The organism is Micromonospora sp. DT227, assembly GCF_049841835.1.
Classification (GTDB): Bacteria; Actinomycetota; Actinomycetes; order Mycobacteriales; family Micromonosporaceae; genus Micromonospora.
This window is the reverse complement of record NZ_JBNCLA010000002.1, coordinates 1-55,383: the sequence shown is the minus strand read 5'-3', so window position 1 is coordinate 55,383 and position 55,383 is coordinate 1. Positions and strand designations below refer to the sequence as shown.

54 protein-coding genes and 2 tRNA genes (1 of these 56 only partly in view) are annotated in these 55,383 nt (G+C 73.3%); 35 read left to right on the top strand and 21 right to left on the bottom strand.

Annotated features, from left to right (window positions below):
* The 3 genes in view from cobC to cobA are tightly spaced (each overlapping or abutting the next) and all read left to right on the top strand, a layout consistent with a single transcriptional unit that may run on beyond the window.
* Positions 1-232, top strand: partial view of an Rv2231c family pyridoxal phosphate-dependent protein CobC gene (gene cobC / locus ACLQ2W_RS09215; RefSeq protein ID WP_425786080.1) — the final stretch only. 845 nt of this gene lie to the left of the window's left edge; only the last 232 of its 1,077 coding nucleotides appear in the window; its start codon lies beyond the left edge, outside the window; its stop codon occupies positions 230-232.
* A complete protein-coding gene (locus tag ACLQ2W_RS09210; protein ID WP_425786463.1) occupies positions 232-1,416 on the top strand; it encodes a nicotinate-nucleotide--dimethylbenzimidazole phosphoribosyltransferase in 1,185 nt (394 codons plus the stop codon). Before cobC ends, ACLQ2W_RS09210 begins: the two co-directional genes overlap by 1 nt.
* Positions 1,413-2,672, top strand: coding sequence for a uroporphyrinogen-III C-methyltransferase (gene cobA / locus ACLQ2W_RS09205; protein ID WP_425786079.1), 1,260 nt, complete (start codon positions 1,413-1,415; stop codon positions 2,670-2,672). The genes ACLQ2W_RS09210 and cobA overlap by 4 nt, the downstream gene beginning before the upstream one ends.
* A gap of 212 nt (positions 2,673-2,884) precedes the next feature.
* Here cobA and otsB read toward each other — a convergent pair whose 3' ends face one another.
* The 4 genes from otsB to ACLQ2W_RS09185 all read right to left on the bottom strand — a co-directional run bounded on the left by otsB (position 2,885) and on the right by ACLQ2W_RS09185 (position 7,686).
* The gene (gene otsB / locus ACLQ2W_RS09200; protein ID WP_425786078.1) at positions 2,885-5,485 is read right to left on the bottom strand and encodes a trehalose-phosphatase; all 2,601 of its coding nucleotides are present in this window, start codon (positions 5,483-5,485) and stop codon (positions 2,885-2,887) included.
* Entirely contained in the window at positions 5,482-6,882 is a 1,401-nt protein-coding gene (locus ACLQ2W_RS09195; RefSeq protein ID WP_107155943.1) for an alpha,alpha-trehalose-phosphate synthase (UDP-forming), read from the bottom strand. Before ACLQ2W_RS09195 ends, otsB begins: the two co-directional genes overlap by 4 nt.
* A gap of 140 nt (positions 6,883-7,022) precedes the next feature.
* The gene (locus ACLQ2W_RS09190) at positions 7,023-7,409 is read right to left on the bottom strand and encodes a hypothetical protein (RefSeq protein ID WP_425786077.1); all 387 of its coding nucleotides are present in this window, start codon (positions 7,407-7,409) and stop codon (positions 7,023-7,025) included.
* Entirely contained in the window at positions 7,402-7,686 is a 285-nt protein-coding gene (locus ACLQ2W_RS09185) for a hypothetical protein (protein ID WP_281937371.1), read from the bottom strand. The genes ACLQ2W_RS09190 and ACLQ2W_RS09185 overlap by 8 nt, the downstream gene beginning before the upstream one ends.
* Positions 7,687-7,898: 212 nt before the next feature.
* Here ACLQ2W_RS09185 and ettA point away from each other — a divergent pair, with 212 nt between their 5' ends.
* The 4 genes from ettA to ACLQ2W_RS09165 all read left to right on the top strand — a co-directional run bounded on the left by ettA (position 7,899) and on the right by ACLQ2W_RS09165 (position 11,419).
* The gene (gene ettA / locus ACLQ2W_RS09180) at positions 7,899-9,575 is read left to right on the top strand and encodes an energy-dependent translational throttle protein EttA (RefSeq protein ID WP_281937369.1); all 1,677 of its coding nucleotides are present in this window, start codon (positions 7,899-7,901) and stop codon (positions 9,573-9,575) included.
* 13 nt (positions 9,576-9,588) lie between these two features.
* Complete coding sequence (locus tag ACLQ2W_RS09175) at positions 9,589-10,032, top strand: acyl-CoA thioesterase (protein WP_425786076.1); 444 nt, start codon at positions 9,589-9,591, stop codon at positions 10,030-10,032.
* Complete coding sequence (locus tag ACLQ2W_RS09170) at positions 10,029-10,703, top strand: hypothetical protein (protein WP_425786075.1); 675 nt, start codon at positions 10,029-10,031, stop codon at positions 10,701-10,703. Before ACLQ2W_RS09175 ends, ACLQ2W_RS09170 begins: the two co-directional genes overlap by 4 nt.
* Positions 10,704-10,834: 131 nt before the next feature.
* Positions 10,835-11,419: a YbjN domain-containing protein gene (locus ACLQ2W_RS09165; RefSeq protein WP_281937367.1), complete on the top strand. Its 585-nt coding sequence runs from the start codon at positions 10,835-10,837 to the stop codon at positions 11,417-11,419.
* A gap of 22 nt (positions 11,420-11,441) precedes the next feature.
* On the opposite strand, the gene ACLQ2W_RS09160 is transcribed toward ACLQ2W_RS09165, so the two are convergent.
* The 3 genes from ACLQ2W_RS09160 to ACLQ2W_RS09150 form a co-directional block, all read right to left on the bottom strand.
* Positions 11,442-11,828 (bottom strand): globin, encoded by a 387-nt coding sequence (locus ACLQ2W_RS09160; protein ID WP_107155936.1) that lies wholly within the window; start codon positions 11,826-11,828, stop codon positions 11,442-11,444.
* Between the two features lie 78 nt (positions 11,829-11,906).
* Positions 11,907-13,274 carry an MFS transporter gene (locus ACLQ2W_RS09155; RefSeq protein WP_425786074.1) on the bottom strand — a complete coding sequence of 456 codons (1,368 nt, stop codon included), beginning with the start codon at positions 13,272-13,274 and terminating at the stop codon, positions 11,907-11,909.
* 232 nt (positions 13,275-13,506) lie between these two features.
* A complete protein-coding gene (locus tag ACLQ2W_RS09150; protein WP_425786073.1) occupies positions 13,507-14,562 on the bottom strand; it encodes a mechanosensitive ion channel family protein in 1,056 nt (351 codons plus the stop codon).
* A gap of 282 nt (positions 14,563-14,844) precedes the next feature.
* Between ACLQ2W_RS09150 and ACLQ2W_RS09145 the strand changes: the two genes are divergently transcribed.
* Complete coding sequence (locus ACLQ2W_RS09145) at positions 14,845-15,384, top strand: HNH endonuclease (RefSeq protein ID WP_107156075.1); 540 nt, start codon at positions 14,845-14,847, stop codon at positions 15,382-15,384.
* A gap of 12 nt (positions 15,385-15,396) precedes the next feature.
* Here the strand turns inward: ACLQ2W_RS09145 and ACLQ2W_RS09140 are convergent, their stop codons facing one another.
* From ACLQ2W_RS09140 to ACLQ2W_RS09130, 3 genes are all read right to left on the bottom strand, one after another.
* A complete protein-coding gene (locus ACLQ2W_RS09140; RefSeq protein WP_425786072.1) occupies positions 15,397-16,236 on the bottom strand; it encodes a class F sortase in 840 nt (279 codons plus the stop codon).
* 12 nt (positions 16,237-16,248) lie between these two features.
* Positions 16,249-16,758 carry a hypothetical protein gene (locus ACLQ2W_RS09135; protein WP_425786071.1) on the bottom strand — a complete coding sequence of 170 codons (510 nt, stop codon included), beginning with the start codon at positions 16,756-16,758 and terminating at the stop codon, positions 16,249-16,251.
* A 110-nt stretch (positions 16,759-16,868) separates the two neighbouring features.
* The gene (locus ACLQ2W_RS09130) at positions 16,869-17,315 is read right to left on the bottom strand and encodes an Lrp/AsnC family transcriptional regulator (protein ID WP_405090886.1); all 447 of its coding nucleotides are present in this window, start codon (positions 17,313-17,315) and stop codon (positions 16,869-16,871) included.
* Between the two features lie 141 nt (positions 17,316-17,456).
* Between ACLQ2W_RS09130 and ACLQ2W_RS09125 the strand changes: the two genes are divergently transcribed.
* The 11 genes from ACLQ2W_RS09125 to ACLQ2W_RS09075 are packed head-to-tail and all read left to right on the top strand — an operon-like array spanning position 17,457 to position 27,987.
* Positions 17,457-18,341: a tryptophan 2,3-dioxygenase gene (locus tag ACLQ2W_RS09125; protein WP_405090885.1), complete on the top strand. Its 885-nt coding sequence runs from the start codon at positions 17,457-17,459 to the stop codon at positions 18,339-18,341.
* A gap of 14 nt (positions 18,342-18,355) precedes the next feature.
* Complete coding sequence (gene kynU, locus ACLQ2W_RS09120; RefSeq protein WP_425786070.1) at positions 18,356-19,633, top strand: kynureninase; 1,278 nt, start codon at positions 18,356-18,358, stop codon at positions 19,631-19,633.
* The gene (locus tag ACLQ2W_RS09115; RefSeq protein WP_425786069.1) at positions 19,630-20,961 is read left to right on the top strand and encodes an FAD-dependent oxidoreductase; all 1,332 of its coding nucleotides are present in this window, start codon (positions 19,630-19,632) and stop codon (positions 20,959-20,961) included. Before kynU ends, ACLQ2W_RS09115 begins: the two co-directional genes overlap by 4 nt.
* A 20-nt stretch (positions 20,962-20,981) precedes the next feature.
* Positions 20,982-22,463 (top strand): 2-hydroxymuconic semialdehyde dehydrogenase, encoded by a 1,482-nt coding sequence (locus ACLQ2W_RS09110; protein WP_425786462.1) that lies wholly within the window; start codon positions 20,982-20,984, stop codon positions 22,461-22,463.
* A 17-nt stretch (positions 22,464-22,480) separates the two neighbouring features.
* Positions 22,481-23,278 (top strand): 2-keto-4-pentenoate hydratase, encoded by a 798-nt coding sequence (locus tag ACLQ2W_RS09105; protein ID WP_425786068.1) that lies wholly within the window; start codon positions 22,481-22,483, stop codon positions 23,276-23,278.
* Complete coding sequence (locus tag ACLQ2W_RS09100) at positions 23,275-24,204, top strand: acetaldehyde dehydrogenase (acetylating) (RefSeq protein WP_425786067.1); 930 nt, start codon at positions 23,275-23,277, stop codon at positions 24,202-24,204. The genes ACLQ2W_RS09105 and ACLQ2W_RS09100 overlap by 4 nt, the downstream gene beginning before the upstream one ends.
* The gene (dmpG, locus tag ACLQ2W_RS09095; RefSeq protein WP_425786066.1) at positions 24,201-25,256 is read left to right on the top strand and encodes a 4-hydroxy-2-oxovalerate aldolase; all 1,056 of its coding nucleotides are present in this window, start codon (positions 24,201-24,203) and stop codon (positions 25,254-25,256) included. The genes ACLQ2W_RS09100 and dmpG overlap by 4 nt, the downstream gene beginning before the upstream one ends.
* Entirely contained in the window at positions 25,253-26,026 is a 774-nt protein-coding gene (locus tag ACLQ2W_RS09090; protein ID WP_425786065.1) for a 2-keto-4-pentenoate hydratase, read from the top strand. The genes dmpG and ACLQ2W_RS09090 overlap by 4 nt, the downstream gene beginning before the upstream one ends.
* A complete protein-coding gene (locus ACLQ2W_RS09085) occupies positions 26,023-26,448 on the top strand; it encodes a RidA family protein (RefSeq protein ID WP_405090878.1) in 426 nt (141 codons plus the stop codon). The genes ACLQ2W_RS09090 and ACLQ2W_RS09085 overlap by 4 nt, the downstream gene beginning before the upstream one ends.
* Positions 26,441-26,965 carry a 3-hydroxyanthranilate 3,4-dioxygenase gene (locus ACLQ2W_RS09080; protein ID WP_425786064.1) on the top strand — a complete coding sequence of 175 codons (525 nt, stop codon included), beginning with the start codon at positions 26,441-26,443 and terminating at the stop codon, positions 26,963-26,965. Before ACLQ2W_RS09085 ends, ACLQ2W_RS09080 begins: the two co-directional genes overlap by 8 nt.
* Positions 26,965-27,987 (top strand): amidohydrolase family protein, encoded by a 1,023-nt coding sequence (locus ACLQ2W_RS09075; protein ID WP_425786063.1) that lies wholly within the window; start codon positions 26,965-26,967, stop codon positions 27,985-27,987. Before ACLQ2W_RS09080 ends, ACLQ2W_RS09075 begins: the two co-directional genes overlap by 1 nt.
* A 66-nt stretch (positions 27,988-28,053) precedes the next feature.
* Here ACLQ2W_RS09075 and ACLQ2W_RS09070 read toward each other — a convergent pair whose 3' ends face one another.
* Positions 28,054-29,001 carry an alpha/beta hydrolase gene (locus ACLQ2W_RS09070; protein WP_425786461.1) on the bottom strand — a complete coding sequence of 316 codons (948 nt, stop codon included), beginning with the start codon at positions 28,999-29,001 and terminating at the stop codon, positions 28,054-28,056.
* 191 nt (positions 29,002-29,192) lie between these two features.
* Between ACLQ2W_RS09070 and ACLQ2W_RS09065 the strand changes: the two genes are divergently transcribed.
* The 3 genes from ACLQ2W_RS09065 to ACLQ2W_RS09055 all read left to right on the top strand — a co-directional run bounded on the left by ACLQ2W_RS09065 (position 29,193) and on the right by ACLQ2W_RS09055 (position 31,414).
* Positions 29,193-30,656, top strand: a complete 1,464-nt coding sequence (locus ACLQ2W_RS09065) for an amidase (RefSeq protein WP_425786062.1) — start codon at positions 29,193-29,195, stop codon at positions 30,654-30,656.
* 73 nt (positions 30,657-30,729) lie between these two features.
* Entirely contained in the window at positions 30,730-31,014 is a 285-nt protein-coding gene (locus ACLQ2W_RS09060) for a hypothetical protein (protein WP_425786460.1), read from the top strand.
* Positions 31,001-31,414, top strand: a complete 414-nt coding sequence (locus ACLQ2W_RS09055; protein ID WP_107155922.1) for a DUF5130 family protein — start codon at positions 31,001-31,003, stop codon at positions 31,412-31,414. Before ACLQ2W_RS09060 ends, ACLQ2W_RS09055 begins: the two co-directional genes overlap by 14 nt.
* Positions 31,415-31,482: 68 nt before the next feature.
* Here the strand turns inward: ACLQ2W_RS09055 and ACLQ2W_RS09050 are convergent, their stop codons facing one another.
* Together ACLQ2W_RS09050 and pepN are read right to left on the bottom strand one after the other, a co-directional pair.
* Positions 31,483-32,046: a Uma2 family endonuclease gene (locus ACLQ2W_RS09050; RefSeq protein WP_425786061.1), complete on the bottom strand. Its 564-nt coding sequence runs from the start codon at positions 32,044-32,046 to the stop codon at positions 31,483-31,485.
* A gap of 84 nt (positions 32,047-32,130) precedes the next feature.
* On the bottom strand, positions 32,131-34,677 hold the full coding sequence (pepN, locus tag ACLQ2W_RS09045) for an aminopeptidase N (protein ID WP_425786060.1): 2,547 nt from the start codon (positions 34,675-34,677) through the stop codon (positions 32,131-32,133).
* A 231-nt stretch (positions 34,678-34,908) separates the two neighbouring features.
* On the opposite strand from pepN, the gene ACLQ2W_RS09040 reads away from it, so the two are divergent.
* From ACLQ2W_RS09040 to ACLQ2W_RS09025, 4 genes are all read left to right on the top strand, one after another.
* Entirely contained in the window at positions 34,909-35,532 is a 624-nt protein-coding gene (locus ACLQ2W_RS09040) for a disulfide bond formation protein DsbA (protein WP_357303212.1), read from the top strand.
* Positions 35,533-35,702: 170 nt separating this feature from the next.
* Entirely contained in the window at positions 35,703-36,047 is a 345-nt protein-coding gene (locus ACLQ2W_RS09035) for a hypothetical protein (protein WP_425786059.1), read from the top strand.
* Positions 36,048-36,175: 128 nt separating this feature from the next.
* Positions 36,176-37,375, top strand: a complete 1,200-nt coding sequence (locus tag ACLQ2W_RS09030; protein ID WP_425786058.1) for a DUF1015 family protein — start codon at positions 36,176-36,178, stop codon at positions 37,373-37,375.
* 76 nt (positions 37,376-37,451) lie between these two features.
* Complete coding sequence (locus ACLQ2W_RS09025) at positions 37,452-37,922, top strand: ribose-5-phosphate isomerase (protein ID WP_425786057.1); 471 nt, start codon at positions 37,452-37,454, stop codon at positions 37,920-37,922.
* Positions 37,923-37,960: 38 nt separating this feature from the next.
* On the opposite strand, the gene ACLQ2W_RS09020 is transcribed toward ACLQ2W_RS09025, so the two are convergent.
* Both ACLQ2W_RS09020 and ACLQ2W_RS09015 read right to left on the bottom strand, forming a co-directional pair.
* Positions 37,961-38,248, bottom strand: coding sequence for a hypothetical protein (locus tag ACLQ2W_RS09020; RefSeq protein ID WP_425786459.1), 288 nt, complete (start codon positions 38,246-38,248; stop codon positions 37,961-37,963).
* Between the two features lie 399 nt (positions 38,249-38,647).
* Positions 38,648-39,868: a GNAT family N-acetyltransferase gene (locus ACLQ2W_RS09015; RefSeq protein WP_425786056.1), complete on the bottom strand. Its 1,221-nt coding sequence runs from the start codon at positions 39,866-39,868 to the stop codon at positions 38,648-38,650.
* Between the two features lie 100 nt (positions 39,869-39,968).
* Here ACLQ2W_RS09015 and ACLQ2W_RS09010 point away from each other — a divergent pair, with 100 nt between their 5' ends.
* Complete coding sequence (locus tag ACLQ2W_RS09010) at positions 39,969-40,508, top strand: hypothetical protein (protein WP_425786055.1); 540 nt, start codon at positions 39,969-39,971, stop codon at positions 40,506-40,508.
* A gap of 117 nt (positions 40,509-40,625) precedes the next feature.
* Here the strand turns inward: ACLQ2W_RS09010 and ACLQ2W_RS09005 are convergent, their stop codons facing one another.
* The 3 genes from ACLQ2W_RS09005 to ACLQ2W_RS08995 all read right to left on the bottom strand — a co-directional run bounded on the left by ACLQ2W_RS09005 (position 40,626) and on the right by ACLQ2W_RS08995 (position 46,624).
* Positions 40,626-41,123, bottom strand: coding sequence for a hypothetical protein (locus ACLQ2W_RS09005; protein WP_425786054.1), 498 nt, complete (start codon positions 41,121-41,123; stop codon positions 40,626-40,628).
* 346 nt (positions 41,124-41,469) lie between these two features.
* The gene (locus ACLQ2W_RS09000) at positions 41,470-43,575 is read right to left on the bottom strand and encodes a M14 family zinc carboxypeptidase (RefSeq protein WP_425786053.1); all 2,106 of its coding nucleotides are present in this window, start codon (positions 43,573-43,575) and stop codon (positions 41,470-41,472) included.
* Positions 43,576-43,714: 139 nt separating this feature from the next.
* Positions 43,715-46,624 (bottom strand): Hsp70 family protein, encoded by a 2,910-nt coding sequence (locus ACLQ2W_RS08995; RefSeq protein ID WP_425786052.1) that lies wholly within the window; start codon positions 46,622-46,624, stop codon positions 43,715-43,717.
* A gap of 129 nt (positions 46,625-46,753) precedes the next feature.
* Between ACLQ2W_RS08995 and ACLQ2W_RS08990 the strand changes: the two genes are divergently transcribed.
* Complete coding sequence (locus ACLQ2W_RS08990) at positions 46,754-47,404, top strand: MOSC domain-containing protein (protein WP_425786051.1); 651 nt, start codon at positions 46,754-46,756, stop codon at positions 47,402-47,404.
* Between the two features lie 23 nt (positions 47,405-47,427).
* On the opposite strand, the gene ACLQ2W_RS08985 is transcribed toward ACLQ2W_RS08990, so the two are convergent.
* Positions 47,428-47,501, bottom strand: a tRNA-Gly gene (locus ACLQ2W_RS08985).
* Between the two features lie 153 nt (positions 47,502-47,654).
* Here ACLQ2W_RS08985 and ACLQ2W_RS08980 point away from each other — a divergent pair.
* The 5 genes from ACLQ2W_RS08980 to clpX all read left to right on the top strand — a co-directional run bounded on the left by ACLQ2W_RS08980 (position 47,655) and on the right by clpX (position 52,234).
* A tRNA-Pro gene (locus ACLQ2W_RS08980) sits at positions 47,655-47,728 on the top strand.
* Positions 47,729-47,876: 148 nt separating this feature from the next.
* Entirely contained in the window at positions 47,877-49,223 is a 1,347-nt protein-coding gene (tig, locus tag ACLQ2W_RS08975) for a trigger factor (RefSeq protein WP_158273812.1), read from the top strand.
* Positions 49,224-49,397: 174 nt separating this feature from the next.
* Entirely contained in the window at positions 49,398-50,039 is a 642-nt protein-coding gene (locus ACLQ2W_RS08970; RefSeq protein ID WP_107155907.1) for an ATP-dependent Clp protease proteolytic subunit, read from the top strand.
* Between the two features lie 14 nt (positions 50,040-50,053).
* Entirely contained in the window at positions 50,054-50,716 is a 663-nt protein-coding gene (locus tag ACLQ2W_RS08965) for an ATP-dependent Clp protease proteolytic subunit (protein ID WP_091069591.1), read from the top strand.
* A gap of 225 nt (positions 50,717-50,941) precedes the next feature.
* Positions 50,942-52,234 (top strand): ATP-dependent Clp protease ATP-binding subunit ClpX, encoded by a 1,293-nt coding sequence (gene clpX / locus ACLQ2W_RS08960; RefSeq protein ID WP_281937306.1) that lies wholly within the window; start codon positions 50,942-50,944, stop codon positions 52,232-52,234.
* Between the two features lie 24 nt (positions 52,235-52,258).
* Here the strand turns inward: clpX and ACLQ2W_RS08955 are convergent, their stop codons facing one another.
* Complete coding sequence (locus ACLQ2W_RS08955) at positions 52,259-52,882, bottom strand: helix-turn-helix domain-containing protein (protein WP_425786050.1); 624 nt, start codon at positions 52,880-52,882, stop codon at positions 52,259-52,261.
* A 41-nt stretch (positions 52,883-52,923) separates the two neighbouring features.
* Here ACLQ2W_RS08955 and ACLQ2W_RS08950 point away from each other — a divergent pair, with 41 nt between their 5' ends.
* Together ACLQ2W_RS08950 and ACLQ2W_RS08945 are read left to right on the top strand one after the other, a co-directional pair.
* Positions 52,924-53,757, top strand: a complete 834-nt coding sequence (locus ACLQ2W_RS08950) for an EamA family transporter (protein WP_425786049.1) — start codon at positions 52,924-52,926, stop codon at positions 53,755-53,757.
* A gap of 39 nt (positions 53,758-53,796) precedes the next feature.
* The gene (locus ACLQ2W_RS08945; protein ID WP_425786048.1) at positions 53,797-54,594 is read left to right on the top strand and encodes a carbon-nitrogen hydrolase family protein; all 798 of its coding nucleotides are present in this window, start codon (positions 53,797-53,799) and stop codon (positions 54,592-54,594) included.
* A gap of 6 nt (positions 54,595-54,600) precedes the next feature.
* On the opposite strand, the gene ACLQ2W_RS08940 is transcribed toward ACLQ2W_RS08945, so the two are convergent.
* The gene (locus tag ACLQ2W_RS08940) at positions 54,601-54,822 is read right to left on the bottom strand and encodes a hypothetical protein (protein WP_281937297.1); all 222 of its coding nucleotides are present in this window, start codon (positions 54,820-54,822) and stop codon (positions 54,601-54,603) included.
* Positions 54,823-55,383: the final 561 nt, after the last annotated feature.

The window sequence follows — 55,383 nt, the reverse complement described above, 5'->3', positions numbered from 1 at the left end:
CCTGGCCACCCTGCCCGGGGTACGCGTGGCGGGGCGCCCGGCCAGCGCCTTCGTCCTGATCCACACCCCCGGCGCCGCCGCGCTGCGGGAGCGGCTGCGCGAGCACGGCTGGGCGGTACGCCGGGGCGACACGTTCCCGGGGCTCGGCCCGGACTGGCTCCGGCTCGCGGTCCGCGACCGGGCCACCACCGACGCGTTCATCGAGACACTGGCACGGATCCTGGAGGCATGATGCTGGAGTCCACCGTCGCGGCGATCCGCCCGCTCGACGAGTCGGCCATGGCGGCGGCGCGCGAGCTGCAGGGCCGGCTGACCAAGCCCGCCGGCTCGCTCGGCGCACTGGAGCCGCTCTCGGTACGCCTCACCGGGCTGGCCGGGACCTGCCCGCCGCCGCTGCCCGATCCGGCCGCGTTGGTGATCTTCGCGGGCGACCACGGGGTGCACGCCCAGGGGGTGACCCCGTGGCCGCAGGAGGTCACCGCCCAGATGATCGGCAACTTCCTGGCCGGCGGCGCGGTGGTCAACGCGTTCGCCCGGCAGGCCGGCGCCTCGGTCACCGTGGTCGACGTCGGCGTCGCCACCCCGCTTCCGATCGGCCCGTCCGCCGACCCGGCCGCGCTTTCCGCCGTCTCGGACGATCCGCTCGCCGATCCGGCCGCCTCGGACGGCCGGCCCACCGCCCCGGCGGTGCTCTCCGCCAGTCTCGTCGCGACGCCCGCCGACCCGGCCGGGCCGCGTCTGGTGGCGGCGAACGTGCGGGCCGGCACCCGGGACATGACGGTCACCGCGGCACTCACCCGGGACGAGGCCCGGGCGGCGGTGGAGACCGGCATCCGGATCGCCGGCGAGCTGGTCGACGCCGGCGCCGGCATCCTGCTCACCGGTGACATGGGCATCGGCAACACCACGCCGGCCGCCGCGCTTGTCGCCGCGTTCACCGGCGTCGACGCGGCGGCGGCGACCGGCCGGGGCACCGGCGTGGACGACGAGACGTACGCCCGCAAGGTGGGCGTGGTGCGGGCCGCGCTGGAGCGGCACACCCCCGATCCGGCCGACCCGCTGGGCGTCCTCGCCACCGTCGGCGGGCTGGAGCACGCCGCGCTGGCCGGGCTGATCCTCGGCGCCGCCGCGCGTCGGGTGCCGGTGCTGCTGGACGGCGTGATCGCGGTCAGCGCCGCGCTGGCCGCCGCCGCTTTCGCGCCGGACGCGGTGGGCGCCATGGTCGCCGGGCACCGCAGCGCCGAGCCGGGCGCCACGGTGGCGCTGCGGCACCTCGGGCTGGAACCGCTTGTCGACCTGGGGCTCCGGCTCGGCGAGGGCACCGGCGCGCTGCTCGCGTTGCCTGTCGTCACCGGCGCGGTCCGGGTGCTGCACGAGGTGGCCACGTTCGACTCGGCCGGGGTGGCCGAGAAGTGAGCGGGCCGGCCCCGGAGGCGTCGCCCAGCCCGTACCCGCTGGGGTTGCGGCTGGCCGGTCGGCGCGTGGTCGTGGTGGGCGGCGGAGCGGTGGCCACCCGGCGGGTGCCCGCGCTGCTCGACGCCGGCGCGGACGTCCTGCTGGTCTCGCCGGAGCTGACGCCGGCGCTGCGCGCGCACGTCGACGCCGGGCGACTGCGCTGGGAGCCGCGTCGCTTCGCCGTCGCCGACCTGGACGGCGCCTGGCTGGTGCAGGTGGCGGTGGACGACCGGGCCGCCGCCGCGGCGGTGAGCGCCGCCGCGGCCGAGCGGCGGATCTTCTGCGTCCGGGCCGACGACCGCGTCGCGGCCAGCGCGTGGACGCCCGCGGTGACCCGGCACGGCCCGGTGACGGTGGCCGTGCTCGGCGGTGGCGACCCGCACCGCGCGAGGGCGGTCCGCGACGCCGTCCGCACCCTCCTGAGCGCAAGGCGGGGGCCCCTGTTAACGGATTCGGTAGCGGAGGGGGCCCCGCTTAACACCGCCAGCGGCGGTGGGCGCGTGGCGCTGGTGGGCGCCGGGCCCGGCGATCCGGAGCTGATCACGGTGAAGGGCTGGCGGCTGCTCACCGAGGCCGAGGTGGTGGTCGCCGACCGGCTCGTCCCCGGGCTGCTCCTGGACGAGTTGCGGCCGGACGTCGAACTGGTCGACGCGTCGAAGATCCCGTACGGGCCGTCGCGCGCCCAGGAGGAGATCAACCGGATCCTGGTGGACCGGGCCCGGGCCGGCAAGGTGGTGGTCCGGCTCAAGGGCGGCGACCCGTACGTCTTCGGGCGCGGCGGCGAGGAGTTGCTGGCCTGCGCCGAGGCGGGGGTGCCGGTGACCGTGGTGCCGGGGGTGACCAGCGCGATCGCGGTGCCCGGGGTGGCCGGGGTGCCGGTGACCCACCGGGCGGTGGCGCACGAGTTCACCGTGGTGTCCGGGCACGTCGCGCCGGACTCGCCGGACTCGCTGGTGAGCTGGGAGTCGCTGGCCGGTCTGCGGGGCACGTTGGTGATCCTGATGGGCCTGAAGAACCTGGCGGCGATCGCGGCGACGCTGATCGCGCACGGCAGACCGCCGACCACTCCGGCGGCGGTGATCCAGGAGGGCACAACCGTCACCCAGCGCACTCTCCGCTCGACCCTCGGCGCGGTGGCCGCCGACGTCACCGCCGCCGGCCTCCGCCCACCCGCCATCGTGGTCATCGGCGACGTCGTCACCGCCCTGACCCCCTGACCGCGGCCCTCCTGCCTTCGCGCCACCACCCACTGCGGCGATCTTGCACTTGGTGCCCCCGAAATGCCCTGATTCGCCCGTTTGGCGGGGGCAGTAAGCGCAAGATCGACGCGGTGGGGCGGGGTGGGGGTGGGGGTGGGGGTGGGGGTGGGTGGGCCGGGATGGGAGGCGGCCCGGGACGGTGGGGTCCCGGGCCGCGTCAGAGGGTCGGGTTACTGCTTGAGCATGTTGTCCAGGAGCAGGGCGCAGCGGATCAGGCCGAGGTGGCTGTACGCCTGCGGGTGGTTGCCCAGGCCCCGCTCGGCCAGCGGGTCGTACTGCTCGGGGAGCAGGCCGGTGGGGCCGGCCGTGTCGATCATCTGGGTGAACAGCTCCTCGGCGTCGGTGCGGCGGCCGGTGCGCAGGTACGCCTCGATCAGCCACGCCGTGCAGATGTGGAAGCCGCCCTCCCGGCCGGGCAGGCCGTCGTCCCAGTGGTAGCGGTAGACCACCGGGCCGCTGCGCAGGTCCGCCTCGATCTTGAGCACGGTGGAGAGGAAGCGCGGGTCGTCGCCGGGGAGCAGCCCGGACAGGCCGATCCAGAGCGACGAGGCGTCCATCTCGTCGTGCCCGTACGCGACGCTGTACGCCTCGGCCTCCGGGTGCCAGCCCTCCTCCAGCACGTTGGCCCCGATCCGGTCGCGCAGGTCGACCCACTCCGGCCGGTCCTGGCCGCCGTGCTGCCGCACCACGTGCAGCGCCCGGTCGACGGTCATCCAGAGCATGACCTTGGAGAACACGTGGTGCCGGGGTGGGAGGCGGGCCTCCCAGATGCCGTGGTCGGGCTCGTGCCAGCGGCGGCGTACCGCCTCGACCATGTTCTCCAGCACCCGCCACTCGTCGTCGCGGACCGAGCCCCGGGCGTCGGCCACCGCGGCGATCAGGTCCGCCACCGGGCCGAAGACGTCGAGCTGGAGCTGGTGGTTGGCGAGGTTGCCGACCCGCACCGGCCGGGAGCCGGCGTAGCCGGGCAGCGTGTCGATGACCGCCTCGGCGCCCAACTCGTAGCCGTCGACGGTGTAGAGCGGGTGCAGCCGCTCCGGGTGCCCGCCGGTGCGCTCCACCACGCCGTCGATCCAGCGCAGCAGCCCTTCGGCCTCCTCGGTGGAGCCGAGGTCGACGAGCGACCGCGCGGTCATCGCCGCGTCCCGCAGCCAGCAGTAGCGGTAGTCCCAGTTGCGGACGCCGCCCAGCTCCTCGGGGAGCGAGGTGGTCGCCGCGGCGAGGATCGAACCGGTCGGCTCGTGGGTGAGGCCGCGCAGGGTCAGCGCGCTGCGGGCGACCAGGTCCCGGGCGGTGGTGGGCAGCCGCAGCGAGGCCACCCAGTCCTTCCAGGGCTGCTCGGCGGCGGCCTGCCGCTCGTGCACCGGCACCCGGTGCGGCTCCAGGCTCTGCGTACCGAAGCGCAGCTCCAGCACCACCTGTCCGCCGGCGGCGGACAGGTCCACCACCGCCTTCGCGGTCTCGTACCCGGCGTCGTTGGTGACCTCCCACTCGACGCCGGGGGAGTGCAGCGCGACCGGCTCGTTGGAGCCGAGCACCAGCAGCCCGTCGTCGAGCGGCTGGAGCTGCACCGCGACCTGCCCGAACTCGGGGCGCGGGGCGAACTCGACGCGGGCCCGCCCGGTGCCGCTGAGCACCCGGACCAGGGTCGAGTCGCCGCTGACGACGGCCGGGTCGTCAGGCGTGGTCTCCCGGACCGGCAGGTCCAGCCAGTCGGTGACGGTCAGACCGGACCAGCGGGTCTCCACCGTCATGGTGTTGCTGCGGTAGCGCTGGCCCAGCGGGATGCCGCCGCGCTCCGGGCCGATGGTGAAGTGCCCGGCCGGGCTGCCACCGACCAGGTCGGCGAAGATCGCCGCCGAGTCCGGCTTCGGGTGACACAGCCAGGTGATCTTGGCTTCCGGTGTGACGAGCGCGACCGTACGCCCGTTGGCGAGCATCGAGTGCCGCTCGATCGGCACCGCCCGCTCCCCGAAGAGCCAGTGCCGCCGGGTCTCCAGCAGCAGGCCGAGCGCGCGGGCCGCCTCGATCGGCTCGGCCACCCGGTAGTCGGCCTGGGTGTCGCCGGGGCCGATCTTGATGCCGACGTCCGGCCCGTGCAGGTTGCCGAACGCGTTCTCGTCGGTGACGTCGTCGCCGATGAAGAGCACCGCACCGGCCGCGAGCTGGGTCCGGAGCTGGTCGACCGCGGTGCCCTTGTGGGTGGCCACCACCGACAGCTCGATGACCTCCTTGCCCTGGGTGACGGTGACGCCGTCCCAGGTGGCGGGGCCGCTGCGGACCGCGTCCACGGCGGCGGCGGCGACCTGCGGGTCGACTCCCCGGGTGTGCACGGCGACGCTGGCCGGCTTGCGTTCCAGCCGGATGCCCGGGTGGGCCGCGGCGATCTCGCGCAGTTCCTGGCGGAGCCGGTGCCGGACCGCGATCAGCTCCGGGCTGAGCCGCTCGACGAAGCCGATGTCGAACTCGGAGCCGTGGCTGCCGACCAGGTGCACCTCACTCGGCAGCCGGGAGAGGGTGGCCAGGTCGCGCAGCGCGCGCCCGGAGACCACCGCGACGCTGGTCTGCGGCAGCGAGGCCAGCGCGCGGATCGCGGCCACCGACTCGGGCAGCGGTACGGCCCTGGTCGGATCCTCGACGATCGGCGCCAGTGTGCCGTCGTAGTCGCAGGCGATCAGGAGTTGGGGAGTCCGGGCGATGCGGCCGATCGCGGCACGCAGTTCCGGGTCGAGCACGCCACCGGAGGAGGTGGCGGCAGCGGGCGGGGTCACGCAGCCTCCGTATCGGGGACACCGAGCTCGCTGAGGAACGACTTGGCCCAGTGGCCGACATCGTGGCTGCGCAGATGGCGCTGCATGACGCGCATCCGGCGGCGGGCTTCGGGCTTTTCGACGTGCACGGCCCGGAGCAACGCGTCCTTCACCGCGTCCGGGTCGTGCGGATTACACAGGAACGCCTGGCGCAGCTCGGTGGCGGCGCCGGCGAACTCACTGAGCACGAGCGCGCCGCCCTGGTCGGCGCGCGATGCGACGTACTCCTTGGCCACCAGATTCATTCCGTCTCGCAGCGGGGTCACCATCATCACGTCGGCGGCGACGTACATCGCCGCCAACTCGGAGCGACTGTACGACTGATGCAGATAATGAACAGCCGGCACGCCGACCCGGCCGAATTCACCATTGATCCGGCCAACCTCGCGTTCCACCTTCACCCGAAGTGCCTGGTAGTGCTCCACGCGCTCGCGGCTGGGCGTGGCGACCTGCACCATAACCGCGTCCGGAACTGTCAACTTTCCGTCAGCAAGGAGTTCCCGGAAGGCCTTGAGTCGAAGCTCGATGCCCTTGGTGTAGTCGAGCCGGTCGACGCCCAGGATGATCGTCTTGGGGTTGCCCAGCTCCTCACGGATCTGCTTGGCCCGGGCCTGGATCGTCGGGTCCTCGGCCAGCCGTTCCATCTCCCTGGTCTCGATCGAGATGGGGAACGCGCCGGCCTTCACCTGCCGGCCGTCGACCTGGATCATCTGCCCCTCGTAGCGCAGGCCGAGCAGGTGCCGGGCCAGCCGGACGAAGTTCTGCGCGGCCAGCCGCTGCTGGAAACCGACCAGGTCGGCGCCGAGCAGGCCGCGCAGGATCTCGGCGCGGAACGGCATCTGCATGAACAGCTCGATCGGCGGGAACGGGATGTGCAGGAAGAACCCGATCTTCAGGTCGGGGCGCAGCTCGCGCAGCATCGCCGGGACGAGCTGGAGCTGGTAGTCCTGGACCCAGACCGTGGCGCCCTCGGCCGCCACGTCCGCCGCGGCCTCCGCGAACCGGGCGTTCACCAACCGGTACGCCTCGCGCCAGCGCCGCTTGTAGGCGGGCGTCTCGACGGCGTCGTGGTAGAGCGGCCAGATCGTCGCGTTGGACTGGCCCTCGTAGTAGCGCTCCAGCTCCTCGGCGCTCAGCGGCACCGGGTGCAGCCGGATGCCCTCCAGGTCGAACGGCTCGGGCGCGGCGCCGGTGCCGCCGGCCCACCCGACCCAGGTGCCCTGGTGCTCGGCGAGCACCGGGTGCAGCGCGGTCACCAGGCCGCCGGGGCTGCGCCGCCACTGCCGTCCCTCGGGTGTGCTCACCTCGTCGACCGGCAGTCGGTTGGCCACTACGACAAAGGAGCTACGGACGGTCACGATCGGCCACCTCCGGGTACTGACGGGTCCACCGCGATGAGCGTACTGAGCGTAGCTGCGGCGTCTGATCCCCCGTGCCGGAGTCCCCTACCCGCCCCCGGAACCGCCGAACCCTGGCCGTGATCTTGTCGACACCCGGCTCAGAGGTCGATGACCGGCCATTCCTTCGGCAGCACCTCGCCGAGCAGCTCCCGCCGGTCGGTCATGATCGGCGTGGTGGCCCGGGCGGCCTCCAGTGCCGTCTGGGCCAGGTCCATGCTGCCCAGCGTGCGCGACCAGCCGCCGAGGAACATGCACATGTCGTGGGCGACCGGGGCGACCACCACTTGGTCGAGGTCGCCCAGAATGTCCAGCAGGCGCCACCCGTCAGTGGTCACCCGGCGGTACGCCTCGGCCAGGCAGAGCGCGGGCACGATCACGGACTGCCCTCGGTCCGCCACCTGGACGATCTGCTCACCGACCGGCTCGGCGCCCTCGGCATGGGCCAGCAGGCACGCGGTGTCGAGCACCAGCCCGGGGTCAGCCACCGACGGTCAACCGTCCACGGGACGACTCGCTCAGCAGCGCCGCCGCCCGGGCGCGCAGCTCCGGCGTGATCGCTGCCTGGGCCTCGTCGAGCGTGCGTCCCGCCTCGGCCAGCCGGTCCTCGGCGAGTCGGAAGCCGACCTGTCGCAGGGCCCGACGGGTGCGTTCCCCGGCCATCCGCTGCCGCACGCTCTCCGTGACGAAGGCGGAGACGTTGGGTTCCTCCGCCAGTCGCGCCGCGACGTCGTCCGGGACGCTGATCGCGATCTTCTTGGTCATACCGGTGAGGCTATCCAGTGGTATCGAGGGGTGCAACGCGCCACGCCGTACCAGGGCTGGGGTGGGGTGATGTGGGCGCGGCCGCCCGTACCTGTCAGGATTGACGGCGGCGTGCGCACGGCCGGCTCCGGCCGGCGGCGGCGGGCGGAGTCGAAGCCCGCGCCCCGCACCCCGCAAGCCCGCGATCGCAACCGACGGAGGTAGCCCGCACCGTGGCTCACTACATCTACGTCCTGGAGAAGGCACGTAAGGCGCACGGCGACAAGGTCGTGCTGGACAACGTGACGTTGAGCTTCCTGCCGGGTGCCAAGATCGGTGTGGTCGGTCCGAACGGCGCCGGTAAGTCCAGCCTGCTCAAGATCATGGCAGGGCTGGACCGGCCGAGCAACGGCGAGGCCCGGCTCATGCCCGGCTTCACCGTCGGCATGCTGGCGCAGGAGCCGCCGCTCAACGACGCCAAGACCGTCCTGGGCAACGTCGAGGAGGCGGTCGCCGAGACCAAGTCGAAGCTGGAGCGGTTCAACAAGATCGCCGAGCAGATGGCGACCGACTACTCCGACGAGCTGATGGAGGAGATGGGCAAGCTCCAGGAGGAGCTGGACAACGCCGACGCGTGGGACATCGACTCCAAGCTCGAACTGGCCATGGACGCGCTGCGCTGCCCGCCGCCGGACGCCGACGTGACCCAGCTCTCCGGTGGTGAGCGCCGCCGGGTGGCGCTGTGCAAGCTGCTGCTGGAGGCGCCCGACCTGCTGCTGCTCGACGAGCCCACCAACCACCTGGACGCGGAGAGCGTGCAGTGGCTGGAGCAGCACCTGGCCAAGTACGCCGGCACCGTCCTGGCCATCACCCACGACCGGTACTTCCTCGACAACGTGGCCGGCTGGATCCTGGAGCTGGACCGCGGCCGGGCCATCGGCTACGAGGGCAACTACTCCACCTACCTGGAGAAGAAGGCCGCCCGGCTCTCCGTCGAGGGTCGTCGCGACGCCAAGATGCGCAAGCGCCTCACCGAGGAGCTGGACTGGGTCCGGTCGAACGCCAAGGCGCGGCAGACCAAGTCCAAGGCCCGCCTCGACCGGTACGACGAGATGGCCGCCGAGGCGGAGAAGACCCGCAAGCTGGACTTCGAGGAGATCCAGATCCCGCCGGGCCCGCGCCTGGGCAGCACCGTCATCGAGGCGCACAACCTGACCAAGGGCTTCGGCGACCGGGTGCTGATCGACAACCTGTCGTTCTCGCTGCCGCGCAACGGCATCGTCGGCATCATCGGCCCGAACGGCGTCGGCAAGACCACGCTGTTCAAGACCATCGTCGGGCTGGAGCAGCCGACCGGCGGCGAGGTCAAGGTCGGGCCGACCGTCTCGCTGTCGTACGTCGACCAGAACCGGCAGGGCCTCGACGGGGACAAGACCGTCTGGGAGGTCGTCTCCGACGGGCTGGACCACCTCATGGTGGGCAAGGTCGAGATGCCGTCCCGGGCGTACATCGCCGCGTTCGGCTTCAAGGGGCCGGACCAGCAGAAGCCGACCAAGGTGCTCTCCGGCGGCGAGCGCAACCGGCTCAACCTGGCGCTGACGCTGAAGATCGGCGGCAACGTCATCCTGCTCGACGAGCCGACGAACGACCTGGACGTGGAGACGCTCTCCAGCCTCGAGAACGCGCTGCTGGAGTTCCCCGGCTGCGCCGTGGTCATCTCCCACGACCGGATGTTCCTGGACCGGGTCGCCACGCACATCCTGGCCTGGGAGGGCGACGACGCGAACCCGGCCAGGTGGTTCTGGTTCGAGGGCAACTTCGAGGCGTACGAGAAGAACAAGATCGACCGGCTGGGCGCCGACGCGGCCCGGCCGCACCGGGTGACCTACCGCAAGCTCACCCGTGACTGACCGGTGCTGACCCTTGTCTGACCGGTTTGTCTACCACTGCGCGCTGCGCTGGTCCGACCTGGACGCGTACGGCCACGTCAACAACGCCCGCTTCCTCACGCTCTACGAGGAGGCCCGGGTGGCGATGATGTTCGCCGGTGGCCGGGCGTGGGGCGTCGACTCGTTCGCCGACGGGGTGGTCATCCGCCGGCACGAGGTCGACTACCTGCGCCCGGTCGACTACGCGCTCGGCCGGGCCAGCGCGGAGGCGGCGCCGATGGTGCGGATCGAGCTCTGGGTCGACGAGATCCGGGCCGCCTCCTTCTCGGTCGCGTACGAGCTGTACGACGGCGACACGCTGGCCGGCACCGCCCGGTCGGTGCTGGTCCCGTTCGACCTGTCCACCCAGCGCCCGCGCCGGATCTCCGCCGACGAGCGGGTGTTCCTGCTCCGCCACGCCCCCGGGCTGGCCGGATGACCGGGACGACGGGCGGGCACGGGTTGACCGGGGTGGCCGACGCCGGCGCGTTCCTCGCCCGGCTGGTCCGGTTCGACCCGGCCGTCCTGGTCCGGCTCCGTCCGGTGCCCGGCGCCGGCCGTACCGCCCTCTGGGCCCGCCTGCCCTGGGGGGTGCTCGTGGTGCGTACCGTGCCCGGGGACGCGCCCGGCGACGTCACGGTCGCCGCCGCGGACCTGTTGGCCGAACTCTCCGCCGGGGGCGCGGGGTTGCCGCGGCGACGCGACGACGGCTGGCGCTGGCCGCTGCCGCCACCGGTCAGCCGCCCGGTCGAGCTGCTCCCCGGCGCGGAGCTGCGCCGGATCGCGGACGCGGCGGCCGGGACGCTGCGCGAGGCGGCCACCCACGGGGTGGCGGGCCGGGCGGTCGGCCAGCGGGTGCTGCGGGACGCGCTGCTGGACCACGTCGCGGTGGTGGTGACCCCGGACGGCGAGCCCGGTGCGCCGGTGGAGGTGTCGCAGCGGCTGGTGCAGGGCGTGGTGCGGCTCGGCTTCCTCGGCACCGGCGCCGGCGACGTTCAGGTGCGGGTGGCCGGCCACTGGGTCGGGCTGGTCGGCCCGTACGGGGCGGCGTGGTCGCGGACGGTCGCGGACCTTGCACTCACGCCTACCCGAGTTCATCCGAACGGATGACCCGGCATCATTCTTCCGGGCTGGGGCGGCCGGTGGGGGGATGCCTCCTGCCGGCTGTCCGGGTACCGTCCATCCTCGGATCCAACGCACCGTAGGCGGCTGGATCCGCTGGGGAGTGAGGTGCGCGAGCGATGCCGTGGTGGTCATGGCGCCCCGGTCCCGCCGGTGGCGGCGATCCGGAAACCCGAAGCGGGACCACAGTGGACGACAGCGTCCGGGTCGGGCCACCGACCCCACGCCGGCCGGACGACGACGCGGCGGCGCCCGAGCGGCCGGTCATCGCGGACATGCCGGCCACGGTCGCCCCGGTCACACTGAGCCGGGTCTGTGACGCGCTCGACCTGCTCGACGTGCGTTACCTGGCCGACGGTGACGGCAACCTGCTGGCCATGTGGGAGCGGCACGCCGTGCTGGTCGCGCTGGAGGGGCCGGAGGACGAGATCCTCGTGATGCGGGCCCGTCCACACGCGACCGTGCCGCCGGACTGGGCCGACCGGGCCTACCGGGTGGTGAACGAGTGGAACCACACCCGACGGTTCTGCAAGGCGTACATCGGCGACCCGACCGAGCGTGGCCAGCTCCCGATCTACGCCGAGCTCCAGGTGCCGCTCGGCGCCGGCACCCACGACGCGCTGCTGGTCGAGATGCTCGACTGCGGCGCGGCGGTGGCCACCACGTTCGTCGACTGGCTGCACGACGAGGGCGCCCTGCTCTGAGCCCGCGCCGCCGGGGCGCCGGTCAGCCGGCGGCCGGGTCGTCCGCCACGTTCACCATGAAGTACGCGGCCCGCTCCAGGTAGTCCCAGAGCGCGACGGCGAGCTGCGGCGGCAGGTCCAGCGTGTCCACCGCGTGCCGCATGTGGCGCAGCCAGGCGTCGCGTTCGGCGGCGCCGATCCGGAACGGGGCGTGCCGCATCCGCAACCGTGGGTGCCCGCGCTGGTCCGAGTAGGTGCGCGGGCCGCCCCAGTACTGGATCAGGAACAGGGTCAGCCGGTCCGCCGCCGGGCCCAGGTCCTCCTCCGGGTACATCGGCCGCAGCAGCGGGTCGTCGGCGACGCCGGCGTAGAACTCGTCGACCAGCTTGCGGAAGGCGGGTTCACCGCCGATCGCCTCGAACAGCGTCATCGACTCGCCTGGGGAAGTCACGCTCCCATCCTGCCAGGCGCGACCCGGTGGCCGCGCCCGCCCGCCGGGCGGCGGAGGTCACGTCACCGCGTGCCGGTGCCGGGCGGGCTCCCGCCCCCGGTCGCCCCCGGCCGGCTCCCGGGCCGCCGGGGGGCCGTTCCCGGCGGCCGACTCGGCGCGGGCGGCGTCGACGGCCGCCCCGATCGTCGCCGGGCGGGGCCAGGTGACCGCCGCGACGATCATGAGCAGCACCCCGGCCGCGCTCCACAGCCCGACCACCGTCGGAATGGTGAACCGCTCGGCGAGCGCGCCGGTGGCCAGCACCGAGACGCCCTGGAGGATCTGCGTGCCGCTGGCCATCACGCCGAACGCCCGGGCCCGGTAGCCGTCCGGCAGCGCCTGCACGAAGAGGCCGTTGGCGACCGGGACGATGCCCCCGACCGCGAAGCCGCACGCGGCGGCCAGCAGCGCCACCACGACCGGCGGCGGATCGAGGAGCGAGGGTACGAGCACCGCCGGCGCGAGGACCGCCAGCGGCGGCATCAGGGCCAGCCGACGGGCCGGCGTGGCGAGCCGGCCGATCAGCAGCCCGCCGATGACGTAGCCGATCGGGTTGGCGGCCATGATGACCGCCTGGGCGGTGCCGGTGTCCATGCCGCCGTCGGTGCGTTCGGCGGCCCAACCGGCGGCCAGCCCCTCCGGCACGATCGAGAAGAGCATGGCACTGAACACCAGCACCGCGATGGCGCGCAGCACCGGCCGCTCGAAGACGATGCGGAAGCCCTGCGCGGTCTCCCGCAGCAGGTGACTGCGGTGCGCCTCGGTCATCGACGGGGCGCGGTCGCGCAGGCCGAACCGGACCAGCGCGGCCGACAGCGCGAACGTGCCCGCGTTGAGCAGCAGCGCGGTGCTCGGATCCAGCACCGCGATGGTCGCCCCGGCGAGGTAGCCGACGACCTGGGCGGCCTGCGCCGCGCTGGTCGAGGCGGCGAGGCCCACCACCAGCCGGTCGCCGGTGAGGACGTGCGGCAGCAACGCCGAGCGCGCCGCCTGGCTCGGCGGGTTGGCCAGCGTCGCCAGGAAGATCAGGCCGAGGATCGACCAGGCCGGCATGAACGGCATGGCGACCAGCACCATCAGCGCCATCCGGATCAGGTCGCAGAGCACCATGACCCGGCGGTAGCGGTGCCGTTCGGCGAGCGCCGAGAGCAGCGGGCCGCCGATCAGCCAGGGCAGATAGCTGGCCGCGAAGGCGGCGGCGGAGAGCGCGACCGACTGGGTCTCGCGCAGCACGAGCACGGTGACCGCGGCCTTGGCGAGGTAGTCGCCGACCCAGGACAGGACGTTGGCGGCGAACAGCGCGCGGAACTCCGACTGGCCGAACACGTCACGGAAGGTGGCCGGACTCTCCTCGGCGGGTCGCTGGTCGGACACCGTCGCCTCCATCGTTCCGAGCCGGCCACTTGTGATGGCCCGACCGGGAACCGTCGTCAGATCAACCGATCGGCGAGGACACGACACACTCCCCGGGGGAGCGTGTTCACCGGATTCTGCCCGATCGTCTGACAACTGACTAGGGCGAACGGATTGATCGTCGCATCTCCGACTGAACGAACGGACGATACCCGAGGGGCCGCGCGAGGCGCGACCCCCGGAAATCGGTCGTCCACGCCGGCCCTCAGGCGGCCCCGCCGGTGCCCGTTCCCTCCGGCCGGAGCGGCGCCGGCGGCTGCGGCGGCAGCCCGGGATAGAGCCGGGCGGCGGCGATCCGGGCGGTGATCCCGGAGTTCTCCAGCGCCTCCGCGAGTCGGCGGCGCAGCTCGCGGCCGACCGCGAACTGTCCTTCGGCGGTGGTCTTGACCACGGTGCGGATCACCGCGCCGTCGACGGTCATCTGTTCCACGCCGAGCACCTCCGGCTGCTCCACGACCTGTGGGGCCAGCTCCGGGTCCAGCGCCACCGACGCCGCCGCGGTTCGCAGCACGGCGGTGGCCTCCTCGGTGCCGGCGAAGCCGATCGGCAGGTCCACCACGACCAGCGCCCAGCCCTGGCTCTTGTTGCCGACCCGGATGATCTCCCCGTTGCGGATGTACCAGAGCACGCCCCGGCCGTCGCGGACCGTGGTGACCCGCAGGCCCACCGCCTCCACCACGCCCGTCGCCTCGCCGAGGTCGACCGTGTCACCCACCCCGTACTGGTCCTCGATCAGCATGAACAGGCCGGCGATCAGGTCCTTGACCAGGCTCTGCGCACCGAAGCCGAGCGCCACGCCGGCGATGCCGGCGCTGGCCAGCAGCGGCGCCAGGTCGAAGCTGAACTCCTTGAGCACCATCAGCAGCGCGATGCCGAAGACGAACGCGGTGACCATGCTGCGCAGCACCGACCCGATCGCCTCGGCGCGCTGCCGTCGGCGTTCCGGCACGAACTGCTCCGGGTCGAGGGCGGCGCTGGGGATCCGCTCGCGCAGCGGACGGAGCATGGTCGGCACCGAGCCCTGCGTGGTGGTGCGCACCAGCCGGTTGATGGTGCGGTGCATCGCCCAGCGGGCGGCGACGGCCAGCAGCAGGATCAGCGCGATCCGCAGCGGCTTCAGCAGGATCCAGTAGCTGCTCTCGGCGAACCAGGCGGAGTTGGTGGCCCGGTACACCCACTCGCAGGAACTGCTGCCCTTGCAGTCCGGGCGCCGGTCGGAGACGGCGGACAGCACGGCGGTGATCAGGTCGGAGACATTCACGGGAAATTCGTACCCCACTGGCGGGGCGCGGACCGCACGGACCCGCCCCGATGGGGCGGCCCGGGGGCGGCGATCATCCCGGCCGGAACCGGTCATCCTGGCATGCCGGGGTCAGCCTCCCAGCGGGTACCCCGGATTAGTGCGTGCAATCCGGGGCGCGATCAGGGACTATTGGCCCAACGGACGTCGGTGATCCGGCCGGCGCCGGGGCCGTTTCGCGCAGTGCGCGGGGCGGTCTCGGCGTGGTGGCGGCGGGAGGGCTGGACCGGGAGGGTGAGCGCGATGCCTGACATACGACCCACGGCGGGCTCCGGTGCACTCGTTCTCAACGCCACCTACGAGCCCCTGTGCGTCGTGTCGGTGCGTCGGGCCGCCATCCTCGTCCTCTCCGCCAAGGCGGTCTGCGTGGCCGACGGCGAGGGCATCCTGCACAGCGCGCGCAACGCGCTCCCGGTGCCCTCCGTGGTACGGCTGACCCGCTACGTCCGGGTGCCCTACCGCACCCAGGTGGGCCTCTCCCGCCGGGGGATCTTCGCCCGGGACGGGTGGCGGTGCGCCTACTGTCGCGGGCCGGCGGAGACCATCGACCACGTCTTCCCGCGCAGCCGGGGCGGCCGGCACGCCTGGGAGAACGTGGTGGCGGCCTGCGCGCGCTGCAACCACACCAAGGGCGACAAGACGCCCGCCGAGTTGGGCTGGCGGCTGCACCACCTGCCGGCGGCGCCGAAGGGCAGCGCCTGGCGGGTGCTGGGGCACCGCGCTCCCGACCCGCGCTGGGCCGACTGGCTCGACCTGCGCGAGCCGGAGCCCGAGGCGGCCTGACCGGCCGGCCGCTCAGCGCGCCTGCACCAGCGACGCGTAGACGACCAGGTTGTCGGCGTACCCGGTCTCGCCGCCCACCCAGCGACCACCGCAGGTGATCAGCCGCAGGTTCGGGCGGCTGAAGTCGCCGTAGACCTCCTGCACCGGCAGCTTCTCCTTGCCGTACCGCTCGATCGAGGTCACCTCGAAGACCGCCACCGACCGGTCCTGGCGGGTCACCTCGATCCGGTCGCCGTCGTCGAGTTCCCGCAGCCCGTGGAAGACCGCCGGGCCGGTGGTGGTGTCGACGTGACCGACGAGCACCGCCGGGCCGTACTGGCCGGGGGTCGGGCCCTGGTCGTACCAGCCGACCTCGCCGGCCCGGCTGACGTCCGGCACCGCGATGCTGCCGTCCGGCGCGATGCCCACCCGGTGCACCGGGGCACGCAGGTTCAGCTTGCCGATGGTCAGGTCGGTAGGCGGGCTGGCCGGCAGCACCGGGAACTTCTTCGGCGGAGGGCGCAGGCCGGCGACGATCCGGTCCGGCAGCACGCTCGCGCCGGTCACCCGCTCCACGCCGAGCATCGCCACGATCAGCACCATCAGGCCGGCCACCACCAGCACCGGGACGCCGGGGCCGGGCGTCGGGGCGTACCGGCGGGTGGTGGGCGTGGTGGCGCGGGCCGCGGCCGGGCGGACGTGCGGGTCGGCGGTGGTGACGCTGGCCGAGAACGCGTGCCCGGCGGCGTGGGTGAACCGGCGCGCGGCCCGGGACGTCACGCGGAGCGCGGCGCGCAGCCGCCCGGTCCGGTCCGGCGGGTCGGCGTCGGGGCGGGTCGGGCCGCGGCGGGCGCGGCGCGGCGAGCGGGCCATGGCCGCGTCCCGTCAGGCGCGGCCACCGGGCTTGCGGCGGGCACTCACGCCGGCCACCACGGCCACCGCGGCCAGGCCACCGACCAGCAGCAGCGAGCCGGCGCCCCGACCGCCCGCGGTGCCCCCGCCCCCGGTCGCCGGCCCCTTGCTCGGCTGCGACATGTTCAGCACGGTGAGCATGGTCGAGGCGGTGTTGCCGTTGGCGCAGTCCAGGTTCACCGGGTAGTCGCCGGGCGCCTTGTTGCCGGGCACGGTGACCGAGCCGGTGAGGAAGCCGTTGTTCGACCGCAGCGTCACCCGGCCGAACGCGTCCGAGGTGACCTGGGCCTGGCGGTTGTTGTTGGCGTCGCAGCCGGCCCGGAGGTTCACCCGCGAGCCCGCCTGGACGCTGTTCGGCGTCACCTCGATGAAGACACTCTCCCCGGCCCGGGCCGGTACGGCCGTGGTGAGGACGAACGCCGCGACCAGGCCGAGCAGGCCCAGTACGGATGACAGCGCGCGATGTGACAGGAGCCCTGGCATGATTCCCCCCTCCCGGTGCGACGGCGCACCGGAATCCTGCTGACGGGCAGCGGGGGCTGCCTTCCCGGCCGGCCGGGAGTTAACCGGGGCCCGTTCCTCTACCGGAGGCGTTAACCGGGGGCCCCGCCTTTCACCACCGGGTGCCAGGACAGCGGCGTGGAGAGGACCATGGTGCTGGAGGGCTGGCCGTAGGGGGCCAGGCGGTCTATGACGGCCTCGAAATCGCCCATCGAGGCGGCGGCGACCTTGAGCATGCTGCACGCGTCGCCGGTGATCCGGTGGATCTCCATGATCTCCGGCCACCGCGTCACCCGCGGGTCGTTGAGGATGCAGCGCGCGCCGTAACAGGACATCCGGATCAGCGCCAGCACGGTCCGCCCGGCCCGGGCCAGGTCCACGTGGGCGTGGTAGCCGGTGATCACCCCGGACTCCTCCAGCCGCCGGACCCGCTCGGCGACGGCCGGCGGGGACAGGTGCACCCGGCGGGACAGCTCGCTGAACGAGAGCCGGGCGTCGGCCTGGAGCTCCCGGAGCAGCGCCCAGTCCATGTCGTCCACGCGGCGGCCTTTCTTCCGTGAAGTCGGAGACCCGAGATGCTTTCGGCTCGTGAGGTCAGACCACCATACCGCCGTTGAACCGGCATTCCCTCGGCCCGCGTACCGGCGAGATCATGGCGATTACCCCGCGCACGGACGGAGATGACGGTGGAACAGACGACGGCGGTGCGCCCGGCCACCCCGCAGCAGCGGGCGGCCCGAGCGGCGCGCAACGGAGGCGAGCCGACGCTGGAGTTCGCCGAGCGCGTGCCGTACGACGCGTACGTGCATGCCAGCACGCTGCACCAGCTCCAGCAGCCGCTCAGCGACGACCCGGGCGAGATGTCCTTCCTGATGGTCAGCCAGATCATGGAGCTGTACTTCAAGCTGACCTGCCACGAGCTGCGGCACGCCCAACGCGAGCTGCGGGCCAACCGGATCTGGGAGGCGCTGCCGCCGCTGCGCCGCGCCGCGCTGCACCTGGAGGGGCTCAACGCCGCCTGGCAGGGGCTGCGCTGGATGACGCCGGCCGACTTCAACCGGTTCCGGGACCGGCTGGGCGAGGGGTCAGGCTTCCAGTCCGCGATGTACCGGCAACTGGAGTTCCTGCTCGGCCTGCGGGACCCGGCGCTGATCCGCCCGTTCCGCCGGCAGACCGACGTGCACGCCGAACTGACCGCCGCGCTGGCCACGCCGAGCCTCTGGGACGACGTGATGGCGCTGCTCGCCCGCCGCGGCTTCCCGCTGCCGGCCGAGCTGCTGGAGCGGGACGTCGCGGTCGAGCACGAGTCGCACCCGGCGGTCGAGGCGGCCTGGGTGCGCGTCTACGGCGACGGCGGCCCGGACAACCACCTGCGCCTGCTCGGCGACGCGCTCACCGAGGTGGCCGAGCAGTTCGGCGACTGGCGGTGGAACCACGTCAAGGCGGTGCAGCGCACCATGGGCGCGAAGGTCGGCAGCGGCGGCTCGGCCGGCCTGGCATGGTTGCAGCGCAGCATGGCCCGGGTGGTCTTCCCGGAGCTGTGGTCGGCCCGTACCGCGATGTGACCGGAGAACACACGATGATCAGCCCCGAGAGCGAAGCCCACCGGCTCGACGCCGCCGACCCCGGCCACCGACACCTGTTCCACGTGCCGCCGGCCGAGGGCGGGCGGCACCCCGACGTGGCGTACCTGGCCGGCAACTCGCTGGGCCTGCAACCCCGGGCCACCCGGGACGAACTCGTCGCCGACCTGGACGCCTGGCGCCGGCTGGGCGTGGAGGGGCACCTGGAGGCGGAGCGGCCCTGGCTGTCGTACCACGAGTTGTTGACCGCGCCGGCCGCGCGACTGGTCGGCGCGCTGCCCACGGAGACCGTGGTGATGAACTCGCTCACGGTGGACCTGCACCTGCTGATGGTGAGCTTCTACCGGCCCGCCGGGGAACGCACGAGGATCGTCATCGAGGACAGCGCGTTCCCGTCGGACAGCTACGCGGTGCGCAGCCAGGCCCGGTTCCACGGCCTGGACCCGGACGCCACGGTGGTGCGGCTGAAGCCGCGCCCCGGGGAGGACACCCTGCGCACGTCCGACGTCACCGACTTCCTGGCGGCCAAGGGGCACACGGTGGCGTTGCTGCTGCTCGGCGGCGTCAACTACCTCACCGGCGAGCTGATGGACATCCCGGCGATCACCGCCGCCGGGCGGGCCGCCGGCGCGGTCGTCGGCTGGGACCTGGCGCACGCGGCCGGCAACGTGCCGCTGGCGCTGCACGACTGGGACGTCGACTTCGCCGCCTGGTGCTCCTACAAGTATCTGAACTCCGGTCCGGGCGCGCTGGCCGGCGTCTTCGTCCACGAACGCCACCTCGGCGACGCGTCGCTGCCCCGGTTCGAGGGCTGGTGGAGCACCGAGGCGGCCACCCGGTTCGAGATGACGCCGGTGTCCCGCCCGCCGGCCACCGTGGAGGCGTGGCAGATCTCCAACCCGCCGATCCTCGCGATGGGCCCGGTTCGCACCTCGCTGGCGCTGTTCGACGCCGTCGGCATGCCCGCGTTGCGGGAGCGCAGCCTGCGGCTCACCGGCTGGCTGGAACGGCTGCTCGACGAGGTGACGCCCGGCCGGCCGCTGACCGTCATCACGCCGCGCGACCCGGCCCGTCGTGGTTGCCAGCTCTCGGTGCGGATTTCCTCGGGTAGTGCGAGCGAGCTGACCAAGCGGCTGCGGCACGAGCACGGCGTGATCGCCGACGCCCGGGAGCCGGACGTGGTCCGGTTCGCGCCGGTGCCGCTCTACTCGACGTACCACGACTGCTGGCGGGTCGCCGACGCGCTGGCCGCGACCGTGGAGGCCGCCTCATGAGCACGGAACGCGACGAGATCGCGGTGGTCGGCGCCGGGCTGGCCGGCTGCCTGCTGGCCTGCTTCCTGGCCCGGCGCGGCTACCCGGTGGCGCTCTACGAGCGGCGGGGGGACCCGCGCACCGGCACCGTCGAGCGCGGGCGCTCGATCAACCTGGCGCTCTCCGAGCGCGGCCTGGACGCGTTGCGCCGGATCGGCCTGGACGAGCAGGTGATGGCGGACGCGCTGCCGATGCGCGGCCGGATGATCCACCCGGTCGAGGGTGAGCCGCAGTTCCAGTCGTACAGCGTCTCCGGCGACCGGGCGATCAACTCGATCAGCCGGGGCGCGCTGAACAACGCGCTGCTCGACGCCGCCGCCGCGCTGCCGGGCGTGCGGGTCGCGTTCGACCACCGGCTGGTCGGCCTCGACCCGGTCGGCGGCGAGATGACGTTCGAGACCCCCCAGGGCAAGGTCACCGCCACCGCGTCGGTCGTCCTCGGCGCGGACGGGGCCGGCTCCGCGGTGCGCGGGCAACTGCTGGCGTACGGGGGGCTGACCGAGAGCCTGGACTTCCTCGACTACGGCTACAAGGAGCTGACCATCCCGCCGATCGGCGGGGAGTTCGCCCTGGACCCGGGCGCGCTGCACATCTGGCCGCGCGGCACGTCGATGATGATCGCGCTGCCGAACCCGGACCGCTCCTTCACCTGCACGCTGTTCTGGCCCACCCACGGCAGGAGCAGCTTCGCCTCGCTGAGCAGCCCGGCCGCGATCGAGCGGTTCTTCGCCGACCACTACCCGGACCTGGTCCCGCTCGCGCCGAACCTGGTCGACGACTACCAGCACAACCCGGTCGGCGTGCTCGGCACGGTGCGCTGCACGCCGTGGCAGGTGGCCGGCCGGGTGGGCCTGCTCGGCGACGCCGCGCACGCCATCGTGCCGTTCTACGGCCAGGGCGCGAACTGCGCGTTCGAGGACGTGGTCGAGTTGGACCGCTGCCTCGACGAGTGCGACGACGAGTGGGCCACCGCGCTGCCGCTGTTCCAGCACCGCCGCCAGGACGACGCGGAGGCGATCGCCCGGATGGCGCTGGCCAACTTCGTGGAGATGCGGGACAAGGTCGCCTCGCCGGTGTTCCGGGCCCGCAAGACGGTCGAGCACGCGCTGGAACGGGCGCTGCCCGGCCGCTACGTCTCCCAGTACGAGTTGGTCTCGTTCTCCACCACCCCGTACGCGCAGGTGCGCCGCCGGGTCCGCCGGCAGTACGCCGCCGTCGGCGCGGTCGCGGCCGGCGCGGTGGCGCTGCTGGCCGCCGGTGTCGGCGCGGCGTTGGGGAGGCGGCGGTGACGCGCTGGGACCCCCGGCTGATGACCGGGCACGCGCCGGACGGCCCCGGCCTGCTGCGCAACTTCGTCGGCGGCGCGTTCGTCGACGCCGGCCCCCGGTTCACCAAGCGCAGCCCGGTCACCGGCGAGCCGATCTTCGAGGTGGTGGAGGCGTCGGAGTCGGTGGTCGACGACGCGGTGGCCGCCGGCCGGGCCGCGCTGCGCGGCCCGTGGGGCCGGATGGGGGAGCGGGAACGCGCCGAGGTGCTGCGCCGGGTCGCCGACGAGTTGGAGCGCCGCTTCGACGACCTGGTGGCGGCCGAGGTGGCGGACACCGGCAAGGCCATCTCGCAGGCCCGCACGCTGGACATCCCGCGCGGCGCGGCCAACTTCCGGGCGTTCGCCGAGATCGTGGCGACCGCGCCGACCGAGTCGTTCACCACGGTCACCCCGACCGGCGGCCGGGCGCTCAACTACGCGGTCCGCAAGCCGGTCGGCGTGGTCGCCGTCATCGTGCCGTGGAACCTGCCGCTGCTGCTGCTCACCTGGAAGGTCGCCCCGGCGCTGGCCTGCGGCAACGCGGTGGTGGTCAAGCCCAGCGAGGAGACGCCGGCGTCGGCCACGCTGCTGGCCGAGGTGATGGCCGCGGCCGGCGTGCCGGACGGCGTGTTCAACCTGGTGCACGGCTTCGGGCCCGGTTCGGCCGGCGAGCACCTGACCCGGCACCCGGGCGTGGACGCGATCACGTTCACCGGCGAGTCGGCCACCGGCAGCGCGATCATGCGGGCCGCCGCCGACGGCGTGAAGGCGGTCAGTTTCGAGCTGGGCGGCAAGAACGCCGGCCTGGTCTTCGCGGACGCCGACCTGGACGCGGCGGTCGCCGGCTCGGTGCGCTCCAGCTTCACCAACGGCGGCCAGGTGTGCCTCTGCACCGAGCGGATCTACGTGCAGCGGCCGGTCTTCGAGGAGTTCACCGCGCGGCTGGCGAAGCGCGCCGACGAGCTGGCGTACGGCTGGCCGGCGGACGAGGCCACGGTGAACATGCCGCTGATCTCGCACGCCCACCGGGACAAGGTGCTCGGCCACTACGCGCTGGCCCGTACCGAGGGCGCCGAGGTGCGCGCGGGCGGCGGCACGCCGCGTTTCGGCGACGCCCGCGACGGCGGCGCGTACGTGCAGCCGACCGTGCTCACCGGCCTCGGGCCGGACGCCCGGACCAACCGCGAGGAGATCTTCGGGCCGGTCGTGCACGTCGCGCCGTTCGACTCCGAGGACGAGGCGTACGCGCTGGCCAACGGCACCGACTACGGCCTGGCGGCGACCGTCTGGACCCGGGACGTGGGGCGGGCGCACCGGGCCGGGGCACGGCTGGACGCCGGCATCGTCTGGGTCAACACCTGGTTCCTGCGTGACCTGCGCACCCCGTTCGGCGGGGTGAAGGCGTCCGGGGTCGGCCGGGAGGGCGGCGTGCACTCGCTCGCCTTCTACTCGGAACTGACGAACGTCTGCGTGGACCTGACATGAACGGGCGAGGAGCCGACATGACCGTGGACATCGAGGCCGCCAACCGGGAGCTGGCGGTGGCCCGGCAGGAGGGGAAACCCTGCCCGCCGCTGCGCGGCCGGCTGCTGCCGGAGGGCGACGTCGAGGCCGCGTACCAGGCGCAGCAGGTCTACACCCGGCAGCGGCTCGGCAAGGGGCACCGCCGGGTCGGCGCGAAGATCGGCCTGACCTCGCGGGCGGTGCAGGAGAGCTTCGGCGTCTTCCAGCCCGACTTCGGGATCCTCTTCGACGACATGGCCGTCGGCGACGGTGTGGAGGTGCCGATCGACCGGCTGCTCCAGCCCCGGGTGGAGGCGGAGATCGCGTTCGTGCTCGGCGTCGACCTGCCGGACGAGCGGGTCACCACCGTCGACCTGATCCGGGCCGTGGACCACGTGCTGCCGGCCATCGAGATCGTCGACTCGCGGATCGCCGGCTGGGAAATCTCCATCGTGGACACGATCGCGGACAACGCGTCCAGCGGGCTGTTCGTGCTCGGCACCGCGCCGCGCCGGCTGGCCGACGTGGACCTGCGGCTGTGCGGCATGGTGCTGGAGCACGCCGGCGAGCCGGTCTCGGTCGGCGCGGGCGCGGCCTGCCTCGGCAACCCGCTGCACGCGCTGGCGTGGCTGGCCGGCACGCTGGCCCGCGCCGGTGACCCGCTGCGGGCCGGCGACGTGGTGCTGTCCGGGGCGCTCGGCCCGATGGTGCCGGTCACGCCCGGCGCCGCGTACGAGGCGCGGATCTCCGGGCTCGGCTCGGTGCGGACCTGTTTCTCGAAGGAGACCAGCTCATGAGCGTCGGCGTGGCGGTGCTCGGGTCGGGCAACATCGGCACCGACCTGATGATCAAGGTGCTCAGACTGAGTACCGAACTGCGGATGGTGGCGATGGCCGGCATCGACCCGGCCTCGGACGGGCTGGCGCGGGCCCGCCGGCTCGGCGTGACCACCACCGCCGACGGCGTCGACGGCCTCGTGGCGCTGCCCGAGTTCGCCGACGTGGAGCTGGTCTTCGACGCCACCTCGGCCGGCGCGCACCGCCGCCACGACGAGGTGCTGCGCGCACACGGCCGGACCGTGGTCGACCTGACCCCGGCCGCGCTCGGCCCGTACGTGGTGCCGCCGGTCAACCTCGACGAGCACCTGGCCGAGCCGAACGTCAACATGGTCACCTGCGGCGGGCAGGCCACCGTGCCGATCGTGCACGCGGTCGGCCGGGTCACCCCGGTCGCGTACGGGGAGATCGTCGCGTCGATCGCCTCGAAGTCGGCGGGGCCGGGCACCCGGGCCAACATCGACGAGTTCACCGAGACCACCGCCCGGGCCATCGAGGTGGTCGGCGGCGCCGAACGCGGCAAGGCGATCATCGTGCTGAACCCGGCCGATCCGCCGCTGCTCATGCGGGACACCGTCTACTGCCTCTGCCCGGACGCCGACGCCGACCGGGCCGCGATCGCCGCCTCGGTGGCCGACATGGTGCAGACCGTGCAGGAGTACGTGCCCGGCTACCGGCTCAAGCAGGAGGTGCAGTTCGACCCGGTGGACACGTACGCGCCGGTGCTCGGCCGGCACGTCACCGGGCTCCAGGTCTCGGTGTTCCTGGAGGTCTCCGGCGCCGGGCACTACCTGCCCGCGTACGCCGGCAACCTGGACATCATGACGTCGGCCGCGCTGCGCACCGCCGAGCGGCTGGTCACGCTCCGGAAGGCGGCTGTGCGATGACCGACCTCTACATCCAGGACGTGACGCTGCGCGACGGCATGCACGCCATCGCCCACCGCTACACCGTCGACCAGGTCCGCACCATCGCCGCCGCGCTCGACGCCGCCGGGGTGGCCGCCATCGAGGTCGCGCACGGCGACGGGCTGGCCGGCTCCAGCGTCAACTACGGCCACGGCGCGGCCTCCGACGCGGAGTGGATCTCGGCCGCCGCCGAGGTGCTGACGAACGCCCGGCTCACCACGCTGCTGCTACCCGGCATCGGCACCATCGCCGACCTGAAGGCGGCGAAGGCGCTCGGCGTGACAAGCGTGCGGATCGCCACCCACTGCACCGAGGCGGACATCTCCGCCCAGCACATCGCCTGGGCCCGGGAGAACGACATGGACGTCGCCGGGTTCCTGATGATGTCGCACCTGAACGACCCGGCCGGGCTGGCCGCCCAGGCCCGGCTGATGGAGTCGTACGGCGCGCACTGCGTCTACGTCACCGACTCCGGCGGCCGGCTGCTGATGTCCGACGTGGCGCAGCGCGTCGACGCGTACCGGCAGGTGCTGGCGCCGGAGACGCAGATCGGCATCCACGCGCACCACAACCTGTCGCTGGGCGTGGCGAACAGCGTGCTCGCGGTCGAGCACGGCCGGATCCTCGGCGACGGCCCGGTCGGCGCGCCGTCCGGGCGGACCGTGCGGGTGGACGCGTCGCTGGCCGGCATGGGCGCGGGCGCCGGCAACGCGCCGCTGGAGGTCTTCGTCGCGGTCGCCGAGCTGCACGGCTGGAAGCACGGCTGCGACGTGTTCGCGCTGATGGACGCCGCCGACGACATCGTCCGCCCGTTGCAGGACCGGCCGGTCCAGGTCGACCGGGAGACGCTCTCCCTGGGGTACGCGGGCGTCTACTCCAGCTTCCTGCGCCACGCCGAGCGGGCCTCGGCGAAGTACGGCGTGGACGTGCGCTCGATCCTGGTCGAGCTGGGTCGCCGCCGGATGGTCGGCGGCCAGGAGGACATGATCGTGGACGTGGCACTGGACCTGGCCGGTAAGGAGAACTCATGATCGGGCCGGACGTCGCGGGGATCGCGGAGAAGCTGGGCGCGGCGGCCGACTCCGCCACCGCCATCGGACAGCTCGCCGCCGAGACCGGCCTCGACGTGGACGCCGCGTACGCGGTGCAGGCCGCGTTGGTGCAGCGCCGCCTCGACCGGGGCGAGCGGCTGGTCGGGCTGAAGATGGGGCTGACCAGCAGGGCCAAGATGGCCCAGGTTGGCGTGGACGAGGTGATCTGGGGTCGGCTCACCGACGTGATGCGGGTGCCCGACGGCGGGACGGTCGACACCGGCGGCTTCATCCACCCCCGGGTCGAGCCGGAGGTGGCGTTCCTGCTGGACCGGCTGCCCGAGCCCGGCGAGCCGGTCGGCTCGTTCACCCGGGCGGTCCGCGCGGTCGCCCCGGCGATCGAGCTGATCGACTCCCGGTACGCGAACTTCACGTTCTCGCTGCCGGACGTGGTCGCGGACAACACCTCGGCCGCCGCGTTCGCGATCGGGCCCTGGTCACCGGTGCCCGACGGGCTGGACAATCTCGGTGTGCTGCTGGAGATCGACGGGCGGGTGGCGCAGGTCGGCTCGACCGCCGCCATCCTCGGTGACCCGCGCCGCGCGCTGGACGAGGGCCTGCGGCTGGCCGGCCGGTACGGCGTGCGGCTGCGCAAGGGCTGGGTGTTCCTGGCCGGCGCGGCCACCGCCGCAGTGCCGTTGCGCCCGGGGGCGCACGTCCGCGCCACCGTGGAGAAGCTCGGCTCCGCCTCTCTGAAGGCACTCCCGTGACGGCCCGCGTGGTGGCCGGGAAGGCCGTGCCGCGCGGCGCGTTCCCGCACGTCAAGGTGGCGGGCGGGTTCGTCTTCGTCTCCGGTACGTCGTCGCGCCGGCCGGACAACACGTTCGCCGGTGTGTCGGTGGACGAACTCGGCACCACCGACCTGGACATCCGGGCGCAGACCCGGGCCGTGGTCGAGAACATCCGGGACCTGCTCCGGTCGGTGGGCGCGGAGCTGACCGACCTGGTGCAGGTCACCAGCTACCTGGTCAACATGAACGACTTCGGGGGCTACAACGAGGTGTGGGCGGAGTTCTTCGACGCCGCCGGGCCGACCCGGACCACGGTGGCCGTGCACCAGCTTCCGCACCCGCACCTGCTGATCGAGATGCAGGCCGTCGCCCTACTTCCGTCGGGAGGTTCCCATGAGTGAGATCGCCGAGCCGTTCAGCTTCTCCGGCTGGATCGGCGAGAACCAGCACCTGCTCAAGCCCCCGGTGGGCAACAAGGAGATGCTGCCCGGCAGCGACGACTTCATCGTCATGGTGGTGGGCGGGCCGAACCAGCGCACCGACTTCCACGTCGACCCGTACGAGGAGTTCTTCTACCAGGTCAAGGGCAACATGCACATCAACCTGATGACGCCCGAGGGGCCGCGTACGGTGCACGTGCGCGAGGGTCAGATGTGGATGCTGCCGCGCAACACCCCGCACTCGCCGCAGCGTCCGGAGGCCGGTTCGATCGGCATGGTGATCGAGCGGGTCCGCGAGGAGGGCACGCTGGAGAAGTTCCAGTGGTACTGCGCCGAGTGCAGCAACAAGGTGCACGAGGTCGAGTTGCAGGTGCGCGACATCGCCGCCGACCTGCCCCCGGTCTTCGCCTCGTTCTACGCCGACGAGAAGGCCCGCACCTGCGACAACTGCGGCGCGCTGCACCCGGGCAAGGGCTGATGCCGGTGCCGGTCGTCGACGTGCACACGCACGTCGTACCGAAGGGATGGCCGGACCTCGACGCGGCCTGCGGCGGGTCCGGTTGGCCCTGGCTGCGGGTGGACTCCGAGCGCGCCGCCATGATCATGGTGGGGGAGACGGAGTTCCGGCCGGTCGGCGCGGCGTGCTGGGACGCGCCCACCCGGCTCGCCGACATGACCACCGACGGCGTCGACGTCCAGGTCGTCTCGCCGACCCCGGTCTTCTTCGGCTACGACCGCCCGGCCGACCAGGCGGTCAAGGTGGCCCGGATCTTCAACGACCTCACGCTGGAGGTCACCGCCGCCGGTGGGGACCGGCTGGTGCCGTTCTGCCAGGTGCCGTTGCAGGACCCGGACGCCGCCTGCGCCGAGCTGGACCGCTGCCTCGCGGCCGGGCACGCCGGTGTGGAGATCGGCAACCACGTCGGCGACCGGGACCTCGACGACGCCGGCATCGTGGCGTTCCTGACCCACTGCGCCGAGGTCGGCGCGCCGGTCTTCGTGCACCCGTGGGACATGCCCGGCGGGCCCCGCCTGAACCGGTGGATGGCCCGCTGGCTGACCGGCATGCCGGCGGAGACGCACCTGTCGGTGCTGGCGTTGATCCTCGGCGGCGTGTTCGACCGGGTGCCGGAGACGCTGCGGATCTGCTTCGCGCACGGCGGCGGCAGCTTCCCGTTCTGGCTGGGCCGCGCCGACAACGCCTGGCACCGCCGCGGCGACCTGGTACGCGGGGCGTCCGCCGCGCCGCCCAGCTCGTACGTCGACCGGTTCAGCGTCGACTCGGTGGTGTTCGAGCCCGCCGCGTTGCGGCTGCTGGTGGACACCATGGGCGTCGACCGGGTGCTGCTCGGCAGCGACTACCCGTACCCGCTGGGGGAGCGGCCGGTCGGGCAGGTGGTGCACCGGTCCGACTTCCTCACCGACGCGCAGCGGACCGCGCTGTTGGGCGGCAACGCCCTGCGCTTCCTCGGCCTCGACCGGGGCGCTTTGCGGTCCTGACGGTTTGGGTGCGTCTGGGGTCGCCCCGGCGACCACAGACGCACCCAGAGCCTCGGCGAGGCGGCGTCAGGAGTGCGGGCAGGTGTCGCGGTACTCCTCGATGGCGCTGCCCCGGGGCGCCGGGCAGAGGAACTGCTCGTAGCGGGTGTCGTCGTCGACGAACCGCTTGAGCCAGGAGATGCTGTACTTCGCGACCGTCACGTTCGGCGAGGTCGGTGCCGAGTGGCTGGCCGCGTTCAGCTCCAGGTACGCCTTGTCCAGGGTGGCCGGCAGGCTGGTGTAGAACGGCTCCGAGTGCGACGCCACCGGCGCCACCGTGTCGTTCTCGGCGCCGACGACGAGCGTCGGCACGCGTACCGACGACCAGTTCTTCACGGTGTGCCAACCGGTCAGCGGGATCGCCGCCTGGAGCGTGGGGCGGGTGTTGGCCGCGGACAGGCTGCCGCCGCCGCCCATCGAGTGCCCCATCACCGCGAGCCGGTTGCGGTCGATCCGGGTCCGCACCGCGCTGGTGGCGGTCAGGTAGTCCAGGGCGGCCAGGAGTTGGGTGCCCCGGCTGGCCGGCTGGTCGTAGACGGAGAGCGTGTCGATGGTGATGACCACGAAGCCCTGGGAGGCCAGGCGCGGTCCGAGCCAGGCGACCGAGGACTGGCTGGCGGTGAACCCGGGGGAGACGGCCACCGCGCCGAACGTGCCCTCGGCGGTGCTGGTCGGGTAGTAGATCGTGCCACCCCGGAATCCGCTCACGGCCGACGCGGCGACCGTGGTCTGGGTGATGGCGAACGGACCCCGGGTGGCCTCGATGCTGGCCACCGTGGGCGCGGGACCCCGCTCGTAGGGGTTCGCGGCCAGCGGGGCGACCGGGGCGCCGTCGCGGGCCCCGGCCGGCGCGGCGGGCAGCGCGGTGAGCCCGGCGGCGGCCAGGGCGAGGGCGAGCAACGGGCGGAGGGTACGCGCGAGACGGCGGCGGCGGGCCGGCCGGCCCCGGGATGGGCGGTCGTGCGGGGCGGTGATGGGTTGCACGGCATGCTCCTGGCGGTGGTCGGGGTGAACATCGATCGAAGATGACCGATGAATTGATGGTCCGTGCCGCGTCCGTCGCGCGGCAATCCCGATCCGGTCATGCCAGCCGGGTATGGCCGGGCCGCCGCACGGCCGGACGTGTCGGCCGGCGATCCCGCCACGAAGCGGGCAGGATGGTGGCCATGGCCGAGCCGCACGACCTGACCGCGCTGGAGCAGGCCGCCGCGATCCGCCGGGGCGAACTGTCCAGCCTGGAACTGGTCGAGCACCACCTGCGCCGGGTCGACGCGCTCGGCGACACCGTCGGCGCGTTCGTCACGGTCACCGCCGAGCGCGCCCGCGCCGCCGCGCGGGCCGCCGACGCCGTGCCGACGGAGGCGCGCGGGCCGCTGCACGGGGTGCCGACCGCGATCAAGGACCTCACGCTGACCGCCGGCGTCCGGACCACGTTCGGCTCGGCCGCGTTCGCCGACTTCGTCCCGCCCGTCGACGCCGACGTGGTGCGCTTCCTGGCCGGCGCCGGGCTGGTCAGCCTCGGCAAGACCACCACCTCCGAGCTGGGCTGTTCGCTCTACTCCGAGGGGCGGGTCGCGCCGCCGGCCCGCAACCCGTGGGACCTGGCGTACACCGCGGGTGGATCCAGCGGCGGCGCGGCGGCCGCGGTCGCCGCCGGCCTGGTGCCGGTCGCGCAGGGCTCCGACGGCGGCGGCTCGCTGCGCATCCCGGCCGCGCTCTGCGGCCTGGTCGGCCACAAGCCCAGCCGGGGCCTGGTCTCCGGCGGCCCGCTCGGCTTCGGCGCGTTCGGGCTGCCCACCAACGGCCCGCTCGGCCGCACCGTCGCCGACGTGGCGGCGCTGCTCGACGTGCTGGCGCGACCGGTGCCCGGCGAGCCCTACCTGCCGCCGGCCGCGCCCGCCGGCGGCTACCTCGGCGCCGCCCGCGCCGCCGGGCCCGGCCGGCTGCGGATCGGCCGCTTCACCACCGGAATGCTCGCCGACGAGCCGGTCCACCCCGACTGCGTGGCCGCCGTCGACCGGGCCGCCGCGCTGCTCGCCGACGCCGGCCACGACGTGGTCGAGGTCCCCGCGCCGCTCGGCCCGGAGGCGTGGCCGATGTTCGAGACCGTCTGGTACGCGCTGGCGCTCGCCCCCGTCCCGGCCGGTCGGGAGGGCGAGCTGCTGCCGCTGACCCGGTTCCTGCGCGAGCGGGGCGAGGCGATCGGCGCCGCCCGACTGATGGCCGCGCTCGGCGAACTCCAGGCCCAGGTCCGCCGGGGCGCGCGCCGGACCGCCGGCTGTGACCTGCTGCTCTGCCCCACGCTGACGGCCCCGCAGGCGCCGGTCGGCGCGTTCGCCGCGCTCGACCCGGCAACGGATTTCGACAGGCAGCGGCGTTTCTCGCCGTACTGCGCGGTCTTCAACGTCACCGGCGACCCGTCCGTTTCGCTGCCGGTCGGCCGGACCGCCGACGGCCTGCCGGTCGGGGTGCTGCTCACCGGCCGGTACGGCGACGACGCCACGCTGATCGCCACTGCCGCGCAACTGGAGCACTGCTGTGGCGGGTGGGATCAGCACCCCGCAATCTGGCGGGCCGTCGACTCCGCTAACGTGAACATCACAAGCGAGGTCGGGCGCGGCCCGTCGTGACCGTCCACCCGACCCGGAACATTCCTGGTCTCTCTTCCGCCTGGGGGCGTTGGGATTGTCTGTTACCGAGACGTTGGTGGTCTTCGTCGGCATCCCGGTCGCCGCGGTGCTGGTGATCGCCGGTCTGGCGGCCGCCGGCAGCCGTGGCCACGGTGGCGGCGCCAAGCGCTACCGGCCGGGTCGGTCCTTCGACTTCACTCCGGTCTGGTTCCTGGGCCGCCCGGAGCAGCTGGCCGACTCGGCCGGCACCGCGCTGACCGCCGGCGCGCAGGCGCCGGCGCTGACCAGCCACAAGCAGGAGCAGGCCGGCCGGGAGGCGCCGGCCGGTGGAACCGGAGGCGCAAGTGACCGTTGGTGAAGCGCGGCCCACGACCGGGACGGGCACCCCGCCCGACGTGCTGGACGGGCCGTTCTCGACCCGGCAGCTGCTCCGCATCGACGAGGCGCTCCGCCTGGCCGACCAGGGCACCGGCCTGGTCTTCTCGGTCTACGTGGGCGGCCTCGACGAGCCGATCCGGGAGCACGCCGAGCGGCTGCACCGGCAGCTCGCCGAGCCGGACAAGTCGGTGCTGATCGCGGTGTCGCCCAACCAGCGGCAGCTGGAGATCGTCACCGGCAAGTACGCCCGCAAGCGCATCCCGGACACGTACGCGAAGCTGGCCGCGCTCTCCATGGTGGCGTCCTTCGGCGGCGGCGACCTGGCCGGCGGCGTCATCCAGGGCCTCGACCAGCTCGCCAGCCACGCCGGCAAGGGCTGAGCAGCCGACCGCACACACGACGAAGCCCGGCCCGCGCGGTAACGCGTGGGCCGGGCTTTCTCGTGGGCTCAGCGGGGCCAGGCGGAGGGGTCCAGCCGCATCGGCCACGGCTCGTCGATGTGCGCCGGATCGTCGGGGCCGAGAGTCCCGACCAGGTCGTAGTGCACGCCCTTGACCAACTGGTAGCGGTAGAGGACAGGGCCGAAGTCCCCCTGCTCAACCCGCCAGTAGTGCGGGATGCCGGCCTCGGCGTAGAGCGCGGGTTTGGTGAACCGGTCATGCCGTCGGCTGTTGGGCGACTCCACCTCGATGACCAGGGCGACGTGCGCCGGTTCTGCCCACATCTGCTTCCGAGGTGCACCCGACGTGAGCACGGTGATGTCCGGGATCAGATTGCCCGCGGGTACCCGTACTCCGATCTCGCGAATCACCCGCCACCCCTCCGGGGCGACCTGGCGCAGGGCCATCCGGATGTCGTCCGCGAGTTCGTGGTGCTCCGGCAGGGCCGGTGGGGTCACGTGCAGACTTCCGTCGATGATCTCGTAGCGGTTACCGTCCTCGGGGAGGTCGGACAGATCCTGCTCCTGCCACGGTCGTTCCGGTGGGCGCCACTCATGGGTCGGTTGTGCCATCACGTCCACCTCCTCCGTACACGATAAAGGGCCGGGGCCGGCGCGGGCTTCCACCCGCGCCGGCCCCGGCCGTCGTACCCCTGCTCAGGCGCTGCGGGCGTCCCGCTCGCGGGCCTTCAACGCGCGGACCACGCCGTCGCGGCCCTCGGCCACCAGCCGGCGCAGCGACGCCGGCCGACCGTCGCGGGCCAGCCACGCGTCGGTGGCCGCGACGGTGTCCTCGTCGACCAGGTACGCCGGGTAGGCGAGCTGCACGAACTCCTGCGCCGGCTCGCTGTCCCGCTGCGCCCAAACCTGGTCGACGGCGGCGAAGTAACGCTCCCGGTAGGGCGCGGTCAGCTCGACCTGCGCCGGGTGGGTCAAGCCCTGCAACAACGCGCGGTTGCGCCAGTTGGGCAGCGCGTCCGGGCCGGTGAGCTGCGCCCACACCGCGGCCTTGTTCGCCTCGGTCGGCACCAGCGCGTACGCGTACGCGGCCTCCCGCTCGCCGCTGGCGGTGCGGTCGCTCGCCAGCTCGGCCTCCACCTCGGCGGCCCCGGCCGCGCCGTTGGCGACAAGCGACTGGAGCACGGTCCACCGCAGCTCGGTGTCGACGGTCAGACCGGCCGGCACCCCGCTGCCGTCCAGCCAGCCGCGCAGCGTCGCCAGGTCCTCGCCGGAGCGGGCCGAGGAGGCGTACGCCCGGGCCCAGGCGAGCTGGAAGCCGCTGCCCGGCTCCGCCGCGGCCAGCGCGGTCCGCGCGGTCCGGGCCAGGTCGGCCCAGCCGGTCGGCGCCCACTCCGGGTCGGCGTAGAACGTGAGCGCGGTGGACGCCTGCCGCAGCGTGGCGGTCACCAGGTTGATGTCGGTCTCGGCGGTCAGCCCGGCCAGCACCAGCGCCACGTAGTCGCGCGCCGACAGCTCGGCGTCCCGGGTCATGTCCCAGGCGGCCGTCCAGCACAGCGCCCGGGCCAGCGACGAGTCGAAACCGGAGATGTGCTGCACCACTGTCGACATGGACCGCTCGTCCAGCCGCAGCTTGGTGTAGGTGAGGTCCTCGTCGTTGAGCAGCAGCACGTCGGCCGCGGGCTTGCCGTGCAGCGCGGTCAGCTCGGTCAGCTCGCCGGTCACGTCCACCTCGACCAGCTCGCGCCGGACCAGCCGGCGGTCGGTCAGGTCGTAGAGGCCCACGCCGATCCGGTGGGTCCGCAGCGTCGGGTGCCCGGCCGGCGCCTCCTGCCGCACCACCACCCGCTCGTACGCGCCGTCGGCGCCGATGGCCACGTCCGGGCGCAGCGTGTTGACCTGCGCGGTCTCCAACCACTGGGCGGCGAACTTGCGCAGCTCCCGGCCGGAGGCCGCCTCCAGCTCGGAGAGCAGGTCGTCGAAGGTGGCGTTGCCCCAGGCGTGCTTGCCGAAGTAGGCCCGCAGGCCGGCCAGGAACGGCTCCTCGCCCACGTACGCGACGAGCTGCTTGAGCACGCTGGCGCCCTTGGCGTACGTGATGCCGTCGAAGTTGACCTCGACCGCCTCCAGGTCCGGCATCTCGCAGTAGACCGGGTGGGTGGAGGAGAGCTGGTCCTGCCGGTAGCCCCAGTTCTTCCGGATCGACAGGAACGTCGTCCAGGCGTCGGTGAAGCGGGTGGCGTGGGTGTTGCACCAGTGGCTGGCCCACTCGGCGAACGACTCGTTCAGCCACAGGTCGTTCCACCAGCGCATGGTGACCAGGTCACCGAACCACATGTGCGCCAGCTCGTGCAGGATCGTGTTGGCGCGCTGCTCGTACTCGAAGTCGGTGACCTGCGAGCGGAAGATGTAGTGCGACTCGGCGTGCGTGACGCAGCCGAAGTTCTCCATCGCGCCGGCGTTGAAGTCCGGCACCCAGAGCTGGTCGTACTTCGGCAGCGGGTAGCGCACGCCGAACTTCTCCTGGAAGAAGTCGAAGCCCTGCGTGGTGATCAGGTGCAGGTCGTCCGCGTCGAGGTGGGGCGCCATGCTGGCCCGGCAGAAGTAGCCCATGTCGATGCCGTCGTGGGTGTGGCGCACCTCGTGGTACGGCCCGGCGCACAGCGCGGTGATGTAGGTGCTCATCCGCTCGGAGCGGGCGAAGTGCAGCGTCTTCATGCCCTCGTCGGCGGCCTCCTCGCGGGCCACCGGCATGTTCGACACGACCTTCCAGTGGTCCGGGACGGTGGCGTGCCAGGTGTAGACGCTCTTCAGGTCGGGCTGGTCGAAGCAGGCGAAGACCCGCTGCGCGTCGGCGGTCTCGAACTGGCTGTACAGGTAGGTCTCGCCGTCGACCGGGTCGACGGTGCGGTGCAGGCCCTGCCCGCTGTTCGAGTAACCGAAGTCGGCGTCGACCACGAGGACGTTCTCGGCGGCCAGGCCGGTCAGCGTGAGGCCCTGCTCGGCGGACCAGTCGGACAGGTCGACCGGCTCACCGTTCAGCGTGGCCGACCGCACCGTGTCGGCGGCGGCCTCGATGAACGTGGTCGCCCCCGGCTCGGCGCAGCGGAACCGGACCTCGGTCACCGAGCGGAACGTGCGGCCGGTGGGCTGCACGGCGGTCGACAGGTCGAGGCTGATGTCGTACCCGGTCACCTCGAGCAGGCGGGCCCGCTCGATCGCCTCGACCTGGGTCAGGTTGCGCACTCCCGGCACTGTTCGTCTCCATCCCAGTCGTCTCGCCGCGCCCCGCGGCACCGGCCTCCCCGTCCGCTCGTGACGGGCGGTCCGAAACCGAGTCTTCCATGCAGACGCCCCATTCGGCGGCCGAGGTCAGGCTCTCATTCGGGTGCGTGTCGATGGGGTGCGGGGTGAGACTCGACAGGAGAAGGCGCCGGGAGGCCGGCGCGGGGGGGGAATACGCGAAGGGACGATACCGTGACCGAACGTATCACCGCGGACATGTGGTTCGACCCGCTCTGCCCGTGGGCCTGGATCACCTCCCGTTGGCTGCTCGAGGTCGAGCAGGTCCGGGACGTGGACATCCGGTTCCACGTGATGAGCCTGTCCGTGCTCAACGAAGGCCGGGACCTGCCCGAGGAGTACCAGGACATCATGCGCAAGGGCTGGGGTCCGGTACGGGTGTGCATCGCCGTCGAGCAGGCGCACGGCGCCGAGAAGCTGGCGAAGCTCTACACCGCCATGGGCACCCGGATCCATCTCGGTCGGCAGGACCTGGACCGGGACATGCTGGTCGGCGCGCTCACCGAGGTCGGGCTGGACCCGGCGCTCGCCGACGCCGCCGAGTCGACGCAGTACGACGACGCGTTGCGGGCCAGCCACGAGGCCGGCATGCGTCCGGTCGGCACCGAGGTCGGTACCCCAGTGGTGCACGCGCCCGGTCCGGACGGCGGTCAGGTCGCGTTCTTCGGCCCGGTGATCACGCCGGCGCCGAAGGGTGAGGCGGCCGGCCGGCTCTGGGACGGCGTGCTGCTGGTCAGTGCCACCCCCGGCTTCTACGAACTCAAGCGCACCCGCACCCAGCCCCCCATCTTCGACTGAGGTGTAAGGAGGGGCCCCCGCTTAACGCCTCCGGTATAGGCGGGGGCCCCTGTTAACACCCGCCGAACCACGCCGCCCGTCACCGGGCCGGTGCGGGGCTCGTTTCACCGGGTGTCCCCGCCGGCGGCCCGCTCATGGCCGCACCACGGCAGCTCCTGGAGGCGTTCTGAATGGGTAAGCACCGCCGCCTGTCCGACGACGCGACACAGCCGGCGACCGAGGAATCCGGTGCGACGTACTGGTCGGTGGCCGAAGGCGACTGGCCCGCCGGGCCGGCCGGGCTGGCCGACCTGCTGGCCCCGCCGATCGTGGTGGGTGTGGCCCGGGTGGTGGCCACCTCGCGGATCACCCCGACCGAGGCCGACCGCCCCGCCCGCGTCCCGACCCGGTTCGGCCCCGCAGGCCCGCCGGCCGCCGCCGGGGCGACGACGGTACGCCTCAACGCCGGCTCCCGCCCGTCCGCGCCACCCCGTCGACCGGCCGGTCCCGGCCGCCACCGGGACCCCGTCGCCTGAGCCGCCCGGCTGTTGAGAAGGGGCCCCACCTCTACCTGAGGCGTTAACCGGGGGCCCCTCCTTTCACCTGGTGGAAGGGGGCGAGTCCGGCGGCGGGGGTGGAACGGGCGCGGGTAGCGTCAGCGGACATGACGGTCGTGCATCCGATCGCCCGGGCCTGGATCACCACTGGCGGCACCGGCGCGCAGAACTACGACGAGTTCGCCGACGACGCGGAGATCACCGCCATCGTCGAGGCGAATCCGCACAGTGCCCTGGGCATCGAGATGCCCCACCGGGCACCGGGCAGCCTGGGGAAGTCCTTCCTCGACGCGCTTCCGGACGCGGAGTCCCGCCTCGCCGAGGCCAAGGCGGACGGCAGCTACACCCCGGCCGAGCAGGTGGTGGTGCTCTACCGGATCAGCGCGCCGGGGGAGGAGAACGCGTACGGGCTGTGGGCCATGGTCGACACCGACCAGATCTCCACCCGCGCCGACGAGCCGGGCCTGGTGATCCGCAACGAGGACGTGTTCATCGCCAAGGTGCGGGAGCGCGTCGCGCTGGCGGAGGCCGTCGGCCACCTGCTCTCACCCGTACTCCTGCTCCAGACCGGGCGTGGCGGCGAGCTGCACGCGGCGCTCGCGGCGGCGACCGAGACGGCCGGCGCGCCCGCCGCCACCGACGTCGACCAGTCCGGGCGGACGCACGCGATCTGGCTGGTCGGCCCCGGCCCCGCGCAGGACGAGCTGACCGCGCTGGCCGGTGGCGGCGAGCTGGTGGTCGCGGACGGCAACCACCGCAGCCTGGCCGCGCAGACCGGCGGCTTCCCGCGCTTCCTCGCGGTGGTCACCACGCCCGCGTCGGTCGCCATCCAGCCCTACAACCGGCTGGTCAGCGAGCTGACCACCACCCCGGACGAGCTGCTCGACCGGCTCCGCGCCGCCGGCGCGGAGGTCACCGAGACCGCCGGCCCGGTCGGCGTCCCGGCCACCGGCGGCACCGTCCACCTGCACCTCGCCGGCCGGGGGTACGCGGTGACGCTGCCGCACGGCGGCGCCGGCCGGCTGGAGAACCTCGACCACGCGCTCGTCGAGCGGCTGCTGCTGCGCGACGCGCTGGGCCTCGACCCGGGTGACAAGCGGATCACGTACGTGGGCGGCGACTACCCGGCGAGCTGGCTCACCGGTGAGGTCGACGCCGGCCGGGCCGAGCTGGCCGTGCTGGTGGCGCCGGTGACCGTGGACGACTTCGTCGCGGTCAACCTGGCCCGGGAGAAGATGCCGCGCAAGAGCACCTGGTTCACCCCGAAGGCGCGGGCCGGCCTGGTCGTCGCCGAACTGCCCCGCTGAGCACCCGTGTGACGAATCCGCCTCCGGGTCGCCGCCCGCGCGTCGGCCCGGGGGCGGGCCTGTCAGACTGCGCGGTATGCGCGTCTATCTGGGATCCGACCACGCCGGTTTCGAGCTGAAGGTGCACCTGGCCAACCACTTGGCCAAGCAGGGCTACGAGGTGGTGGACGTGGGTCCGCACGCCTTCGACCCGGACGACGACTACCCGGCGTTCTGCCTGCACACCGGCGACCGGGTGGTCGGCGACCCGGGCAGCCTCGGCGTGGTGATCGGCGGGTCCGGCAACGGCGAGCAGATCGCCGCGAACAAGGTGGCCGGCGTCCGGGCGGCGCTGGCCTGGAACATCGACACCGCGCAGCTGTCCCGGGAGCACAACGACGCCAACGTCGTGGCGATCGGCGCGCGACAGCACACGCTGGACGAGGCAACCGCCCTGGTCGAGGCGTTCCTGACCACGGCGTTCTCCGGCAATCCCCGGCACAGCCGGCGCATCACCCAGGTGGCCGACTACGAGCAGAGCCGCCGGCTGCCCGAGCTGCCGGCCTGACGCGTCCGGCCGCGCCCGACGCGGCCCCGGCGTGGTGGTCAGCGTCCGCCGCGCGGCAGGTCCTCGCGGGGCACCCAGTTGCGGCGCACCAGCACCACCCGTGCCTCGGCCGCGGCGAGGTCGTCCTCGCTGGGGCGGGCGGCGTCCCGGGCCCGCAGCGCGGCGGTGACGCTCACCTGCGACGACCCCGAGCCGACGAGACCGCGTAGCCCCCGTTCGCCGTCGTCGGCGGACGGGGCGCCGCGACGCCCGCGAGGCTCCGACGACTCCAACTCGGCGCGTCTGGCGCCGCGCGGCGCCCGGGAGCCGTCGTCCGACGATTCCAACTCGGCGCGTCTGGCGCCGCGCGGCGCCCGGGAGCCGTCGTCCGACGATTCCGGCTCGGCGCGTCTGGCGCTGCGTGGTGCCCTGGGGCCGTCGTCCGACGATTCCGGCTCGGCGCGTCTGGTGCCGCGCGGCGGTCGGGGGGTGACGTCGTCGTCGACGGCGGCCGTGGTCGCGCTCGTCTCCCCGGCCGCCGGCGGCTCGGTCGCCTCGCCGTGATGCCGCAGTCTCCGCCGCCGCCGCTCCGCCTCACCCACCCCCCGACCGTACCGCCCAACCACGCCGCCCACCCGCCTCGTCCGTCCGCGTACCCGCCGGACGATCATGAAGTTGGCGGGGACGATCCGGACACATCGCACCGCCAACCTCATGATCGTCGACGCGGGGCGGGATCGGGTGGGTCAGAAGTTCTCCATCGGGGACGGGGCACGGTGCCAGGTGAAGGCGGGGGTGGCGGCGGTCAGCGTGTTCGGGCGCAGCTCGCGGACGCGGCCGGCGGCGGCCAGCGCGGCCGGCGTGGTGCCGCCCAGCAGAAGTTCGCCGAGCGCCCGGACGTCGCAGGCCAGCCCGGCCGGCGCGGTGGTGGCCGTGCACTCGGCGCCGGCCGGCCCGCCGACGAGCCGCCACCGGCCGGTGTTCTCCGGCAGCAGCTCGTCGGTGACCTTGATCACCACGTCCACGTCGGTGGCGTACCGGCGGGCGGCGAGCGCGGCCGGCACGTCCACCACCCGCACCCAGAGCGCGTCGGCGAGCTGCGGGCCCAGTTGGCGCGGCTCGTCCACCAGGCGCAGCAGCGGCTCGTCCACGGCGGCGGTCGGGAACGACAGCCGCCGGGTCAGGTCGACCGAGAGCAGCAGCCGCCACAGCGCCAGCGTCGCCTCCGGGGTGACGGCCACCACCTCGCCGACCTGCACCTCGCCCCGGGGGACGTCGCCGACCCAGTCCTCCTTCGTCCGGTAGAGCGCATAGCCGTCGAGCCCGTCCGGCCCGTGGTGCAGCAGCACCCGGCGCTCGGTGGCGCCACCCCGGCGTCCCTTCGCGTCCAACAGCACGTACGCCCACCAGCGCTCGTCCCGCCGGGACCAGCCGGGGCGGTCGGCGCGCGCCCGCTCGTACAGTCGGGCCAGCTCGTCGGTGTGCGGGGCCGGCCGGTCCAGGCGCAGCGTGCCCTCGGCGGGCGTCGGGGCGGGCAGCCGCAGCCCGGTGGTGTCCGCGGTCAGCATCAGCCGCTGCGCCGCCGAGCCGTAACCGAAGCGGGGATAGATGCGGCCCTCGCTGGCCCAGAGCACCGCGACCGGCTCCCGCCCGGCGTCGCGGATCTCGCGCAACTGCCGCCGCATCAGGCCGGTGAGCAGGCCGCGACGGCGATGTGTCGGGGCGACCGCCACCATGCTCACGTGCGCGGCCGGCACGCTTGCGCCCGGTACGGCCAGGTCGCGGCTGAACGCGCCGGCGTGCGCGACCGCCGTCCCGCCGTCGCGGATCAGCAGGGAGCGTTCCGGCTCGAAGATCGGGCGCTCGACCTCCTGCACCTCGGGGTCGGTGTCGCCGTGGAAGCAGAGCGCCAGGAAGGCGGCGATCTCGTCGAAGTCGTCGGCCCGGGGCACCACCGCGTCGGTCATCGCCCGTGTCTACCCCATCGCCGTCGGGGTCGGCACCCTATTTGCCGGGTGGCTACCCTCGACAGCGGAGGCGGACGTCGGTCGAGGGGGAGGACGAAGCATGGCGGACCAGACACAGCCGTGGGCGGAGCGCACCGTGGAGGTGCCGCCCCCGCCGGGGGTGGTGCCCTCCCAGCGGGACGCGTTCCAGCGCGGGGTGGCGGCGGTCGGCCGGCCGCGTACGCCCCGGACGGAACAGTTCCCCACCGTGGAGCATGGGGTGTCCGGCGACTGGGCCGACGCGTCGACGCCCCGCCGGTCGATGAGCTGGCACCTCGCCCAGGCCCGCCGGGGCGGGGAGTGGAGCGCGGCGGGCGCCCTGTTCGCGTTCGTCTGCTGGGGCATCTGGGCGATCTCCGGCCGGGGCAACATGGTCGCCCCGCTGCTCACGTTCGTGCTCAGCCTGCTCACCGCCGTCGGCCTGTTCGCGTTGGCCCGGCTGCTCGGCCGGCTGATCCTGGAGCGGCAGCTCGGCCGGGTGCGCCGCAGCGCGCGGGGCGCGCACATGATCACCGCGCTGTTCCTGGCCGGTGTCGGGGTGGCCTACCTCCAGCAGACCGAGTGGGTGGTCTCGGCCTGGAACTGGGTCACCGGCAACTGACGTCCGGGACGCGCGGGCCGGTCGGCTTCGGTGCTGCCGCCCGCGCGTCGTCCGTCGACGCGTCGGGCCGCCCTCGGGAAGCGGCCCGCACGTGGACGGTCGGAACGGTCGGACGGGTCAGAAGACGGTGGTGACCCCGGCCGCCTTGCAGGCCGCGTTGAAGTCCTCGCCGGCCTTCGCCATCGCGGGGTTGTCGGCGGCGGTGACCGGGTCCGGCGCCGCCGCGGCCTTGGTGACCTCCACGCTGAACCGGCGTAGGGCGGCAGCCGCCTCGCCGTCACCCGCGGTCTTGGTCAGCGCGCTGACCTTCTGCCCCAGCTCGGTCATGATCTTCGCGAGCTGCGTGTTCGTGTCGCCGCCGGACTGCATCGCGGTGACCAGCTTCGCCCGCATCTCGTCGCTTGTCTTCTTCGCGGACGTGCAGAGTTCCCGGTCGCCGACGGCGTTCGCCGCGGCCGGCGAGGAGGCCGCGGCGGAGGGGGTGGCGGGGGCGGCGGACGGGGCCGGGGCGGTGGAGGTCGCCGCGGCGTCGGCGTTCGTCGAGGTGTCCTCGCCGCCGCAGGCGGTGAGCGCCGTGGCCGCGACGCAGGCCAGGACGACAGGGAAGATGCGCATCGGTTTCACGTGAGCGCACGCTAGTCGATGCCGATTCCATGATCAACGAGGATGCGCGGGCGCTCGCCGCGGGCGGGCGGCGTGCCGCCGCCCGCCCGGGCCCCCGGTCGCGGTACGCCGCGACGCCGGCCGTCACTCCACCAGGACGGCGCTCGCATTACCCCGCACCGCCCGGTTCATCCGTCGCCCGTTGGGCTGAGGGCGCACTGCTCCCCGGCGGCGGCCTTCGGCGAGGCGACCCGCGCGGCGGGGTCCTCGACGCCAGGCTCGCCGTGACCGCCCCACCCCGCCCCGTGGGCCGGAAACCGCGGTCCCCGGCCGACGTGCCGGCCGGGGACCGCCCGGGTCAACGCGCCCCGGCCGCGTAGTCGCGGGCCACCCGGACCAGTTCCACCAGGCCGCCGGCGTACTCCTGGGACTCGCCGTGCGCCTCGTCGAAGGGCGGCTGGAAACCGACGCCCTCCCACTGCCCGGTGGCCTCGTTCCAGCGGTCGTTGCCGACCTCGAAGTCCCAGGCGAAGATGCCCAGCTCGTAGTAGAGCTGGTCGGCCGAGTTGCCGGCCGCCGAGTAGAGCACGTCGGCGACCGGGCCGGTCTGCGACGGCCAGGTGACCGTGCCGCGTTCGGTGGCGATGGCCCCGACGATGCGGCGCGCGCTGGCCAGGAACAGTGTCGACTCGTCGATCGACGGCCTCGGCAGCGTCACCCGGCCGTCCGCCCGGTACGCGCCGGGCGGCCACATGAAGTAGCCGCCGTAGGAGTGCACGTTCATCGCGAACCTGATGTTGGGATGGGCCCGGGCCAGGTCGATCACGTTGCGGCTCTCCGCCTCGGACAGCTCGGCGGTGCCGGCGTAGTTGCCGGACAGGCAGTTGGCGCTGGCGCCCACGTACCCGTCGAACAGCGACCCGACCGTGTAGTTGCGGTTGACGTCCACGCCCCAGGTGGTGCGGTACCTCGGGTCGCGGGCGGTGCCGGTGCAGTGGTTGACCAGGTTCTTGCGCTGGAGGTTGTAGTCGTGGAACGAGTAGTTCGCGCCGTCCGGGTTCACGGTCGGGATCACGAACACGTCGACCTGCTCCAGCAGGTGCCGGGTCGCCGCGTCGGTGCGGGCGTTGGCCAGCAGCCGTTCCGCGAACTCCAGCGTGACCAGCGGTGTCGCCCACTCCCGGGCGTGTTCCTGCGAGTACGCGAGCACCCCGACCCGGGAGCCGTCCCGGTGCTTGCCGATCCGCAGCGCCTGCACGGTCCACGGACGGGTCGGCACCTCGGTGCCCTGGAGGCCGTCGTCGAGGCGTACCGGGCCGGCCACCGGCATCGGCAGCCCGGCCGAGCCGTCCTCCACGGTGGCCCGGAAGCGGCTGCCCTGCCGCGCGTTGATCGCGGCGGCGACGTCGTCGGTGCTGCTGGTCACCTTGCCGGCGGCGTCGGTGGCCAGGGAGACCGTGAGCACCCGGTCCCGGTACCGGACGGTCAGCGGCCGGCTGGCCCGACCCGGGTCGACGGTACGCGCCTGCACGCCGTTCATGCCCTGGTCGCCGAAGCGCACCGACTCCACCACCAGGGCGGCGACGGCCGGGTCGCCGAGGTACGCGGCGGCGGTGCGGCGGTAGCCCTGGGTGCGGTTCGGCAGGTCGATGACGTCGACCAGGTCGCGGTACTGGCGGCCCAGCCGGGCGATCCGCGCCCTGATGTCGACGGGCGTCAGGTAGGCGTCGATGAAGTCCTTCTGGTAGCCGGCCGGCTGCGGCGGCGGGGTCGCGTCCGGCCAGCGCGCCGGGGTGACCGGCCGGCTCGTGCCACCCAGGCTGGAGGTGGCGGTGAACTGCACCGGCCGGCCGGGCACCGGCTGCGGCAGCGCGTAGTGGTACTGGTACTCGCCGGAGTCCTCGAACCGGTACAGCGGGAAGGAGCCGGTGGCGCCGTCCGCCGTCCGCCAGCTCACCGTGATCTCCACGTCCGGGTCGTCGGTGGCGGTGGTGGCCACCTGGGCCTGGAGGAACGTCTTCCCACCGGTGGTCCACCAGTACGCCTGGAGGAACTGGAGCGTGTCGGTGCCGTCGGCGGCGCGCAGTCCGGCGCGGGTACGGGCCTGCGCGGCGCGGGCGCTCTCGGCGAGCCGCCGGGTGCCGTCGTCGGCGCGCTGCACCACCTGGAGCGCGCTCGCCCCCTGCCGGGTGAGGTCGGCGAGCTGCCGGCCGGTGAGGACGAGGTCGGCGACCGGGTGGCCGTCGCGGGAGCGGGGTCGGTTGGCCAGGTCGGCGCCGCCGGCGACCAGGCGGGCGAGCTGCGCCTCGTCGGCCAGGCGCACCCGGACCAGGGCGGTCTCGGTGGGGGCGAGGGTGATCGCGGGTGCGGCCGGCGCGGCGACGCCGGGACCGGGGTGGGACAGGGCGGCGGTGATCAGGATGCCGGTGGTGGCGAGTGCGGTCCACCGTCGTCGGACGAACAAGGTGCCTCCTGACGGACGTCGATCTCACTGACCATCAGACCAGTCGAGACATCGACGCCTGTCAAGCTCACTTTCGGTCGCGCCGGTCGCCGGTCGGGCCGTGGTTCACCGGCGGCCGGCGGCGCACCGGCGGCACCGGTCAGCCGGCGAACCGGTACAGCCGGAACTCCTTCTCCGCGCCGCACACCAGCACCTCGGTGGTCCAGGAACACGACTCGCTGCGGATCTGCTTCACCTCGCCCATCTCGACCGGCTTGCCGTCCACCGCCAGCCCGGCGAGGACCCGGTCGTCCTCGTAGCCGCTGGGCGCCTCGCCGAAGAGCAGCAGGTTGCCGGCGTCCAGCCGGACCGCCACCCCGTCCCGGTCGCGCAGCACCGCCGTGCCGTCCGGGGTGAACACCGTCACCGCGTCCCGGGGCGAGTCCCGCGCGGCCAGCAGATGGTCGCCGAGCGGGACCAGTCGCTGCGCACCGGGGGCCGGCCAGCGCCGGCTGTCCTCGCCGTCCGCGACGACCACCACCCGGGTGCCGTCGGCGCCCGCGCTCGGCACCTCCAACAGGCAGGCGCGATGCTCACCGCAGGTGACCAGCGCCCGCGCCCGGCTGTCCCGTTCGGTCGCCTCGTACCGCACGTCGGGCGTGCCGAGACTGCCGAGGTCGTAGGAGACCAACCGCAGACCCCGGTCGCTCTCCGCCACGTACAGCCGGTCGTCCCGGGCGGCCACCGGGTCGTCCAGGTCGGCCACGTTGCCCCGGCTGCGCAGGATCTTCCCGTCGCCCATGGCCACCACCCGCACCGACCGGTCCGCGCCCACCTGGACCAGCCGGTCGGCCTCGCCCGACCAGGGCGCACGGGGCGAGCCGTCCGGGTACGCCGTGCCGTCGAGCGCCGCCCCGGTGGCGACCGGCACCACCACGGTCCGGGCGTCGCCGTACTCGGTGCGCGGATTGGCCTGTTCCCACCGCTGCCGGCCGTTGTCCAGCCGCAACCCGGCCAGGCGGTTGCCGGCGCGGTCCAGCCGGACCACCGTGTCGGCGCCGACGAAGATCTGGTCGTCGCCCTGGATGCTCACCTCCCACCGCTGCTCGCCCGAGTCGCCGTCGAGCACCGCGAACGGTCGGGGGGTGCTGCTGCCGGACGCGTCGGCCACCGCGGCCACCCCGTCCGGCAGCGCCCGGACCCCCGCCCAGCGGTCGGCGCTCGCCCGGGTCTGCTTCTCCCAGATCCGCCGGCCGGTGGCGGTGTCCACCGCGACCACGTTCAGCCGGTCGTCCGGCCGCGACCAGGCCAGGTAGGCGCGGTCGCCCACCGTCGCGGTGAACATCTCGCCCGGTCGCTCGTCGCCCGCGGCCACGGTCCCGACCAGCTCCGGCGGGTGGAAGTCCAGCGCCGGGTGCCGGTCCCGGAACACCCAGAGCAGCGTCGCCGCCACGCCGACCACCGCGAGCGCGGCGCCCAGCGCGAGCCACCGGCCGCGCCGGCCGCCGCCGGAGGACGCGCCGTCCGGCGTGCCGGCACCGCCCGCCGGGGGCCCCCAACCCGGGGGTACGCCGGGCGCGGCGTACGTCGGCGCGGGCTGCCCGGCCGACGTCGCGGGAGTGCCACTCCCGCCGTACGCCGGCGCGTGTCGGGCGGGCGGCGCGGCGTACCCCGCAAGGGTGGGGCCGGCCACGTCGGCGACCAGCGTGCCGTGCGGGCCGCCGGGCGCGGTGGTCGCCGCTCCGGCGGGCGGGCCGGCGACGGTGGTCGCCGCGCCGACGGTCGCCGCCCGGTCCTCGACCGTCGGGTCGGGCGTCGGCTGGGCCACGGTCGGGGCCGGCGTCGACGCGCCGGCGGCCGGTGCTCCCGCGCCCCCCGCCGGGGCGGCGGGGCTCCCGGCGGACGGCCGGGCACCGGGCCGGCCGGCCCGGCGGGGCAGCGGCAGATCGGTCAGCGCCCCCTCGGCGACCGGGAGTTCCGGCTGCTCCAGCACGGTCGGCGCGATGCCCAGCTCGGCGTGGAGCAGCCGGGCCACCAGCGGGATCCGGGTGGAGCCGCCGACCAGGAACAGGCCGGAGAGCTGCTCGGGCCGCACCCCGGCGGCGGCGGTCACCTGCCGGGTCTCGGCGACCGCGCGGGCGAGCAGTGGCGCGGCGAGACGCTCGAAGTCCTCCCGGGTCAGCGGCACGGCCGCCTCCACCCCCGGCACGGCCACCGGCGCGACCATCACCCGGGAGAGCATCTCCTTGGCCCCGCGCACGTTGTCCCAGAGCTGCTGCCGGTCGCGCCGGTCGGCGGTGGTCGCCGGGTCGGTCAGCCGGGCCCAGTGCCCGGGGTGGGCCGGACCCACCAGCTCGCCGAGCCGCCCGAGCAGGGCCGCGTCCAGGTCGAGGCCGCCCAGGTCGGCGATCCCGCCGGTGGCGACCAGGTGGAAGCCGGAGTCGCCCCACGGGTCGGCGCCCTCGTTGCGCAGCACGGCCACGTCGAGCGTGCCGCCGCCGAAGTCGAACACCGCCACCGCGCCGCCCACCGGCACCGGCCGGCGCAGCACCTGGGTGAAGTAGCGGGCCGCGGCCACCGGCTCGCGCAGCAGGCGGGTGCCGGGCGCGATCGGTCCGGCGAGCGTGTGCTCGGCGGCGGCCGGCCAGCCGGCCAGTTCCAGCGCGTCGTGCAGCACCTGCCGCCGGGCCGGTGACCAGGCCGCCGGATGCGTCACCACCGCCGGGGGCAGCAGACCGACCGCGGCCACCGCGGCGTCCGCGACCGTCCGCAGCGCCGTGGCCAGCAGCTCCGCCGGCCGGTACGCCCGCCCGCCCAGCTCGACGTTCTCCTCGTCGACCCGCCGTTTCGGGTTCGGCTCGTAGCCGGCCGGGTCGGCCTGGGCCAGGCGCTGGGCGTCCCGCCCGACGTGCAGGTGGCCGGCGGTGTCGGCGTACACGCCGGACGGCAGGATCGGGTGGCCGTCCACCAGCAGCGGCCGGGTGGTCCCGTCCGGCCGGCGCAGCACCGCCACCGTGTTCGAGGTGCCGAGGTCCACGCCGAGGGCGAAACCGTCCTGCTGGCCTGACATCCGTCCCTACCTCCACCCGACGAGGGCACGTCCGGCCCCGCATCGTACGCAGCCCGCGCCGCACCGGACCTCGCCCGGTACGCGGAATCGGGTGGCCCGGTCGGCCGGTCAGCGCCTACCGTCGCCGCCATGAAGGTGCTCTCCGTGAACGTGGGCCGGCCCCGACCCAACCCCTGGAAGGGGCTCGGGGCGACCGGCATCGACAAACGACCCGTCGACGGCCCGGTCGCGGTCAGCGCACCCGGTCCGAAGGGCGCCGGCGAGGTCGGTCTGGCCGGTGACCGGGTCTACGACGTGGCCCACCACGGCGGCACCGACCAGGCGGTCTACGCGTACGCCCGGGAGGATCTGGACCGCTGGCAGGCCGAGCTGGGCCGGCCGCTGGGCAACGGCAGCTTCGGCGAGAACCTGACCACCACCGGGGTGGACGTGAACGGCGCGCTGGTCGGCGAGCGGTGGCGGGTCGGGGCGGAACTGGTCCTGGAGGTCACCTGCGCGCGCATCCCGTGCGGCACGTTCCAGGGCTGGCTGGGCGAGCAGGGCTGGATCAGGCGGTTCACCCGGGCCGCGGTGCCGGGGGCGTACCTGCGGGTGGTCGAGCCGGGCGCGGTCCGGGCCGGCGACCCGGTGGAGGTCGTGCACCGGCCGGACCACGAGGTGACCGTGGCGTTCCTGTTCCGGGCCGTGACGACGGAGCCGGACCTGCTGCCCCGGGTGCTGGTGGCCGACGCGCTGCCGGCGGATGACGCGGAACGGATCCGGAGACGACTCGGCGGCTGAACGCCGGTCGGGCGGTGGAGCGGTGGAGCGGGCGACGGGAATCGAACCCGCGTAGTCAGTTTGGAAGACTGAAGCTCTACCATTGAGCTACGCCCGCGAGCGCCCCGCCTCGACGGGGCACACGCGACAGCGTACCGAATCCTCCGGACCGGACGCGCATCCCCCACCGGCGGACCGCGCGCCCCACGCGGGCCCGTGGTGCCCCGGTCACCCGCGGGAGGGCCCGGACGGCTTACACTCTTTGTCGCCACGGGGTGTGGCGCAGCTTGGTAGCGCACTCGCTTTGGGAGCGAGGGGCCGTGGGTTCAAATCCCGCCACCCCGACTGTCGTTCGCGACCGGATCGTCCCGGGAACCGCCGGTTTCTCCGCGCGGTACCCGGGCCCTGCCGATGCCGCAGGCCGACTCGCCTACACTCGATGCGCGCAATCACGCCCCAGAATCGACACCCAGATCCGTCAAGGAGTACGCCTGTGAAGAGCACCGTCGAGACTCTGAGCCCGACGCGCGTGCGGCTCGCCATCGAGGTGCCGTTCGTCGAGCTCGAGCCGAGCCTCAAGAAGGCGTACCGGGAGATCGGGCAGCAGGTCCAGGTTCCCGGCTTCCGCCGGGGCAAGGTTCCCAGCGCCGTGATCGACCAGCGGGTGGGCCGGGGGACCGTCCTCAACGAGGCGATCCAGGAGGCCATCCCGCAGAACATCCTCGCCGCGGTCCGGGAGCACGACCTCAAGACGCTCGGCCGTCCCGAGGTCGACATCACCGAGTTCAACGACGGTGACTCGCTCAACTTCACCGCCGAGGTCGACGTCCGTCCGGAGATCACCCTGCCGGACCCGGCCACCATCGAGGTGACCGTCGACGAGATCGAGATCGCCGACAGCGAGATCGACGAGCAGGTCAACAGCCTGCGCGAGCGGTTCGCCACGCTGAAGACGGTGGAGCGCGCCGCCCAGGACGGCGACTTCGTCCAGATCGACCTGAACGCGACCGTCGACGGCGAGGACGTGCCCGGCGGTTCGGCGAGCAACATCTCGCACGAGGTCGGCAGCAAGCAGCTCCTGCCGGGGCTGGACGAGGCGCTTGTCGGCCTGGCCGCCGGCGACAGCACCACCTTCACCACCCAGCTCGTAGGCGGCGACTTCGCCGGCCGGGACGCCGAGGTGGCGGTGACCGTCCGCACGGTGAAGGAGAAGGAGCTCCCCGAGCTCGACGACGACTTCGCGCAGATGGCCAGCGAGTTCGACACCATCGAGGAGCTGCGCGCCGACCTGCGTGAGCGGGTCACCCGCGGCAAGCAGGTCGAGCAGATCTACGCCGCCCGCGACAAGGCGCTGGAGCAGATGGTGGCCGCCGCCGAGGTGCCGGCGCCGGAGGGTGTCGTCAAGGAGGAGGTCGAGAGCCGCAAGGCCGCGATGGTCGACCAGCTCGAGCGCATCGGCGCCTCCCTGGAGGAGTACCTCGCCGCGGAGGAGAAGACCGAGGAGCAGATCGACGCCGAGCTGACCGAGGCGGCGACCGACGGCGTCAAGATCCAGCTGCTGCTGGACACGCTCGCCGACGCGGAGGACGTGCAGGTCTCCGACGACGAGTTCGGCCACGAGATCGTGCACCGGGCGCAGCGCGCCGGGATGGCCCCGCAGCAGTACTACGACCAGCTCGCGCGCTCCGGCGCCGCCGCGGCCGTCTTCGGTGACGTCCGTCGGGGCAAGGCGCTCGCCGCGGTGATGGAGAAGATCAAGATCAAGGACGCGGCGGGCAACGAGGTCTCCCTCGACGCGCTGCGGGCCCAGAACGAGGCCGAGCACGACCACCAGCACTGATCGTTCCGGCGACGGCCGCCGTCCCGCGCTGCGCGCCGGGCGGCGGCCGAAACCCTTTCCGGGGTACGCCGTGCGGGTGACTGCGCTGAGAGCGAACAGTGCCCCGACCGGGAGTACGCCCGTAGGGCGAGCGGTTAGTGTCGGACAGGACGGTACGGAGAGCGAAGGGCTGCCATGACCGACATGCACATCCCCAAGAAGTCGCTCCGGGCGATCGAGGCCCGCGGTGGCGACTCCATTGGCAACCTCGACGACTCGGTCTACAACCGGTTGCTCAAGGAACGCATCATCTTCCTGGGCAGCGAGGTGAACGACCAGGTGGCCAACCGCATCTGCGCGCAGCTGCTGCTGCTCGCCGCGGAGGACCCGGACCGCGACATCTTCCTCTGGATCAACTCGCCGGGTGGCTCGGTCTACTCCGGCATGGCGATCTACGACACCATGCAGTACATCGACAACGACGTGTCGACCGTGGCCATGGGCATGGCCGCATCGATGGGTCAGCTGCTGCTCTGCGCCGGCACCAAGGGCAAGCGCTACGCCCTGCCGCACGCGCGGATCATGATGCACCAGCCCTCGGGTGGCCTCGGCGGCACCGCGTCGGACATCGCGATCCAGGCCGAGCAGATGCTCTACACCAAGCGGATGTTCCAGGAGCGGGTCGCGCACCACACCGGCCAGTCCCAGGCGCAGATCGAGGCGGACTCGGACCGCGACCGCTGGTTCACCGCCCAGGAGGCCATGGACTACGGCTTCATCGACAAGGTGATCATCGGGGCCACGCAGGTTCCGGATGGCGCCGGGACCCTGAGCTGACCGAGGAGCTGACGATGACCGACCTGAGCCTGCCGCCCCAGTTCGCGGCCGTGCACAACCGCTACGTCCTGCCGTCGTTCGTCGAGCGCACGTCGTACGGGATGAAGGAGTCCAACCCCTACAACAAGCTCTTCGAGGACCGGATCATCTTCCTCGGGGTCCAGGTGGACGACGCGTCGGCCAACGACGTGATGGCCCAGCTGCTGACGCTTGAGGGCACCGACCCGGACCGCGACATCATCATGTACATCAACTCGCCCGGTGGCTCCTTCACCGCCATGACGGCGATCTACGACACCATGCAGTACGTCCGGCCGGACATCCAGACCGTCTGCCTCGGGCAGGCGGCCAGCGCGGCGGCGGTGCTGCTCGCGGCCGGCACGCCGGGCAAGCGCATGGCGCTGCCGAACTCGCGGATCATCATCCACCAGCCGGCCACCGAGGGCGGCTACGGCCAGGGCTCGGACATCGAGATCCAGGCCCGGGAGATCCTGCGGATGCGGACGCAGTTGGAGGACATGCTGTCCCGCCACTGCAACCGGCCGATCGAGCAGGTCCGTAAGGACATCGACCGTGACAAGATCATGACGGCCGAGGAGTCCAAGGAGTACGGGCTGGTCGACACCATCCTGACCAGCCGCAAGAAGGGTCTGCTGGCGACTCACGCCGCGGGCTGAGCACGAACGGGGTCGGAGGTCGGTCGGGGGCGGTTCCCGGCCGACCTCTGACACACCCGTTTTGGGGGTCGGAGAAAACCCGGCCACCGGGTAACGTCGGGTCTGTACCGCTCCGGGGTCGGATCGGGGGATCCGACAGCACAGCAGGACGACAGGACGGACGGGCGCGGTGGCGCCCGCAGGTCAGGGCCGGCGCTCCGGCCGATGAGTGCAGGGAGAACGTAGGTGGCACGGATCGGTGACGGCGGCGACCTACTGAAGTGCTCCTTCTGTGGCAAGTCACAGAAGCAGGTCAAGAAACTCATCGCGGGCCCCGGGGTCTACATCTGCGACGAGTGCATCGATCTCTGCAACGAGATCATCGAGGAGGAGCTGGCCGAGTCCGGCGAGGTGAAGTGGGAAGAGCTTCCCAAGCCGATGGAGATCTGCCAGTTCCTCGACAACTACGTCGTCGGTCAGGAGCAGGCCAAGAAGGCGCTCGCCGTCGCGGTCTACAACCACTACAAGCGGATCCAGGCCGAGGCCGCGGGCGCGCCCGGTTCCGGCAGTGACGGCGTCGAGCTGGCCAAGTCCAACATCCTGCTGCTCGGCCCGACCGGTTGCGGCAAGACCCACCTGGCGCAGACGCTGGCCCGGATGCTCAACGTCCCGTTCGCGATCGCCGACGCCACCGCGCTCACCGAGGCGGGCTACGTCGGCGAGGACGTGGAGAACATCCTCCTCAAGCTGATCCAGGCCGCCGACTACGACATCAAGCGCGCCGAGACCGGCATCATCTACATCGACGAGGTCGACAAGATCGCCCGCAAGTCGGAGAATCCGTCGATCACGCGCGACGTCTCCGGCGAAGGCGTGCAGCAAGCTCTGCTGAAGATGCTGGAGGGCACGGTGGCCAACGTGCCGCCGCAGGGCGGTCGGAAGCACCCGCACCAGGAGTTCATCCAGATCGACACCACAAACGTGCTGTTCATCTGCGGTGGCGCGTTCGCCGGCCTCGACCAGATCATCGAGTCCCGCACCGGCTCCGGCGGCACCGGCTTCGGCGCCCGGCTCCGGTCGGTCTCGGAGCGGTCGACCGACGACATCTTCAGCCAGGTCATGCCGGAGGACATGCTGAAGTTCGGGCTGATCCCGGAGTTCATCGGCCGGCTCCCGGTGATCACCAACGTGCGCAGCCTCGACCGCAGCGCGCTGGTCCGGATCCTCACCGAGCCGCGCAACGCGCTCGTCCGGCAATATCAGCGCCTCTTCGAGCTGGACGGCGTCGAGCTGGAGTTCGAAGAGCCGGCGCTGGAGGCCATCGCCGACCAGGCCATGCTCCGCGGCACCGGGGCCCGCGGCCTGCGGGCGATCATGGAGGAGGTGCTCCTCTCCGTGATGTACGAGGTGCCGAGCAACCCCGACGCCGCCCGGGTGCTGATCACCCGCGAGGCCGTCCTGGAGAACGTCAACCCGACGATCGTGCCCCGCGAGTTCACCGGCCGGCGTCGCCGGGACCGCGAGGAGAAGTCGGCCTGACCGCCCGCCGCGACCGCGCCCGGGTCAGCTCGGGCGCGGTCCGCGTGAACGGGTCCGGCGGTCCCACTCGCCCGACGGGGTGACCACCACCATCATCAGTCGCACCGGCTCGTCGCCGGCCGTGCGGTAGCCGTGCTCCCGGTCGGCGTGGAACTCCACCGTCTCGCCGGTGTCCACCCGGTGGTCGACGCCGTCGACGGTGACCGTGACGGCGCCGTCCAGCACGTGCAGGATCTCCCGCGTGCCGTGGGCGTGGTCGGGGGAGTGCAACGCCTCGCCGGGCCGCATCCGCCAGTCCCAGAGCTCCACCAGGTCGGGTTCGCCCAGACCGCTGAGCAGGCGGGCGACGCCGCCGTGCGCGCCGCGCCACAGCACCGGCGCCTGGTCCGCCGGGGTGATCCGGACGGTGCTCTCCTCGGCCGGCTCCAGCAGCCGGGCCATGCTGACCCCGAACGCGTCGGCGACCCGGCAGAGCGTCCCGATGCTCGGGTTGGTGCGGGCGCCCTCGATCTGCACCAGCATCCCCTTGCTGACCCCGGACCGGCCGGCGAGTTCCTCGAAGGACCAGCCGCGCGCGGCTCGCAGTTCGCGTACCTGCCGGGCGACCGCGGCGGTCACCGCACCCACCCGCCCACCGCTCTCGGTCATCATACTATCCTTCACGGTCACTATTGTGATACGACTGTCGGATGCTTCCCATTGTGCTCGCCGCGGTCTCCGCGATCGCGTTCGGCACGGCCGACTTCTCCGGCGGCAAGGCCTCCCGGCACGCCGACCCGATCGCCGTGACCGTGGTGTCGCAGATGATCAGCCTGCCGCTGCTCGGTGTGCTGGTGCTCGTCGTGCCCGGCACACCGACCGCCGGCGACCTGGCCTGGGGCCTACTCGCCGGCGTGGCCGGCGCGGCCGGCGTGGTGCTGCTCTACCGCGCGCTCGCCGTCGGCGTGATGGCGGTCGTGGCACCGGTCACCGCGATCACCGCCGCGATCGTGCCGATCGTCGCCGGCCTGCTCGTCGCCGACTCCCCGGGCACCGTCGCGCTGGGCGGCGCCGGACTGGCCGTGGTGGCGATCGCCCTGGTGAGCCTGGGCGAGCGCGGCGGCACCGGCCGCGTCTCGGGGCGGATCATCGGCATCGCGCTCGCCGCCGGCCTGCTCTTCGGCATCTTCTTCGCGCTGCTCGGGCAGGCCGACGAGCGCGCCGGCATGTGGCCGGTGCTGGCGCTGCGCGTCAGCTCCATCGCGTTCGGGCTGGCGCTCGCCGCCCGCGCCGGCGTCCGCCTGCGGCTGGGCCGGCGGGTGCTCGGCTGGGCCGCCGGGGCCGGACTGCTCGACTCCGCGGCGAACGCGCTCTACCTCGCCGCCGCCGCGCGGGGCCACCTCAGCGTGGTGGCGGCCATCGCGTCGCTCTACCCGGCGAGCACGGTGCTGCTCGCGCTCGCCGTGGACCGGGAACGGCTACGACCGGTGCAACTGGCCGGGCTCGGATTCGCCGCCGCCGCGCTCGTACTGGCCAGCGTCTGAGCCCTGTCGTCCCGTGGCCGCCGGCCGTACCCTCTCCTCATGCGCGTCGCCGTCTGCCAGCTCAACGCCCGCGACGACCGGGCGGCGAACCTCGCCGCCGCCGAGGCCCTGCTGGTCCGGGCCGCGGCGGCCGGCGCCGACCTGGCCCTCCTGCCGGAGTACGTGGACTACCTCGGCCACGCCGACCGGATGCCGCCGGCCGAACCGGTCGACGGCGAGGTGGGCCAGTTCTTCGCCGAGACCGCCCGCCGGCTCGGCCTCTGGGTGATCGCGGGTTCGTTCCACGAGGCCGGCCCGGACCCGGCGCACACCTGGAACACCTCGCTGGTCTTCGACCGTGCGGGCGCGCTCGCCGCCGCGTACCGGAAGATCCACCTGTACGACGTGGAGATTCCCGGCCGGGTCTCCTATCAGGAGTCGGCCACGGTCGCCCCGGGGGAGAAGCCCGTGGTGGTCGATGTCGAGGGTCTCCGCGTCGGCCTGTCGATCTGTTACGACCTGCGGTTTCCGGAGCTCTACCGGCAGCTCGCCGTCGACGGCGGCGCCGAACTCCTGGTCGTGCCGGCCGCGTTCATGATGCACACCGGGCGGGACCACTGGGAGGTGCTGCTGCGGGCCCGGGCGATCGAGAACCAGTGCTTCGTGGCGGCGGCCGGCCAGACCGGTGACCACGACCCGGGCCGGACCTGTTTCGGGCGGAGCATGGTGGTGGACCCGTGGGGCACGGTGGTGAGCCAGGTTCCGGACGGGCCGGGCCTGGCGGTCGCCGAGGTGGACCTGGACCGGCTGCGGACCGTCCGGGCCGAGCTGCCCAGTCTCGCCAACCGCCGGCTCTGACCCGGCTCAGGTTTCCAGGAGCACGCCCAGCACCGCGAAGCAGGCGATGGCCGCGGCGGTGACCAGCAGCGCGGTTGCCATCCGGGACGGGCCCCGGCGGACCAGCCGTCCCACCGACAGCACCAGCACGGCGAGCACGAACGCGCCGATGACCAGCTGCCAGAACGGCAGCAGGAGACCGAGCAGAGCCTCCTCGGCGAGGGCCGGGAGCCGGGACAGGTCAGCCATGCGGACCACTCTGGCACGGCGGGTCCCGATCCGGACCCTCCCCGCGAGCGCCATCCCCGGAACCCGGGTCGCCGCAGACAATGACGATCATTGATTTGCCTTCCTGGGCGGCTCCGCGTAACTTTCTCTCTGCACGCGGGAAGCCGGGGCAAACCGGCCGAGAGCGGGCACCAGGATGGTGGCGGTGACGCCGAGCCAGACTGAGGATTCGGGCGGTGCGGAAAGACTCCGGGAACATGGGGTTGCAAACGCGAAGCCGACCGGGTAGAGTTCGGAAGCCGGCAGGGAGCCGGGCGGGTGGCTGCGAAAGCGGCGCCGGCCGGTCCGCCGGAAACCACGACAGCAACGACCGCCGGGTACGGCGTGCGTCAGCGTGGATCGGATCGAACCAAGGTGATCGCCTCGAACCTGAGGTTGACAGCGAAAGTCGAGCCGGGTAAGTTAGAGAGGTTGCCCCAAGCGGGGGTCCGGCGATGCAGGGCTTCGGGTTGGTGTGTGGTTGTTCTTTGAGAACTCAACAGGGTGCTTGATAAGCCAGTGCCAATTGTTTTATACCCCGGA

Excerpts from the sequence above, each read along its gene's own strand:
- ACLQ2W_RS09105 (WP_425786068.1), top strand. The coding sequence starts at position 22,481 with ATGACCGTGGACATCGAGGCCGCCAACCGGGAGCTGGCGGTGGCCCGG.
- ACLQ2W_RS09065 (WP_425786062.1), top strand. The coding sequence starts at position 29,193 with ATGGCCGAGCCGCACGACCTGACCGCGCTGGAGCAGGCCGCCGCGATC.
- ACLQ2W_RS09030 (WP_425786058.1), top strand. The coding sequence starts at position 36,176 with ATGACGGTCGTGCATCCGATCGCCCGGGCCTGGATCACCACTGGCGGC.
- ACLQ2W_RS09050 (WP_425786061.1), bottom strand. The coding sequence starts at position 32,046 with ATGGCACAACCGACCCATGAGTGGCGCCCACCGGAACGACCGTGGCAG.
- ACLQ2W_RS09015 (WP_425786056.1), bottom strand. The coding sequence starts at position 39,868 with ATGACCGACGCGGTGGTGCCCCGGGCCGACGACTTCGACGAGATCGCC.
- ACLQ2W_RS09170 (WP_425786075.1), top strand. The coding sequence starts at position 10,029 with ATGACCGGGACGACGGGCGGGCACGGGTTGACCGGGGTGGCCGACGCC.
- ACLQ2W_RS08995 (WP_425786052.1), bottom strand. The coding sequence starts at position 46,624 with ATGTCAGGCCAGCAGGACGGTTTCGCCCTCGGCGTGGACCTCGGCACC.
- ACLQ2W_RS09155 (WP_425786074.1), bottom strand. The coding sequence starts at position 13,274 with ATGGAGGCGACGGTGTCCGACCAGCGACCCGCCGAGGAGAGTCCGGCC.
- ACLQ2W_RS09125 (WP_405090885.1), top strand. The coding sequence starts at position 17,457 with ATGACGGTGGAACAGACGACGGCGGTGCGCCCGGCCACCCCGCAGCAG.
- ACLQ2W_RS09035 (WP_425786059.1), top strand. The coding sequence starts at position 35,703 with ATGGGTAAGCACCGCCGCCTGTCCGACGACGCGACACAGCCGGCGACC.
- ACLQ2W_RS09080 (WP_425786064.1), top strand. The coding sequence starts at position 26,441 with ATGAGTGAGATCGCCGAGCCGTTCAGCTTCTCCGGCTGGATCGGCGAG.
- dmpG (WP_425786066.1), top strand. The coding sequence starts at position 24,201 with ATGACCGACCTCTACATCCAGGACGTGACGCTGCGCGACGGCATGCAC.
- ACLQ2W_RS08990 (WP_425786051.1), top strand. The coding sequence starts at position 46,754 with ATGAAGGTGCTCTCCGTGAACGTGGGCCGGCCCCGACCCAACCCCTGG.
- ACLQ2W_RS09010 (WP_425786055.1), top strand. The coding sequence starts at position 39,969 with ATGGCGGACCAGACACAGCCGTGGGCGGAGCGCACCGTGGAGGTGCCG.
- ACLQ2W_RS09115 (WP_425786069.1), top strand. The coding sequence starts at position 19,630 with ATGAGCACGGAACGCGACGAGATCGCGGTGGTCGGCGCCGGGCTGGCC.
- ACLQ2W_RS09005 (WP_425786054.1), bottom strand. The coding sequence starts at position 41,123 with ATGCGCATCTTCCCTGTCGTCCTGGCCTGCGTCGCGGCCACGGCGCTC.
- ACLQ2W_RS09025 (WP_425786057.1), top strand. The coding sequence starts at position 37,452 with ATGCGCGTCTATCTGGGATCCGACCACGCCGGTTTCGAGCTGAAGGTG.
- ACLQ2W_RS09140 (WP_425786072.1), bottom strand. The coding sequence starts at position 16,236 with ATGGCCCGCTCGCCGCGCCGCGCCCGCCGCGGCCCGACCCGCCCCGAC.
- ACLQ2W_RS09075 (WP_425786063.1), top strand. The coding sequence starts at position 26,965 with ATGCCGGTGCCGGTCGTCGACGTGCACACGCACGTCGTACCGAAGGGA.
- ACLQ2W_RS09210 (WP_425786463.1), top strand. The coding sequence starts at position 232 with ATGCTGGAGTCCACCGTCGCGGCGATCCGCCCGCTCGACGAGTCGGCC.
- ACLQ2W_RS09110 (WP_425786462.1), top strand. The coding sequence starts at position 20,982 with ATGACCGGGCACGCGCCGGACGGCCCCGGCCTGCTGCGCAACTTCGTC.
- ACLQ2W_RS09185 (WP_281937371.1), bottom strand. The coding sequence starts at position 7,686 with ATGACCAAGAAGATCGCGATCAGCGTCCCGGACGACGTCGCGGCGCGA.
- ACLQ2W_RS08950 (WP_425786049.1), top strand. The coding sequence starts at position 52,924 with ATGCTTCCCATTGTGCTCGCCGCGGTCTCCGCGATCGCGTTCGGCACG.
- ACLQ2W_RS09090 (WP_425786065.1), top strand. The coding sequence starts at position 25,253 with ATGATCGGGCCGGACGTCGCGGGGATCGCGGAGAAGCTGGGCGCGGCG.
- ACLQ2W_RS09100 (WP_425786067.1), top strand. The coding sequence starts at position 23,275 with ATGAGCGTCGGCGTGGCGGTGCTCGGGTCGGGCAACATCGGCACCGAC.
- ACLQ2W_RS08965 (WP_091069591.1), top strand. The coding sequence starts at position 50,054 with ATGACCGACCTGAGCCTGCCGCCCCAGTTCGCGGCCGTGCACAACCGC.
- ACLQ2W_RS08945 (WP_425786048.1), top strand. The coding sequence starts at position 53,797 with ATGCGCGTCGCCGTCTGCCAGCTCAACGCCCGCGACGACCGGGCGGCG.
- ACLQ2W_RS09160 (WP_107155936.1), bottom strand. The coding sequence starts at position 11,828 with ATGACGCTGTTCGAGGCGATCGGCGGTGAACCCGCCTTCCGCAAGCTG.
- ACLQ2W_RS09135 (WP_425786071.1), bottom strand. The coding sequence starts at position 16,758 with ATGCCAGGGCTCCTGTCACATCGCGCGCTGTCATCCGTACTGGGCCTG.
- kynU (WP_425786070.1), top strand. The coding sequence starts at position 18,356 with ATGATCAGCCCCGAGAGCGAAGCCCACCGGCTCGACGCCGCCGACCCC.
- ACLQ2W_RS08955 (WP_425786050.1), bottom strand. The coding sequence starts at position 52,882 with ATGACCGAGAGCGGTGGGCGGGTGGGTGCGGTGACCGCCGCGGTCGCC.
- ACLQ2W_RS09165 (WP_281937367.1), top strand. The coding sequence starts at position 10,835 with ATGCCGTGGTGGTCATGGCGCCCCGGTCCCGCCGGTGGCGGCGATCCG.
- ACLQ2W_RS08940 (WP_281937297.1), bottom strand. The coding sequence starts at position 54,822 with ATGGCTGACCTGTCCCGGCTCCCGGCCCTCGCCGAGGAGGCTCTGCTC.
- ACLQ2W_RS08970 (WP_107155907.1), top strand. The coding sequence starts at position 49,398 with ATGACCGACATGCACATCCCCAAGAAGTCGCTCCGGGCGATCGAGGCC.
- ACLQ2W_RS09145 (WP_107156075.1), top strand. The coding sequence starts at position 14,845 with ATGCCTGACATACGACCCACGGCGGGCTCCGGTGCACTCGTTCTCAAC.